The 57671-nt window shown below is 69.2% G+C and carries 44 protein-coding genes (1 of these 44 running past the window's edge); 31 read left to right on the forward strand and 13 right to left on the reverse strand.

Annotated features, from left to right (window positions below; genetic code table 11):
- On the reverse strand, positions 1 to 1002 hold a 1002-nt coding region (locus ABZ444_RS31870), incomplete at its 3' end, for an AMP-binding protein (RefSeq protein ID WP_358004859.1).
- Positions 1003 to 1095: 93 nt separating this feature from the next.
- Between ABZ444_RS31870 and pabB the strand changes: the two genes are divergently transcribed.
- The 15 genes from pabB (at position 1096) to ABZ444_RS31945 (ending at position 14963) form a co-directional block, all read left to right on the forward strand.
- Complete coding sequence (gene pabB / locus ABZ444_RS31875) at positions 1096 to 3330, forward strand: aminodeoxychorismate synthase component I (protein WP_358004862.1); 2235 nt, start codon at positions 1096 to 1098, stop codon at positions 3328 to 3330.
- Positions 3327 to 3803 (forward strand): GNAT family N-acetyltransferase, encoded by a 477-nt coding sequence (locus tag ABZ444_RS31880; RefSeq protein ID WP_358004865.1) that lies wholly within the window; start codon positions 3327 to 3329, stop codon positions 3801 to 3803. The genes pabB and ABZ444_RS31880 overlap by 4 nt, the downstream gene beginning before the upstream one ends.
- Positions 3790 to 4767 carry a hypothetical protein gene (locus ABZ444_RS31885; protein WP_358004868.1) on the forward strand — a complete coding sequence of 326 codons (978 nt, stop codon included), beginning with the start codon at positions 3790 to 3792 and terminating at the stop codon, positions 4765 to 4767. Before ABZ444_RS31880 ends, ABZ444_RS31885 begins: the two co-directional genes overlap by 14 nt.
- Positions 4760 to 5050, forward strand: coding sequence for a chorismate mutase (locus ABZ444_RS31890; RefSeq protein ID WP_358004871.1), 291 nt, complete (start codon positions 4760 to 4762; stop codon positions 5048 to 5050). Before ABZ444_RS31885 ends, ABZ444_RS31890 begins: the two co-directional genes overlap by 8 nt.
- Positions 5047 to 5628 carry a hypothetical protein gene (locus tag ABZ444_RS31895; RefSeq protein ID WP_358004874.1) on the forward strand — a complete coding sequence of 194 codons (582 nt, stop codon included), beginning with the start codon at positions 5047 to 5049 and terminating at the stop codon, positions 5626 to 5628. The genes ABZ444_RS31890 and ABZ444_RS31895 overlap by 4 nt, the downstream gene beginning before the upstream one ends.
- A complete protein-coding gene (locus ABZ444_RS31900) occupies positions 5625 to 6551 on the forward strand; it encodes a branched-chain amino acid transaminase (protein ID WP_358004877.1) in 927 nt (308 codons plus the stop codon). Before ABZ444_RS31895 ends, ABZ444_RS31900 begins: the two co-directional genes overlap by 4 nt.
- Positions 6548 to 7618 (forward strand): glycosyltransferase family 4 protein, encoded by a 1071-nt coding sequence (locus ABZ444_RS31905; protein ID WP_358004880.1) that lies wholly within the window; start codon positions 6548 to 6550, stop codon positions 7616 to 7618. The genes ABZ444_RS31900 and ABZ444_RS31905 overlap by 4 nt, the downstream gene beginning before the upstream one ends.
- A 1-nt stretch (position 7619) precedes the next feature.
- A complete protein-coding gene (locus ABZ444_RS31910) occupies positions 7620 to 8378 on the forward strand; it encodes a glycosyltransferase family 25 protein (protein ID WP_358004883.1) in 759 nt (252 codons plus the stop codon).
- Positions 8379 to 8571: 193 nt separating this feature from the next.
- A complete protein-coding gene (locus ABZ444_RS31915; protein ID WP_358004886.1) occupies positions 8572 to 9714 on the forward strand; it encodes an ATP-grasp domain-containing protein in 1143 nt (380 codons plus the stop codon).
- A 72-nt stretch (positions 9715 to 9786) separates the two neighbouring features.
- Positions 9787 to 9999, forward strand: coding sequence for a phosphopantetheine-binding protein (locus tag ABZ444_RS31920; protein WP_358004889.1), 213 nt, complete (start codon positions 9787 to 9789; stop codon positions 9997 to 9999).
- A 50-nt stretch (positions 10000 to 10049) separates the two neighbouring features.
- Complete coding sequence (locus ABZ444_RS31925) at positions 10050 to 10262, forward strand: MbtH family protein (protein WP_358004892.1); 213 nt, start codon at positions 10050 to 10052, stop codon at positions 10260 to 10262.
- Positions 10259 to 10942 carry a hypothetical protein gene (locus tag ABZ444_RS31930; RefSeq protein ID WP_358004895.1) on the forward strand — a complete coding sequence of 228 codons (684 nt, stop codon included), beginning with the start codon at positions 10259 to 10261 and terminating at the stop codon, positions 10940 to 10942. Before ABZ444_RS31925 ends, ABZ444_RS31930 begins: the two co-directional genes overlap by 4 nt.
- A gap of 311 nt (positions 10943 to 11253) precedes the next feature.
- Positions 11254 to 12600 carry a hypothetical protein gene (locus ABZ444_RS31935; RefSeq protein WP_358004898.1) on the forward strand — a complete coding sequence of 449 codons (1347 nt, stop codon included), beginning with the start codon at positions 11254 to 11256 and terminating at the stop codon, positions 12598 to 12600.
- A 582-nt stretch (positions 12601 to 13182) separates the two neighbouring features.
- Positions 13183 to 14277 (forward strand): histidine kinase, encoded by a 1095-nt coding sequence (locus ABZ444_RS31940; protein ID WP_358004901.1) that lies wholly within the window; start codon positions 13183 to 13185, stop codon positions 14275 to 14277.
- Entirely contained in the window at positions 14274 to 14963 is a 690-nt protein-coding gene (locus ABZ444_RS31945; RefSeq protein WP_358004904.1) for a response regulator transcription factor, read from the forward strand. The genes ABZ444_RS31940 and ABZ444_RS31945 overlap by 4 nt, the downstream gene beginning before the upstream one ends.
- A gap of 32 nt (positions 14964 to 14995) precedes the next feature.
- On the opposite strand, the gene ABZ444_RS31950 is transcribed toward ABZ444_RS31945, so the two are convergent.
- The gene (locus tag ABZ444_RS31950; protein ID WP_358004907.1) at positions 14996 to 15826 is read right to left on the reverse strand and encodes a CPBP family intramembrane glutamic endopeptidase; all 831 of its coding nucleotides are present in this window, start codon (positions 15824 to 15826) and stop codon (positions 14996 to 14998) included.
- Positions 15827 to 16412: 586 nt separating this feature from the next.
- On the opposite strand from ABZ444_RS31950, the gene ABZ444_RS31955 reads away from it, so the two are divergent.
- Positions 16413 to 16754, forward strand: a complete 342-nt coding sequence (locus ABZ444_RS31955; protein ID WP_358004910.1) for a class I SAM-dependent methyltransferase — start codon at positions 16413 to 16415, stop codon at positions 16752 to 16754.
- An 86-nt stretch (positions 16755 to 16840) separates the two neighbouring features.
- On the opposite strand, the gene ABZ444_RS31960 is transcribed toward ABZ444_RS31955, so the two are convergent.
- On the reverse strand, positions 16841 to 17392 hold the full coding sequence (locus ABZ444_RS31960) for a TetR/AcrR family transcriptional regulator C-terminal domain-containing protein (protein ID WP_358004913.1): 552 nt from the start codon (positions 17390 to 17392) through the stop codon (positions 16841 to 16843).
- Between the two features lie 91 nt (positions 17393 to 17483).
- Between ABZ444_RS31960 and ABZ444_RS31965 the strand changes: the two genes are divergently transcribed.
- Both ABZ444_RS31965 and ABZ444_RS31970 read left to right on the forward strand, forming a co-directional pair.
- Positions 17484 to 18632, forward strand: a complete 1149-nt coding sequence (locus ABZ444_RS31965) for an NAD(P)/FAD-dependent oxidoreductase (RefSeq protein WP_358004916.1) — start codon at positions 17484 to 17486, stop codon at positions 18630 to 18632.
- Positions 18629 to 19489 carry an alpha/beta hydrolase gene (locus ABZ444_RS31970; protein ID WP_358004919.1) on the forward strand — a complete coding sequence of 287 codons (861 nt, stop codon included), beginning with the start codon at positions 18629 to 18631 and terminating at the stop codon, positions 19487 to 19489. The genes ABZ444_RS31965 and ABZ444_RS31970 overlap by 4 nt, the downstream gene beginning before the upstream one ends.
- Positions 19490 to 19951: 462 nt before the next feature.
- Here the strand turns inward: ABZ444_RS31970 and ABZ444_RS31975 are convergent, their stop codons facing one another.
- Complete coding sequence (locus tag ABZ444_RS31975) at positions 19952 to 21007, reverse strand: FAD-dependent monooxygenase (protein WP_358004922.1); 1056 nt, start codon at positions 21005 to 21007, stop codon at positions 19952 to 19954.
- A gap of 537 nt (positions 21008 to 21544) precedes the next feature.
- On the opposite strand from ABZ444_RS31975, the gene ABZ444_RS31980 reads away from it, so the two are divergent.
- The 4 genes from ABZ444_RS31980 to ABZ444_RS31995 all read left to right on the forward strand — a co-directional run bounded on the left by ABZ444_RS31980 (position 21545) and on the right by ABZ444_RS31995 (position 32573).
- Positions 21545 to 21667, forward strand: coding sequence for a hypothetical protein (locus ABZ444_RS31980; RefSeq protein ID WP_358004925.1), 123 nt, complete (start codon positions 21545 to 21547; stop codon positions 21665 to 21667).
- 633 nt (positions 21668 to 22300) lie between these two features.
- Entirely contained in the window at positions 22301 to 22576 is a 276-nt protein-coding gene (locus ABZ444_RS31985) for a hypothetical protein (RefSeq protein WP_358004928.1), read from the forward strand.
- Between the two features lie 500 nt (positions 22577 to 23076).
- The gene (locus tag ABZ444_RS31990) at positions 23077 to 29490 is read left to right on the forward strand and encodes an amino acid adenylation domain-containing protein (protein WP_358004931.1); all 6414 of its coding nucleotides are present in this window, start codon (positions 23077 to 23079) and stop codon (positions 29488 to 29490) included.
- A complete protein-coding gene (locus tag ABZ444_RS31995) occupies positions 29487 to 32573 on the forward strand; it encodes an amino acid adenylation domain-containing protein (RefSeq protein ID WP_358004934.1) in 3087 nt (1028 codons plus the stop codon). Before ABZ444_RS31990 ends, ABZ444_RS31995 begins: the two co-directional genes overlap by 4 nt.
- A gap of 444 nt (positions 32574 to 33017) precedes the next feature.
- Here ABZ444_RS31995 and ABZ444_RS32000 read toward each other — a convergent pair whose 3' ends face one another.
- The 8 genes from ABZ444_RS32000 to ABZ444_RS32035 all read right to left on the reverse strand — a co-directional run bounded on the left by ABZ444_RS32000 (position 33018) and on the right by ABZ444_RS32035 (position 42996).
- On the reverse strand, positions 33018 to 33710 hold the full coding sequence (locus ABZ444_RS32000) for a crosslink repair DNA glycosylase YcaQ family protein (RefSeq protein ID WP_358004937.1): 693 nt from the start codon (positions 33708 to 33710) through the stop codon (positions 33018 to 33020).
- Between the two features lie 304 nt (positions 33711 to 34014).
- On the reverse strand, positions 34015 to 35232 hold the full coding sequence (locus ABZ444_RS32005; RefSeq protein WP_358004940.1) for a serine hydrolase domain-containing protein: 1218 nt from the start codon (positions 35230 to 35232) through the stop codon (positions 34015 to 34017).
- Positions 35233 to 35504: 272 nt separating this feature from the next.
- Positions 35505 to 36635, reverse strand: a complete 1131-nt coding sequence (locus tag ABZ444_RS32010) for a serine hydrolase domain-containing protein (protein ID WP_358004943.1) — start codon at positions 36633 to 36635, stop codon at positions 35505 to 35507.
- A 435-nt stretch (positions 36636 to 37070) separates the two neighbouring features.
- On the reverse strand, positions 37071 to 37397 hold the full coding sequence (locus ABZ444_RS32015; protein WP_358005063.1) for an integrase core domain-containing protein: 327 nt from the start codon (positions 37395 to 37397) through the stop codon (positions 37071 to 37073).
- A 438-nt stretch (positions 37398 to 37835) separates the two neighbouring features.
- Positions 37836 to 38183, reverse strand: a complete 348-nt coding sequence (locus ABZ444_RS32020; protein WP_358004946.1) for a hypothetical protein — start codon at positions 38181 to 38183, stop codon at positions 37836 to 37838.
- A gap of 224 nt (positions 38184 to 38407) precedes the next feature.
- Entirely contained in the window at positions 38408 to 38650 is a 243-nt protein-coding gene (locus tag ABZ444_RS32025) for a hypothetical protein (protein WP_358004949.1), read from the reverse strand.
- Entirely contained in the window at positions 38647 to 40725 is a 2079-nt protein-coding gene (locus ABZ444_RS32030; RefSeq protein ID WP_358004952.1) for a hypothetical protein, read from the reverse strand. The genes ABZ444_RS32025 and ABZ444_RS32030 overlap by 4 nt, the downstream gene beginning before the upstream one ends.
- 48 nt (positions 40726 to 40773) lie before the next feature.
- On the reverse strand, positions 40774 to 42996 hold the full coding sequence (locus ABZ444_RS32035) for a hypothetical protein (protein ID WP_358004954.1): 2223 nt from the start codon (positions 42994 to 42996) through the stop codon (positions 40774 to 40776).
- Between the two features lie 365 nt (positions 42997 to 43361).
- Here ABZ444_RS32035 and ABZ444_RS32040 point away from each other — a divergent pair, with 365 nt between their 5' ends.
- The 9 genes from ABZ444_RS32040 to ABZ444_RS32080 all read left to right on the forward strand — a co-directional run bounded on the left by ABZ444_RS32040 (position 43362) and on the right by ABZ444_RS32080 (position 56942).
- Entirely contained in the window at positions 43362 to 43760 is a 399-nt protein-coding gene (locus tag ABZ444_RS32040) for a hypothetical protein (RefSeq protein ID WP_358004957.1), read from the forward strand.
- A 16-nt stretch (positions 43761 to 43776) separates the two neighbouring features.
- Entirely contained in the window at positions 43777 to 44064 is a 288-nt protein-coding gene (locus tag ABZ444_RS32045; protein WP_358005066.1) for an integrase core domain-containing protein, read from the forward strand.
- A gap of 853 nt (positions 44065 to 44917) precedes the next feature.
- Positions 44918 to 45358, forward strand: coding sequence for a hypothetical protein (locus ABZ444_RS32050; RefSeq protein ID WP_358004960.1), 441 nt, complete (start codon positions 44918 to 44920; stop codon positions 45356 to 45358).
- 981 nt (positions 45359 to 46339) lie between these two features.
- A complete protein-coding gene (locus ABZ444_RS32055) occupies positions 46340 to 47872 on the forward strand; it encodes a TIGR02677 family protein (RefSeq protein ID WP_358004963.1) in 1533 nt (510 codons plus the stop codon).
- Entirely contained in the window at positions 47869 to 49020 is a 1152-nt protein-coding gene (locus ABZ444_RS32060; RefSeq protein WP_358004966.1) for a TIGR02678 family protein, read from the forward strand. The genes ABZ444_RS32055 and ABZ444_RS32060 overlap by 4 nt, the downstream gene beginning before the upstream one ends.
- Positions 49020 to 53108 carry a TIGR02680 family protein gene (locus ABZ444_RS32065; protein ID WP_358004969.1) on the forward strand — a complete coding sequence of 1363 codons (4089 nt, stop codon included), beginning with the start codon at positions 49020 to 49022 and terminating at the stop codon, positions 53106 to 53108. Before ABZ444_RS32060 ends, ABZ444_RS32065 begins: the two co-directional genes overlap by 1 nt.
- A complete protein-coding gene (locus ABZ444_RS32070) occupies positions 53105 to 54355 on the forward strand; it encodes a TIGR02679 family protein (protein WP_358004972.1) in 1251 nt (416 codons plus the stop codon). The genes ABZ444_RS32065 and ABZ444_RS32070 overlap by 4 nt, the downstream gene beginning before the upstream one ends.
- Positions 54356 to 54517: 162 nt before the next feature.
- On the forward strand, positions 54518 to 55654 hold the full coding sequence (locus ABZ444_RS32075) for a hypothetical protein (protein WP_358004975.1): 1137 nt from the start codon (positions 54518 to 54520) through the stop codon (positions 55652 to 55654).
- Between the two features lie 238 nt (positions 55655 to 55892).
- On the forward strand, positions 55893 to 56942 hold the full coding sequence (locus ABZ444_RS32080) for a helix-turn-helix domain-containing protein (protein WP_358004978.1): 1050 nt from the start codon (positions 55893 to 55895) through the stop codon (positions 56940 to 56942).
- Positions 56943 to 57147: 205 nt separating this feature from the next.
- On the opposite strand, the gene ABZ444_RS32085 is transcribed toward ABZ444_RS32080, so the two are convergent.
- Positions 57148 to 57671, reverse strand: the 3' portion of a protein-coding gene (locus ABZ444_RS32085) for a serine hydrolase domain-containing protein (protein WP_358004981.1). The gene runs 799 nt beyond the window's last position; 524 of the gene's 1323 nt are visible here — the last part of the coding sequence; its start codon lies beyond the right edge, outside the window; it ends in the stop codon at positions 57148 to 57150.

The following is a 57671-nucleotide window of genomic DNA, read 5'->3' on the forward strand; positions in this document are numbered from 1 at the left end:
GAAGATCTGCCCGGCATGACCCACCGGCACCGGATCCAGACGATCATCCAGCACATGCACCTCGACACCCGGAACCGGCGACCCGATCGGCACCGTCTGGCCGGCGTCGAGGTCCTCGACCGTCTGGATGGTCGCCGCGATCGTGGCCTCCGTGGGGCCGTAGCCGTTGACCAGCCTGATGTGCCGCAGGCGCCCGTCGGACAGCCACGTCTGGACCGGCCCTGACCTGGCCTTCTCGCCGCCGATGAGGACCAGGCGAAGGGATCGGGGAACGGGCGCGCCGGCCGCCAGCACTCCGACGAGCTGGTGCCAGAACTCCGTCGGCAGGTTCACGACGGTGATCCCGAGCCGATCGCAGGCGGTCAGCAGCTGGGCGGGATCGAGCATCTCGTCGGTGCGCGGCACGAGCGCGGCGCCCGACGTCAGCGTCAGCACGATGTCCTCGATGCTGGCGTCGAAGCTGGTCGACGAGAACTGCAACCACCGATCGTCGGGACCGACGCCGTACTCCGCCGCCATGGCGCCGGCGTACGTGCCGATGGCGGCGTGGCTGATCATGACGCCCTTGGGCCGGCCGCTGCTTCCACTGGTGTAGATCACGTAGGCCAGCTCGGCGGGGTGCGTGGCGACAGCCGGTGCGGTCCGGTGCGGCAGATCCTGCGGAAGCTCGTCCAGGATGAGCGCACAGTCGGCGTCCGCCACGATCTGGGCCGTCCGCTCGGGCGGATACGCGGGATCGATCGGCACGTAGGCCGCGCCCGCCCGCAGGACGCCGAACATCGCCGTGATCAGTTCCGGGCCACGCGGTAGCCGGACCCCCACCAGATCACCCCGTCCGACGCCGCGGGCGGCCAGCCATCCGGCCAGCGCGGCGGTGACGGAGTCGAGTTGCCGGTAGGTCAGGTGGCTCCCGTCCGTGCCGATGATCGCGGGCGCCTCGGGGCGGGCCACGGTCTCGGCGAGAAACATGCGGACAATCTCCGGCTGGCTCAGCCTGGTCAATCGCGCCTCCTTGAGTTCGCGACGAAAGAAAGCGACCGGGCCATATCTTTTCGGAATCCACGGAGGGGAGATAGGGCAAGCATCGGCAGAGGTGTGCCAAAAACCTGGCAGAGATATTCGCGTGTGCTGGCGCGGTCACGCCGGTTGACTTCTTCGAGCGTTGCCGAGGGTAAACCGCGGCTGATATCAACAAGGGCGTGGGACCGAGGAGTTCCATGCTCAAAGGGAAAGTCGCGGATGCGTACACTTCTGATTGACAACTACGATTCGTATACCTTCAATCTCTTTCAGATGCTGGCCGAGGCCAACGGCTGCGAACCGACCGTCATTCACAACGACTCCACGACGTGGCGTGAATTGTCGGCCATGCGGTTCGACAACATCGTGTTGTCCCCCGGCCCCGGCCACCCTTCGCGGCCCGGCGATTTCGGCGTGTGCGCGGAGGTCCTGCGCCAGGCCGACATTCCCGTTCTCGGCGTGTGCCTCGGACATCAGGGAATGGCGGCCGTGGCGGACGGCATGGTCGAACTCGCACCCGAGCCGATGCACGGCCGGCTGAGCCGTGTCTGGCACGACGGCCGCGAGTTGTTCGCCGGCGTGCCCGCCGGGTTCCGCGTGGTGCGCTACCACTCCTGGATCGTCTCCGAGCCCCTGCCCGCCTCGTTGGAGGCGGTCGCGTGGACGTCGGACGGGCTGGTGATGGCGTTGCGGCACCGGTTCAGGCCGCAGTGGGGCGTGCAGTTCCACCCGGAGTCCATCGCGACGGAGCACGGGATGCGGCTGCTGGAGAACTTCAGGGACCTGAGCAGACCCGCCGGAGCCGCCCGCGGCCCGCGTCCGCTTCCCGCCGACCCGGGCGGGCCGGAGCCGGCGCCTGCGCCGTACCACGCGCACGTGGCGACGCTGAAGGAATGGCTGGACCCCGAGACGGTGTTCTCGGCATTGCACGAGACGACCCAGGTGGCGTTCTGGCTGGACAGCAGCCGCGCAGAATCCGGGCGGGCCCGGTTCTCCTTTGTCGGCGCCCACGGCGGCCCTCTCTCCCGGCTGGTCGAATACCGGGTCGGCCGCGAAGAAGTGCACGTCCGGTCCGCCGCAGGAAAAGCCGTCGAGCCGGGCACGCTCTTCGCGTATCTGAAAGCCGCGCTGGCGAGAGGCGTGGTCCACGAAGAACTGCCCTTCGATTTCGTCGGCGGATTCGTCGGCTATTTCGGCTATGAATTGAAGGCCGACTGCGGCGGTTCGGCCAGGCATCGTTCGCCTCATCCCGACGCCTGCCTGGTTTTCGCTGACAGGTTCGTCGCATTCGATCACGAAGAGCGACGGGTCTATCTTGTCGCGTTGAGCGAGGACGGTGTGGCGGACGCCGCCCGGACCTGGTTCGAGGAGACCGTCCGGCTGCTGGCGGCGGTGCGGCCGACGGAGCCGGATCCGCCTGCCGACATCCATCCGGATCCTGTCCGGCCGGGTGCGGGGCGGGCGGCCTACCTCGCCGCCGTCCGCGCCTGCCTGGAGGAGATCCGCGGGGGCGAGAGCTACGAGATCTGCTTCACCGGCCGGGTACGTACCGAGCCGCTCGACCTTCCCTCGCTGGACGTCTACCGGGTCCTGCGGCGGATCAATCCGGCGCCGTACGCCGCGTACCTGCGCTTCGACGAGGTCGAGATCCTCTCCTCCTCCCCCGAGCGATTCCTGCGGGTCGACCGGGAGCGGTGGATCGAATCGAAGCCGATCAAGGGAACGATGCCACGCTCCGCCGACGCCCAGGCCGACCTGGACAACGCGCGGGCGCTGACCCTGGACGAGAAGACCAGGGCGGAGAACCTGATGATCGTCGATCTGGTCCGCAACGACCTGGGCAGGGTCAGCGCGATCGGGACCGTCCACGTGCCCGACCTCATGCGTGTCGAGAGCTACGAGACCGTCCACCAGCTCGTCTCCACCGTCCGCGGCCGCCTTCGCCCCGAGCTCACCTCGGTCGACGCCCTGCGGGCGGCGTTCCCGGCCGGCTCGATGACGGGCGCGCCCAAGGTGCGCACCATGCAGATCATCGACCGGCTGGAGGACAGCGCCCGCGGGGTGTACGCCGGCTCCATCGGGTTCCTGTCGCTCAACGGCACGGCCGACCTCTCCGTGGTCATCCGCACCGTGGTGGCCGACCCCTCGGGCACCACCATCGGCACCGGCGGCGCCATCGTCGCCCAGTCCGACCCCGACGCCGAGTACGACGAGGCCGTACTGAAGGCCACGGCACCCGCCAGGGCGATGGCCATCGCCAGGCACCGACGGGACATCACCACGACGTACGCGGAAGCGAGGCAAGCGTGAACGGGTCGGTACGCCACGTCACCCCGGAGGACGTCCCCTATCTCGTCGCCGCGGTGCAGAGCCTGGTCGGCGAGCTCCGCGGCGAGCCGACGGTGATCCCGCGGGCTTCGCGGGCGGCCCATGACCTGGTCGTCGGCAAGGAGGCGGGAGTGGCGCTGATGGCGGTGGACGACCACGGGCGACCGCTGGGTGTGGCCACGGCCAGCTACCAGCTCGCCGTCCGCACGGGCGGACCGTACGCCGTCATCCAGGAGCTCTGGGTCGAGCCCGCCGCGCGCGGCCGAGGGGTGGCAGGCGCGCTCGTGGCGGCCCTGTCCGAGGAGGCCGGAGCACACGGCTGCGCCGTCGTCGAGGTGGGCCTGCCCCGGCCGGAGTCGGCGTCCTTCGCGAACGCCCATCGGAGCTACCTGTCCTGGGGCTTTGCGGACCTCGGGCTGCGCATGAGGAAGGTGATCACCGATGCTGACGGTTGAGCAGAGAGGCACCCCTCCCGCCCAGCCCTGGACCCTGGACAGGCGGGGCGGGCGGGTGGCCGGCGCCGAGGACGACGGGCGCACGGCGGAGATCGCCGACGGGCTGAGGCGTTCGGGCTGGGCCACGGCCACGGCCGGTGCCTCCGACGACGACCTGGACGAGGTCCTGTCCGCCGTCCACGACCCGGGCTACCTTCGCTACCTGGAGACGGTCAGCGCCCAGCTGCCCGAGGGGGAGTATCTCGTCCCCGGGGATCGCGCCGCACCCGGCGTCGTCCAGGACACCCCGCTGCAGGCGGGCACCTACCGGGCCGCCCGGGAAGGGGCACGGACGGCGCTGACGGCCGCCGCGGTCGTCGCCGAGGGCGGGCAGGCCGCCTACGCGCTCTGCCGGCCGCCCGGTCACCACGCGGGTCCCGCCTGGCTGGGCGGCTACTGCTTCCTGAACAACGCCGCCGTCGCCGTCGAAGCCTTGGCCGGGCATGGCCGCAGTCCCGGCGTCCTGGATCTCGACTTCCACATCGGCAACGGAACAGCGGCCATTCTCGCCGGGCGTCCCGGGCGCCCCTACGCGTCCGTCCACGCCGCCACGCTGGAGCACTACCCGTGGACCGACGACCTCGCGGGGGTCTGCGCCGACCTGTGCTTCGACATGACGCGGGCGCCGTCCGAGCAGGAGTACGTGACCGCGGTGGCCGAACTGACGCGGCGCCTGGCCGACGAGGGCACCGACACGCTGGTTCTGTCCCTCGGCTTCGACACCCTGATCGGTGATCCGCACGGCGGCTGGACCCTTTCGCCACAGGTGTACGGCCTGGTGGCCGAGGCCGTCGCCGCCCCCGGCTGGCCGATCTGCATCGTGCAGGAAGGCGGATACCGGCGCGGCTTCCTGAGCGAATGCGCTGCGGAATTCGGACAAGGACTATCCGGCGATCTGCCTGGAAAGCGTGGTGCCCATGGATGAGCTGACCCGGCTGCGCGAGCGTATCGACGTGCTCGACGAGGAGATCGCCACCCGGCTCGCCCAGCGGTTCGAGGTGGTCAGGAGGGTCGGCGAGCTGAAGCGGGCGGAGTCCATCCCGATGATGCAGACCGACCGGGTCACGCACGTGCACGAGCACTACCGCAGACGCGGCGCGGAACAGGGCACGCCGCCCGACTTCACCCAGTCCTTCGTCGACCTGCTGCTCCAGGCCACCTGCGGGCTCGAGGACACGATCATCGACGCGCCAGGGGAGATCAGGTGACCACCTTCGTCACCCTCGGTCCGGAGGGGACCGACCACGAGTACACGCTCCGCCGATATCTGACCTTCCAGGGCATCCCGGAGGCGCGGATCCTCCTGGTGGACGACCTGCTCGACGGCCTGGAGACGGTACGGGGCACCGAGGACTGCTTCCTGCTGCAGAACACCGCCCACCCCGACGTCGCGACCGTGACCGAGCGGTACTGGGCCGAGGTCAGGGTCGTGGACTGCTTCGTCGCCCCCACCAAACCCATGGCGATCCTCCGCCGCGCGGACGTTCCCGACCCCCGCAACCTCGCGGTCATGCCGGCCACCGTCGGCTACCTGCGTCCGGGCGAGTGGCCGGAACTGATCTCCGTACGCGCCAAGCCGCTGATCGGCCAGGGCCTGCTGACCGGCCGGTACGAGGCGGGGCTCACCCACCTGTCCTGGGCGCACGAGAACCCGGACCGGTTGGTCGTGATCGAACGCATCGGCCCGGTGGACACCGGCTGGCTGGTCTACGGGCGGGCAGTGGAGCACCGCGACGAGCTGACCGGGCTCGTCCGCGCCGACCTCTACGCGAGCGCGCGGTCATGAGCCCCGTCGACGCGCTGGTGTGGCACGACGGCACCGTCAAGCACGCCTCCGAGGCGACCGTGCCCCTCATGAGCCACGCCCTGCATTACGGCACCACCGTCTTCGAAGGGCTGCGCGCCTATGAGGGGCGGCTCGGCTGCGCGCTCTTCCGGCTGGACGATCATCTCGACCGGCTGCGACGCTCCGCCGAGGCGTACGGCATGCGGCTGCCGCTGTCGCGGCAGTCCCTGCGCGCCGCGGTGCACGAGGTGGTGCGCGCGCACGGCGGCGGAGATCTGTACGTACGTCCGATGGCCTTCAGAGGGCCGGGGTCCATGGCCCTGGACAGCACGGGGAGCACCCTGGACGTGGCCGTCGCCGCCTGGCGGCTCGACCACTACTTCGCCGGCTCGCACGGCGTCCGCGTCACCGTCTCCCCGTGGACGCGGATCTCCCCCGCGTCACTCGTGCCGCGCGCCAAGGCGGCCGGTCACTACCTGAACTCTCTGCTGGCCAAGTCCGAGGCCGCCGAACGGGGCTTCGACGAAGCGATCATGCTCGACGAGCGCGGGCTGGTCTGCGAGGCCAGCGCCATGAACGTCTTCGTGGTCCGTGGCGGTCGCCTGCTGACCCCGATCGCGGACGATCACCTGCTGGACGGGATGACCCGCGACACGATCCGTACCATCGCGACCGGCCTCGGCGTTGACACCGCCGAACACCCCCTGCGTCCCGCGGACCTCCATCAGGCGGACGAGATCCTGCTCACCGGGACGGGCGCCCGCATCGTCCCGGTCGGTCAACTGGACGGCTCCACCTTCCACGCACCGGGCCCGGTGACAGCGGCCCTGACGGAACGCTTCGAGGACGTCGTCCGCGCTCGCGTGCCGGAACACCACGGCTGGCTGGACGCGGTCGGCGACGTCAGAGCGGGCGCCCGGTGAACGGCCCGGCCGAGCGGCCGCTGCGGATCGCGCTCATCTCCCCGATCTGGCAACGCACCCCTCCTGTCGCGTACGGCGCGACCGAGCTGATGGTCAGCGTCCTCACGGAGGAGCTGGTACGCCGAGGGCACGACGTGACCCTGTACGCGCCGGGCGATGCCGTGACCAAGGCCAGGCTGCGCAGCTTCCTCCCACAGGCTCCTGGCTGGGAGAAGTCCCTGGAGGATCCGACACTCGAACTCCACCACGTGGTGCACGCCTATCGGGACGCCGGGGAGTTCGACATCGTTCACGATCACACCGACCCCTTCGGCCCGGCGATCGGGGCGTTCGCCGCGACCACCCGCCCGGTGGTGCACACCGTGCACTCCACACCCGCGGACGAGCCGCTGCGGTCGCTCTACCGCATGGTCCATGAGCAGGTGGGCCTGGTGGCCCTCAGCGCGGCCCAGCGGGCGACCACACCAGAGCTCAGGTATGCCCAGGTCATCCACCACGGGCTGGACATCGAGGGGTTCCGCTTCCAGCCGCTCAAGGGCGACTACGCGTTGTTCATCGGGCGGATGATGAACGGCAAGGGCGTCGACCTGGCGATCCACGCCGCCAGGAAGGCCGGGCTGCGACTGCTCATCGCCACCAAGGAGGTGCAGTTCGGATACGAGGCCCGCTACCTGCGCGACAAGGTGAAGCCCTTGCTCGGCGACGACGTGGAACTGGTCGGCGAGGTGGGCTTCGAGGCCAAGGTCGAGTTGTACGGCAACGCGCGCTGCACACTCGTCCCGACCAACTGGGACGAGCCCTTCGGCCTGACCGTCATCGAGTCCCTGGCCTGCGGCACACCGGTCGTCGGACTGCGGAGGGGAGCGACGGCCGAGATCGTCGAGCACGGCGTGACGGGCTTTCTCGCCGCGGACGTGGACGAGCTCGCCTACTTCGCCGGGCGGACGGCGGAGATCTCACCGGCCGCCTGCAGAAGAGCCGCAGAGGATCGGTTCTCGGCCGGGCTGATGGCCCAGCGCTATGAGGCGCTCTACCGGCGCGTGATCGCCGTCCACGAGAAGAGGTGACATGTTCGAGCTCTCCCAAATGCAGACATATGTTGTCAACCTGCGCAGACGGCCCGACCGGCGGGCACGGATGGAGCACATGCTGCCGCCAGAAATGCCGGCGATGTTCACCTCCGACTGGACAGGGCCCTTCGACGGGCACGATCTTTCCCCCGATCTGCTCGAACGCCACTCCGTGTCACCTTTTCCGTGGCAGATCGAGTCGGCCAACCCCTGGTGGAACCGGCCGCTCAAGCTCGGCGAGATCGGCTGCACCCTCAGCCATCTCGCCTGCTGGCGCCACGCTCTGACCACCGGCACGTCCTACGCGCTGGTTCTCGAGGACGACGCCGTCCTGGCCGACGGTTTCGTCGACCGGCTGACGGCGGCCGCGGCCGCACTGGGCGGTGCCGATGAGCTCGGCCTGGTCTATCTCGGCCGGGTCCCGCTGGAGCCGGACCGGCCATATCTGCCGGGAATGGTCAGTCCCGGTTACAGCCACTGCACATACGGGTACATCCTGAGCCGCCCGGCGATCATCACACTTCTGGCGGCGGAACTGGAAAAGGCCATCATCCCCATCGATGAGTTCTTGCCCGCCATGTATGCCGACCATCCCCGCACGGACGTCAGGGCGCGGTTCCCGCGGTGTATTTCCGCACTCGCCTTCGACCCTCCATTGGTGGAGCAGCTCGACAAGGACGAGGCGGGCAGCGATACGGAAGATTCGGCATTCCTGCCTACCACAGCGGCCACAACCTGGCCAAACGGGACTTCTTGACAAGATCTACAGCCCCTGCCTACCATCCTTCAGGGCCGATGAAATTGTACATTACACACGGAGTATGGAGGCTCAATTGCGCGAGCTCCTGTATATCGAACTAGGTTTCAGCGATTACGCTTCCTATGGCGCGGCACTTGCCCTTTCCCAGGGCCGGCACATTCGATTAGCGGCCCAGTATCCCGACAAGAGCATGGATTTCGAGTTCCAGACGAACCCGAAACCACTGGCCGCGGAATTGGACCTGTTCCACCGATTCAGCGGTGTCGACGCGGTCAGCACCATGAGCCTGCCCGATCTGCTGACGCGCTATTCAGGGCACGATCTCGCGGGTGTGATCTCCTACAGCGACGCGCACCTCATGAACGCCGCTCTGCTCGCCCAGCACCTGGGCCTGCCGGGCGCCGACCCCGCCGGCATCGAGAACTGCGTCTTCAAGGACCGCACCCGTGAGATGACCAACCCGCTCGGCCATCCGGTCACCTACGCGGTACGGGTCGCGGAGAACGCCGGGGACACCTCCCCCGTCGGCTACCCGTGCGTCGTCAAGCCGGTGGTGGGACGGGCCAGCTACGGCGTGTCGGTCTGCCACGACGACGAGAGCTACGTCGCCGCCGTGGACGAGGCGATCATCTACTACCGGGCGACCAGCGGCGGCGCCGAGAGCGTCCCCTCGATCCTGGTGGAGGAGTACGTCGAAGGACCCGAGTACAGCGGCGAACTGATCTGGGACGACATCGAGGGGCGCTGGCGGTTGCTGGGCGTGACCAACACCGCCCTGATGACCCCGCCCCCCGTCCGCAGGGAGATCGGGCACATCTTCCCGTGGAGCTTCGGGCCCGAACTCGACCACACCGTCGAGGAGACCCTCATCTCCTGGTTGAACGCCGTCGGACACCGGAGGGGGGCCGCCCACATCGAGTTCAAGATGGGAGCGGACCGTCCGGCGCTCATCGAGATCAACCCGCGCCTGCCGGGAGGCGGACTCAGAAGGCTGATCCAGCTCGCCACGGGGTTCGACGTCGTCGACGCCTACCAGCGGATCTACCTCGGCGAGCCCCGGCCATGGCCGGGGCCGCTCCCCCACCACGGCTACTCCGTGTTGCGCGATCTGCTCACCGACCGCAGTGGACGGGTCAAGCGGATCACGGAACCCGCCGTCACCGCCTCGGCCGTCGTCGAAACCGCGACCCGCGACCCCGAACGGCTCCCTCCGCTGCCGCGCGACTCCCACCTCGCCTACGCGATCTCACTGGCGCCCACCCAGGAAGCCGCCCTGGACGCGGCCTCCGCGCACGTCGACGCCATTCAGGTGGAGTACGCCGACGGGCAGTGACACGCCCACAGCACAAGGACAGGAAAGGGCCGACACGTGACAGACGCAGAAGCGGAGATGACCCGTGTGGTCATGGAAATCTGGGAAGACACCCTGCGCAGGACCGACTTCCGCGCGGAGGACGACTTCTTCGAGCTGGGCGGCGACTCCATGGACGCGGCAAGGACACTGGCGGCCCTGCGGAAGCGCACAGGCGCCCTCATCAGCCTGAGCGAGATGTTCCAGCAGCCGACCTGCGAAGGCATCGGCAGGCTCATATCCGGACGGGTCAACGGACATTCGTGAAACCGCACCACCCGGCAGGCTTTTCGTACGCCTGCGTGCCAGGAGGAAGAGTGACAGAGAACGAGGCGACCACCCGCTACAAGGTCGTTTTCAACGACGAGCAGCAGTACTCCATCTGGCCGGCCGATCGGACGAACCCGTTGGGCTGGCACGACGAGGGCACCAGCGGCTCGAAGAGCGAATGCCTGGACAGGATCGAAGTGGTCTGGACGGACATGCGTCCGCTCAGCCTGCGCATCGCGATGGGTCAGCAGCATTCATGACCGTTCTCATGCACGACCTGGACGGTCTCATCACGACCAGGCACCACAGCGTCACAGTGATCGACTCCGTACCCGCCGCGGCTCGCGGGATGGCCTCGCTGCTCCGAGCCCAGGGCTACGAAGTGCACGAATACTCCACGATTCCCCAGTCGGCCGGTGACGACGCCGCCCCCCTTCTCCTCGCCCTGCGAGACAGCGCCGACTGGGACTTCCTGCTCCACTGCGCCAGGACGGCCAAGAACCGCTGCATCGTCGCGGTCCTGGTCGATCCCGACCCGGCCACCTACAGCCGAGCCCTTCGCTGCGGTGCCCGGTCGGCGGTCGATCACCGCGCTCCTGTCGAGGAAATCGCCCGGGTGCTCGAAGCGGCACTGAACGACTACACGCTGTTTCCCGCTCCCATCGCATCAGAACTCGCCGAGAACCGCCGGTGCGGGCCGCCGCCCGGCATCGAGCTCAGCTCCATGGAACTGCAGTGGATCGCGGCGCTCGCCGGCGGGTCGACCATCGCGGAACTCGCCGTGAGAGCGTGCTACTCGCAGCGGGAGATGTACCGTTCGCTGCGCGAACTGTACGACCGGATAGGCGCGCGCAACCGGACGGAAGCGGTGGTGATGGCCGCACGCTGGGGACTCTTCGAATTCACGCCTCGGGGGGTCGCCCGCAAGCGCGCCAGCTGATCGCAGCCCCATCGGACGGGCGGTCCCACCCGCCACCGTGCTGACCGTCTCCACGACGCGCACCGCCCGTCCGATGAGCTTCCGGCGAACGAGCGGTTCACCGTCTGGCGTGAGGTGAGCACGCCGCGGTCGGCGCCGCTCGATGTCCACTGTTCATCCCGCACCTGATGCCAGCACTTAGCCCCTTCCGTCCTGAGTAACGGCGCTCCAGTTCGGCAGCTTTTCGGCACATGATCTCTGGGCCTGCCGCGGCCCCATCGACGACGGCTCGGTACCCACCCGCCGGGAGCACGGAGAAGCCGCCGTCCCCGGTGGAGAACCCGTTCACGATCACCAAGCCCAAGCAGTCGTTGTCGTTCCTGACCCCGTCCCTCTCGCTGACGACCACGAACCTCGACGTGGACCCGCCGAAGCCCACCAAGAAGCAGAAGGCGTCGAAGGACGATCTGGCCACCACCGCCCAGTCCCTCGCGGAGAGCATCATGGCCGGCACGGAGGAGGGGTCGTCGACGTACGACTACGCCCAGCAGACGCATGAGCTCGTCGCCTTGGCCGGCCTGCAGACGATGAAGAAGTTCTCGCTCAAGCAGCTGACCCTGATGGCGAAGATCCTGCTCAAACGGCAGACGCAGGCCGTCGAGGGCCCCGACCCGACGGTCGACGAACTCACCGCGACGGTCCGCGCCTACCTCCTCGCCGTCCGCCCGAAAGCGGACGCGTACGTGCTGCCGGGGTCGAAGAAGAAGGGCATGGAGACCGTGCCCACGAAGCAGCAGGTCGCCGAGACGACCGCCTGGCTGGACGAGGCGCTGTCCGTCCTCGACAGGGACGGCTTCGACGACGGCCGCAGACTGGTGTGGATGCGGGAGAACATCGACAGGCTGCTGAAAGCGATCGACGCAGGTACGGCCACCGCCGAATGGGCGGAGCTGCGCGGCTACATCTTCCAGATCAACAAGACGCTGGCGGCACGCAGCAGCTATCTGCTCAAGGACGTCGAACTATCGATCACCATCCCGAACTCCGCCAAGGGGAGATCAGTGGACAGCATCGAGCTGGTCTTCACCCCGGGAGAGCCGGAGCCCGCACTCTGCTTCTGCGAGTACAAGGGGTACGGGACCAAACAGAGCCCCAGCAAGGACCTCACGAAAGACTTCGACGAACAGCTCAATGACTACGTCAGGAAGCTTTCACTGCCGACCCAGCCCCATCACCTGCGTTACGTCTTTCCAGGCGCGGCCCCCGATTGGGTGCATCCCAGGCTCCGCGCCGCCGCCGAGAAGCTGCAGGCCGCCGGGAAGAAGGTCTACATCACCGAGGGATCCGGCACCAGGGTCGTCGGAAAGGAGAAGGACATCTTCGGCAAGTCGACGAAGTCGAGCATCACCACCACCACTCCCGTCGACACCCCCGTCACCTCGCCGCGGAAAAGGACCGTCTCGACCCCCAGCATCGTCGTCAAGGAGAAGGTGACCCTGCCCAAGGAGAAGCCCCCGGCCAAGAAGAAGGCGACGAAGAAGGACAAGGAGATCGCCGGGCAGGGCAAGCTGGACGCCTACTGGTCGACCGCCAAGGTGCACCCGCCGGCGTCCACTCCCCCGCCGGGCGACCGGCCTCGCAGCACGTCGACCGTCCTGACCAAGAGCCCGTGGACCTGACACCGGACCAGGTCCCTCCTCGGCCTGGTGGACACGGGCACGTAGACGGTGGCGACTCGGCGCTTCGCACCGCCCGTTCCCGAGCCGCCGACGCCCGTGTGGCGGTCCCCCGCGGGCTCGTACAGCCGCTCGGGGCCGCCGCCCCGATGATCATCGGGTGTGCGGGGTGGGCGCAACCGAGCGCGTACGGAGCACGCAACCGCTAGACGAAAATTCCAGAACGAGTCACACAGGCGCAGGTCAGAGCATGATCAAAGCGCGTCCTGCAGGATTCGAACCTGCGACCGTCGGAAGCGCTTCCGCGAGGACGGCCGCGCTGCTCGCCACCTACGAGATGGCGTCGGCAAGCTGACGGCCGGCGAGAGGCAAGCCGCTCGTCCCTTGCCCCGACCCGGTGACCACCTTGCAGGTGCGTCCGTCCGTCATCGGCGTCGCCGTCGACCAGGTCCCTGAGCGCCCCAGGTACGGGCAGAGGGCCGTTAGACTACACCGGTGTTCGCGCGCGTTCCCCTCGCCGTCCGCTCATGGCCGGCCTGGTGGAGAGCCCGGCCGTCCTCGGTCAAGGACGGCGCGCTCGCGGCGATGCTCACCGCGCTGGCATTCGTTCCTACCCTGTCCGTCATCGGAGCGCAGCTCAGTGACCTGCCGAAGCGCCCGGCCGACGCCTTGGCGGTGGTGCTGACCGCGGCGCAGTCGGCGCCGCTGGCGCTCCGCAGCCGTCACCCGGCGGCATGCCTGGCCGTCGTCGGCGCCGCCTTCGCCGTTCATCAGACGCTCTGCTATCCGCCGACGTTCGCCAGCATCGGCTTCTACCTGGCCCTGTTCACGGCCGGAGCCCGACAGCCCCGGCACCGTCGCACGCTCGCGGCGGCGGTGAGCGCCGGCTACGCCGCACTCGCGATCGTCCTGAGCCGGCTGGGATCCCCCAACCGGATCCCGGACTTCCTCGCCTTCTACCTGGTTCTGGTCGTGATCTGGATGGCCGGAGCCGGGATGCGCCGACGGCGGGCCGAGGAGGCCGAACGGCGGCGGCTCGCCGCGCTGGCGGCCGGCGCCGACGAACGCGCCCGCATCGCCCGTGAGCTGCACGACGTGGTCACCCATCACGTAACCGCCATCGTGGTGCAGGCCGACGCTGCACAGCTCCTGGTCGGCGCCGCACCGGAACGCGCAGGGCAAGGGCTGGCCGCCATCAGCGACGCCGGCCGGCGGGCGCTGACGGAGCTTCGGCATCTGCTCGGCGTGCTGGAGGCAACCGGCGACGACGCGCTCACGGGGCGTACGCCTGGCCTCGACAGTATTGCCGACCTGGTCGAACAGGCCCGCGTCTCCGGCCAGCCCGTCGAACTGACCGAGCACGGCGAGCGTCTGTCTCAGCCCGTCGACGTCGAGCTGGCCGCGTATCGGGTGGTTCAGGAAGCCCTCACGAACGCCATCAAGCATGCGACGGGCCGGCCCACCAGGGTCACGGTCCACCACGGCGCCGGCCACATCGACATCGAGGTGACCACCGACGGGTCCGCTCCGGCGGAAGGTCCCGCCGTGCCGTCCGGGGGACGGGGGCTGGACGGGCTGCGCCGGCGCATCCAGATGCTGAACGGTGAGCTGTCCGCCGGCGCCCGGCCCGGGGGCGGGTTCAGCGTCCGGGCTCTCATCCCCTCAAGGAGCACCACATGACCGATACGCCGATCCGGGTGCTCATCTGTGAGGACCATGAGCTGGTGCGTACCGGCTACACCACGATCTTCTCCGCCCAGCCCGACATGGAGGTCGTCGGGGATGCCGCGGACGGCCGCGCGGCGCTAGAGGCCGCCCGGCGGCTGCTGCCGGACGTCGTCGTGATGGACATCCGGATGCCCGTCCTGGACGGCATCGAGGTCACCAGGCGACTGGCCGGGCCAGGCGTCGCCGCTCCGGTCAAGGTGCTGGTGGTGACCACGTTCAACGTCGACGAGTACGCCTACGAAGCACTCAGGGCGGGCGCCAGCGGCTTCCTGCTCAAGGATGCGCGACCGAAGGAACTGGTGGACGGCGTACGCACCGTCGCGCGTGGCGACTCCCTGCTCGCGCCCGCCGTCACCCGGGCACTCATCGGCCACTTCGCCGAGCGCCTGCGCCCCAACGACTCCGCCCGGCCGGCCCTGCAGCAGGTCGTGCGGGCACTGACCCAGCGGGAGCTGGAAGTGCTCGAACAGCTCGCCCAGGGCCTGTCCAACGCGGAGATCGCCACGCGACTGTCCATCAGCACCGAGACCGTCAAGACGTACGTGTCGCGGATCCTGACGAAACTCGACCTGCGCGACCGCGTACAGGCGGTCGTGCTCGCCTACCGGGTGGGATTGGTGTCCGCCGATCAGGGTTGACGCGGCGCCCCCGCCCGCCGGCCTCCTTGCGGTCAGGCGGAGAGCGTGGCGCGGTGCGGTCGAGGCCGGATCCGGCCGGCGCGGGCGGCCCGCCGCAGCAGGAGAATCGTGGGCACCATGCAGACCAGCAGCGCGAAAAGGCTGGCCTCAGGGCCGAAGACGCCGCCGGTCAGCGCGGTCGGGCCGGACAGCGTGACGTTCAGCAGGCCCTCGGGCGGCACGGCCGATCCGGAGACCGTGACACCGAAGATCCCGGCTTGGGCGAAGTTCCAGGCGAAGTGCAGGCCGATGGGCAGCCACAGCGAGCGGGTGGCGACGTAGGCGGCGGCCAGCATGGCTCCGCCCGTCAAGGCGATCGCGAACGCGCCCCACAGGGTGGCGTTGGCGTTGACCAGGTGCATCGCACCGAAGAGCAGCATGGATACGACCAGGGCGATCACAGTGCCGGTACGTTCCTCCATGATGCGGAACACCACCCCGCGAAACAGCAGTTCTTCGGCCACGGCGACGCTCGCCATCAACCCCGCGGTGCCGAGGAAGCCGCCGAAGGAACCCCAGGACAGCTCCTGCCAGCCACCGAACACCGCGATCAGCGCCATCAACCCGCTGAACAGGCCCGACCCGAGCAACATCCCGCGCCGCAGCTGGGACCATCGCCGCGCCTTCCCGAGTTCGGGGATGTCCGGACGGAGCTCGACGGCCCGGCACAACCAGCGGTAGCAGACGACAGCGATGACGGCCAGGCCGACCCCCACCGGCAGAGCGAGGATCGGTACGGGCGAGACGAGTTGGTTGATCCCGGTCGTCACCGACATCACACCGAACAACGCGACCAGCAGGACGGGGAACCGGAACCTGCGCAACCGGCCACGGCCCGGGGCCGGACCGGTGTGCGAAGGGGTGGTTCTCGGATGCTCCGGGGACGCCACGATCGCGATCCTTTCGATCAAGTGGCCGCGGTGTCTTCCGCGGCTTAAGAGACGTTAGGGATCGGAGCCAGGCATGCCATCCCCCTGGAACGGACACAGCGGTAGCTCTCACGAGGGATCAGGAACCGCCCCGGCTTCCGTCCCCGCGCGTCGCCGACCCTTCGCACCGGCAGCGCCCGGATGAAGGCCGCCGACATCGTCCGGTCCGGGGCTGCTTGATCACGCGCGGGCCGTGACGGAACTAAGCGTGCTCGAGTCGTCATCACCCCGGCACCATCGCCCCGCTTCTCACCCGTCGCGCCACCGGTACCCACCGCGCAGGACACGTTTGTCCTGGACGTGGGTCTTCTGCACCACTAGCACACCCCGCTTGTCGGCAAGACCGGACAGCGTCAACGGGTGAGCGCCATGGCCGGCGGCGCGCAGACAAGGCACCACCTCGTCCCGGTAGGCCAGGGCTTGCGCTGCCACCATCTGCCGGGCGACTCCGTTCTCCCGGCTTGGAAACGGGAGGTGCTTGATGAGTGACGCGTCTACTCGCACGCGAGGCTGTACGACCCGATGTTCCCGGGCGGCGGGCCCGCGGTCGACTCCTACCGGGCATACGCCGATCGGCAAGGCGGGCGCGTGCTGGAACTCGGGTGGCGGCACCGGGCACAAGCTGATCCCCATCGCCTCGGACGGGCATCCGTGCGTCGGCCTGGACTTCTCCTCAGACATGCCGGCCGAGGCCCGGCGTAAGGCGGACGAGCGCGGTGTGGTGGCGGAATGGACGCGGGGCGACATGCGGGCCTTCGATCTGGGCCGCACATTCGCAGGAGCTGCCGCTGCTCCTCTCGCTCGGCGGCCTCCGGCTCGTTGAGCGCTCCGGCGACTGGTCAGGGGGACCATTGGCCGCGGACGCGCCGCTTCAACTCGGCGGTCTTCGGCCCACGGCAGACAGCGATGTCACGACGACAGCGATGCTCTGACGCCAGTGATGATCAATTCGAGGCCGTCACGGAAGGCCCGATCCCGGCGTTCTCTGGACCAGCCGTCGACGCCGGTTTTGCGGGCCTGTTCCTCGATCGTGTAACCGTTGGCGTAGGCCATGACGGTGTCCACGGCGACGGCGGCCGTGCCGGCGGGGACGCCCGCGGCGGTCAGGGCGGCGATGAGGTGCTGGAAGGTGGCGACGGCCGCCTCTCCCGGGTGCTGGAAGCCGGACAGGAGGCGGGCGCCATCGCGGTGGGCCAGCATGACCTCGCGCATGCCGGAGGCCACGCCGCGCAGCAGCTCGTCCCAGGGGGCGTCGGGGGGCGCGGCGATGTCGTCCGCCGGGCTGACCAGGTGCGCCACCATGGCGTCCAGCAGGGCCTGCTTGCTGGGGTAGTGCCGGTACAGAGCGCTCGCCCGCACCCCGAGCCGGCTCGCCAGGAGCCGCATGGTGAGAGCGTCCAGGCCTACCTCGTCGAGCAGCTCGATCGCCGCCTGCAGCACTTGGGCGCGTCGCTGCCCCATCGTGTCCTCCATATCCGGGGTTGACAGTACTGCTCCATCCACGTGAACAATGTACACGTGAACGTTGTTCACTTCAGGACGGAGGATCACGATGACACGTGTTCTGGTGATCGGGGCAGGGCTCGGCGGGCTGACGCTCGCGCACGCCCTCGTCCGTGCGGGCCTCGACGTAGGCGTGTACGAGGCCGACGACGGCACCGGCGAGCGGGCCCAGGGCTACCGGATCGGACTCGCGCCGCCGGCGATGGAGGCGTTGCGCGCCGCCCTGCCGCAGCGGCTGTACGAGCTGGCCGAAGCCACCAGCGGCAGCCTTACCGGGCCCGGTTTGCTCTTCGACGAGCGGCTCACGCTGCTCAGCGGCGACCTGCCGGGACCGGAGGAGTCCAGGGCGTTCGACCGGCAGGTGCTGCGGCAGATCCTGCTCGGCGATCTGGACGACCGGGTCGCCTTCGGCAAACGGCTGACGCGTTTCGTCGAAGGGGCCGACGGAACGGTCACCGCGCTGTTCGCCGACGGCACGCAGGCCACGGGGAACGTGCTGGTCGGTGCCGACGGCGGGAACTCCGCGGTGCGGCGCCAACTGGTGCCCGAGGTCAAGCTCATCGACGCCGACCTGTGCGGGGCGATGGGCCGCACCCCCGCCACCGACCGCTTCCTGAAGCTCGTGCCGGGGCGCGGCACGATGGTCAAAGGCCCCGGGATCACGCTGATGCTGGGACGGATGCAGTTCGACAGGGAGCCCTGCGAAGCCGCCGCCGAACTCGTTCCCGGCCTGCCCATGCCCTTCAGGGAAAGTTATGTGAGGTGGGTGCTGCTCGTGCCGCCTGAGCATCCGGCGGCTGCCGCGCCGGGTCGAGAGGACGCCCGCGAGCTGGTGCTGGAGCTCATCGACGGCTGGCATCCCGACCTGCGGGACCTGGTGCGCAGCGCCGACATGAGCGGCGCGGGCCGCTCCAGGATCCATGACCGGCCGATGCCGCCGTGGCCGGTGGGCCGCGTCACGCTGCTGGGTGACGCCGCGCACCTGACGCTTGCCAGCGGCGGCAACGGCGCCAACACCGCGATGCAGGACGCCGTACGGCTGAGCGCACGGCTGACCGAGGCCGATCAGGGCCGGTGGGACCTGATCTCGGCTCTGCGGGACTACCAGCACGACCTGCTGGAACGCGGGAACGCGGCAGTGGAGGTCGGCAAGCAGGCGCTGCGCAGGTTCGTCCCGGCCGGGGGCGAGGCACGATGAAGGATGCACCGCGCACCGTGCACGAGCAGGTTCGTTCGGCCGACGGAACCACGATCGGCTACCGTCGCAGTGGCCGCGGCCCCGGGCTGATCCTCGTCCACGGCGGGATGCAGGCGTCGCAGCACTTCACGAAGCTCGCCGCCGCCCTGTCGACAGAATTCACCGTATATGTGCCCGACCGGCGCGGACGCGGGCTGAGCGGCCCGCACGGCGCCGACTTCAGCGTCCTGCGGGAGGTCGAAGACCTGCAGGCGCTCGTCACGGCGACCGGCGCGTCGCAGATCTTCGGTCTGAGCACCGGTGCGCTCGTCGTCCTGCGCACGGCCCTGAGCATGCCCGCCCTCGACCGGGTCGCCCTGTATGAGCCCCCACTGTCGATCGACGGCTCGGCGCCGATGGACTGGGTGCCGCGCTACGACCACGAGATCGCCGCGGGAAAGAGCGCGTCAGCGCTGGTCACCGCTCTGAAGGGCCTGGACGCCGAACCGTCGCTGTTCAGCAGGATCCCCCGCTTCGCCCTCGTGCCGCTCCTGGCGATCGGTGCGCGGTTGCAGGGCGATGGGGCCGCCGACGAGGTGCCGGTCAAAGCGCTCATCCCCACGCAGCACTTCGACATGCAGGTGGTCAGGGAGATGGCCGACACGGTCATGGACTACGCGGCGCTCGATGCGCGGGTACTGCTCCTCGGCGGTACGAAGAGCGCGGCATACCTGAGCCTCGCCCTTCGGAAACTCGCCGAGGTGCTCCCGCATGCGCGAAGCATCACCCTGCCGGGAGTAGGGCATTCGGGGCCGGATGACGACGGAGCCCCGCTCGTCGTGGCCCAGGCGCTGCGTGATTTCTTCGGCGCACAATGACGGGCAAGAGGCGACGACATTCACGTGCTGAAGATCCCGCCGCGGGCGCTCGCGCAGATGCGTTCGCCGAGCGATGGGTAGAACGCGATCTTGCCAGCGCGGGATCTGGGGGCAAAGCCCCAGATCAAGCACCACAAGATGAGTTATGAAGCGGTACAGGCCTTACCCGGACCGTCCTTGACATCGCGCCTGCCGGCAGTTCCATCCGTCCAGGCCAAGCGGCGTGTGAGTACTCGTGAAGGATGCCGCCCAACCCGTCTTGTAAGCGTATGTTCAGGTTGGTGATTCGCTCGGGATCGATGATCGGATCAGGAGCAGTGCGCAGCGGAGCCGCTTGGTCCAAGGCCCGCACCGGGTCTCCCGAACCCCGCGGCGCCGTTGGGGGGGCGGTGACGATGCGGCCGACGACGGCAGGGTCCACTCCGTCATCGGCCGCCTCGTCCGCGACCTGTGCTGACCCCGTCAGCGCGACAACGACTGCAGTGACCCGGCGATCCGGTGCCCGGCCCAGCGCTTGATCTTGCGCACCGCCTCCAGCCGGCTCGCCGCCCGGTCGAGCCGGTAGTACAGCCGGGGCGGCATGTACGACAGCAGCGGCGAGTGCCGCTGGCCGAGCAGCGCGAACATCTGCGCGGGCTCCAGGCGCAGGTAGCGCGGCAGGTCCTCGTAGAACCGCGCGCTGTAGCGGGCGGCGCTCTGGACCGGCAGCAACGCGGCCTTGCGCTCCCGCGCGTAGGCCGCGAGCGCGGGCGCCAGGGCGGGGTGGCGCTCGATCGCGCCGGCCAGCGCGATGGCGTCCTCGATCGCGAGCGTGGTCCCGGCGCCGATGGAGTAGTGCGTGGTGTGCGCGGCGTCGCCGAGCAGGACGAGGTTGCCGCGGTGCCAGGAGCGGTTCGTCACGGTCTGGAAGCGCAGCCACTGCGCGACGCCCTGCCCGCGCCCGATGAGCCGATGCCCGTCGAGCAGGTCGGCGAACAGCTTGTCCAGCAGCTCCAGGTTGCCCGCCTCGTCGGCGCGGTCGAGCCCGAGCCCGCGCCACGTGGCGGGCGCGCACTCGATCACGCAGGTGCTGCGCTCGTCGTCGAAGCGGTAGCCGTAGCACCAGATCCAGCCGTGCCCGGTCTCCACGAAGGCGAAGGTGAAGGCGTCGAAGACCTTGGTGGTCCCGAGCCAGATGTAGGTGTTGCCCCCAGTGGCGACCTCGGTGCCGAAGTCGTGGCGGCCGCGCAGCGGGCTGTTCACCCCGTCGGCGGCCACCACCAGGTCGGCGTCCGGAACCTCGCCGAGGATCTCGCGCCCGAACTCCACCCGCACGCCGAGTGCTATCGCCCGGTCGGCCAGGATGCCGAGCAGCCGGTGGCGGCCGATGCCGAAGCCCTCGTCGCCGCGGTGCGTGGTGGTGCGGCCGCCGACGAGGGCGATCCCGTCATGCCACCGCACGGACGCCTTGCTGATGGCGCGGGCCGACTCGGGATCGCTCTCGTACAGCCGGTCGAGCAGGCTGCCCCAGTACGTCACGCCCCAGCCGTACGTCGAACCCGCCGGATCGCGCTCGAAAACGGATATGTCACACGAAGGATCGCGCAGCTTCATCAGGATCGCGAAATACAGGCCAGCGGGCCCGCCACCGACACAAATCACCTTCTGCACTTCATTTGGCACAGAGTAGTTATACGCGCACAGTAAGCTACTACGCGCGCTACGCCACGCCGGACCCGAGCCGGCTGTTCGCACGCATCGACGAGCATCAGTCGGGGTGGTGGCGCTCTACGCCTGCCGAAAATTGTATCCATGCAGTTCAAGCGGCATGTGAGTACTCGCGGAGGACGCCGCCGAGCCGGTCTCGTCGGCGTATGTTCAGGTCCGATGATCCGCTCTGGGTCCGTGATCGGATCGGGGACAGTGCGCAGCGGCGCCGCTTGGTCCAGGGCTGGGTGGGCACGATGGTGGTCGTAGAAGTGTTCGTCTTTCCGTAGGGCGTGCCGCAGGTGGTGTTCGTTCCATACGAGGCAGCGGTCGAGGAGTTCGCGGCGGCACGACTGCACCCACCGCTGCATGATCGAGTTCATCCGCGTCCGGATACCGGTGAGCACCGTCTTGATCAAAGCGCGCCCGCCGGCCCGCATCGTCCAGATCATCACCAGATTCCTGATCGCCTGGACACGGCATGCTCGATGACCGCCAGGATGTACTGGCGCTGCCCGTTCGAAGTGATGGTCGATGCAAACACAGGCCAGTAGAGCGTCGGCTTGCGAGCGCACAGGCCGTGGACTACCGCTGGTGGGGAACGTGGCCGGCGAGCTCAAGTGCCATGGCGGAATTGGGAAGGAAAGCCCAAGGCCAAAATGAAGTGGCGATCTGGTGGCCACGATCCGGCGCCCGGCCGGGATGCCCTGCCCAAAGCTGACCGTGTGCGGCAAGCAGCTTGGTTGAATTTCTATGACGACTGGAGATCGAGCCTGAGCTTCGCGATCAGTCCCACGCTGACCGCGAAACGCTGAGCAGTAGCGTCGGCGCCTATAGGCGCCGATCTGCTCTGGAAGCGGTTGTGCGCAGACCTCGCAGCATTCGTCCAGGACGGGGGCGTCAAGACCATCCAGCAGGCGATTTATACCCTCCGCCTGTTCCGATGGCGGATCGACATCCTTCAAGCTTCAGCAATCGGCCGAACGCCTCACGAAGTTCTCCCAGGTCACGGTGCCTCGCGCCCAACAGAGCAAGGTAGTCCTCTACAGGCCAGGTGCTGCCTGAGGCGCACTCTTCTGGCTGGGCGGCGCGGCGGAGTCGCTCCAAGACACTGTTCTGTGCAGCATGCAGCTGCGCTGGAAGGTCGTCAGCCAGATGACGATGCGGGACCGCCAGGAGCTGGCCGAGGGTGAACGTGGGCGGCGCCGCGACCGCGGCCTTGACGAGCGGAGTATCGGGAGAGGCGAAGGGGGTGTGGTAGCTGAGGGTGCACCACGCGGCGGCTATCGGCATGCGCGCCAGGTCCTCTTCCTTCTCGTCCGCGCCCTGCGCCGGCCCGATCTGGCCGCCATGGCATGCCTGCTTCTTGCCCGCGGCAGATTCAACAAGACGTCCGTTTGACTTTGCCGCCAACCCGACGATGACCAGCGAGCGCGATATACCGCACACTCGCCCCATCCGCGTTACCCCGCTGGGTGAACCGCAAATACATGACCACACAGAATCACAAGAGCACAGCCCGCCGTAGTAGTTCTTGGCGGGCCGGGTGACCACGTTTTCGGCTCGGAGCGCTTGATCGCATCCTCGACAAGGGCTCCACCAGCGGGATCATCCCACTGGACGACCCCGTGTACCCACGAGCCGCGGAACGCGGGACATGAGACCCCGAACTTCCCACCTCTGTACACAGGCCCGGACATCCTCGCCAAAGCAAGAATTCTCGCCGGCCGCCGTTTTCCTGGCATCGACTTGACGCTTGAAAGTGTGTATGAATACGTTCATCGATCACCGAGCCCGCGAACCCGTACGACATCCGGCGTTCATCCACGCGTCCTGGTCTACCGTTCCCGCCAGAAAGAGAGGCTTGCGTGACCTCCTCGCCAGGGCCTTCCTCGAGTGACGTGACGCTCTCCGACCCCAAGCGGGCACTGGTCGAGCAACGTCTGCGCCGCCGATCCGGCGCCAGGCCCGCCGGCATCCCGCGCCGCGCCCCCGACGCCGAAGTGCCTCTCTCGTTCGCGCAAGAGGGCCTGTGGTTCATGGAGCAGTTCGCTCCGGGCACCGCCGCGTACACCATCCCCCTCGTGCTGCGCCTGCGCGGCCGACTCGATGTCGACCGGCTGCAGCGCGCCCTCGACACGGTCGTGGCCAGGCACGAGATCCTGCGCACGCGCTTTCCCGCCGACGCCGGCGGACGGCCGCGGGTCGAGGTGACCGCTCCCGACCGCATCGAGCTGCGCAGGCGGAGTGCGGCGGACGAGGCCGGCGTCCGTGACCTGGTGAGCGCGGAGCAGGCCAGACCCTTCTCCATCGCCACCGAGCCGCCACTGCGGGCCCTGCTCGTGCGGCTGGCCGACGACGACCACGTACTGCTGGTGACGGTGCACCACATCGCCTGTGACGGCTGGTCGCTGGAGATTCTGGCCGGGGAGCTGCGCGCGCTCTACGCGGGAGAGCACCTGCCCGAGCCCGCCGTGCAGTACGGCGACTTCGCCCTGTGGCAGCGCACCCGCCCCGCCGATGAGGCGGACCTGGCCTACTGGCGCGAGCGGCTGGCCGGAGTGCCGCCCATCGACCTGCCCCTGGACGGGCGGCGCGGAGCCGCGCCCACCTTCGAGGGCGATTCCCGCGCCTTCGAACTCGGTCCCGACCTGCTGGCCGCGGCCAAGAACCTGGCGAAGGAACACGACGCGACGCTCTACATGGTCGCCCTGGCGGTCTACCAGGTGCTCCTGGGCCGCTACAGCGGTCAGGACGACTTCGCCGTCGGCACGCCGGTGAGCGGGCGCCCCCGCAGCGAGCTGGAGCAGCTCATCGGCACGTTCGTCAACATGCTGCCCATGCGCGCCGACCTGGCGGGCGATCCTACCTTCGCCGAGCTGCTCGCCCGGGTGCGGCGGACCACGCTGGCCGCCTTCGAACACCAGCGGCTGCCGTTCGAGCAGCTCACCAGGGAACTCGCAGCGACACGCGACACCTCGCGCACCCCGGTCTTCCAGGTCGCGCTGACCTTGCAGAGCTACGCCGAGGACACCGCCGCCTGGTCCGGCCTGGACGTCGAGCCGTTCCCCATGGCGGCCACGGCCGCCCCCTTCGAGCTGGAGCTCTTCCTCACGGAACGGCGGGGCGGGCTCGACGGCGTGTTCGTCTTCAACCGCGACGTGCTGGCCGGGGCGACCGTCGACGACCTGGGGGTCCATTTCGCGACCCTGCTGCGCGCCGCCATCGAGGCTCCCGATCTGCGCGTGTCGGACCTGGAGATGCTGACCGCCGACGAACGCGACCGCATTCTGGCACTCGCGCACGGGCCGCGGCTGCCGTACCCGGCGGACAAGACGCTGGGCGAGCTGTTCCAGGCCCAGGCAACCCGCACCCCGGAGGCCGTCGCCCTGGAGTTCGGCGACCACCGGCTCACCTACGCGGAGCTGGAGCAGCGGGCCAACCGGCTGGCGCACCGCCTGCGCGAACGCGGTGCGGGGCCGGGCACCCGGGTCGCGATCTGCGCCGAGCGCTCCATCGAGCTGGTGGTGAGCCTGCTGGCCGTGGTCAAGTCCGGAGCCGCCTACGTGCCGCTCGACCCCGAATACCCGCGAGACCGGCTCGACTTCATGCTCCGCGACGCCCAGGCCGTCGTGCTGCTGGCCCAGCATGCGGTACGGGAGCGGCTCCCAGAGACCGGGATCGCAACCGTAGCTCCAGAGGAACCGTCCGGGCCGTCCGTGGTGGAGCCGGTCGATCCGCCGCATCATGCGCCCCCCGTCACGGCGGGCCCCGCTCACCCGGCTTACATGATCTACACCTCCGGCTCGACCGGCCGCCCCAAGGGAGCGCCCAACACCCACGCGGCCATCGGCAACCGGCTCGACTGGATGCAGCGCAGATTCGGCCTGACCGGCGCCGACGCGGTGATGCAGAAGACCCCCGCCGGGTTCGACGTGTCGGTCTGGGAGTTCTTCTGGCCGCTCATCACCGGTGCCCGGCTGGTGCTGGCCGCGCCCGGCGGCCACCGCGACACCGCCTACTTACGCGACCTCATCATCGGCAGCGGCGTGACCACCATGCACTTCGTGCCGTCCATGCTGGCCCCCTTCCTGGAAGAGGACGGCATCGAGGCGTGCACGTCGCTGCGCCGGGTGATCTGCAGCGGGGAGGAGCTGCCGCCCGCCGTGGCCGCCCGCTTCTTCGAGCGGCTGCCGCATGCCGAGCTGCACAACCTGTACGGACCGACCGAGGCGGCCGTGGACGTGACGGCATGGCGGTGCGCCCCGGGCGAGAGCCGCGTGCCGATCGGGCACCCGTTGCAGAACACCAGCATCCACATCCTCGACTCGCGGCTGCGCCCGGTGCCTTTCGACGTGCCGGGCGAGTTGCACATCGGCGGGGTTCAGCTCTCCCCGGGCTACCACGCCAGGCCCGCGCTGACCGCCGAGCGTTTCGTGCCCGACCCCTACGGCTACTCGGGCTCGCGTCTCTACCGCACCGGCGACCTGGTCAGGCTGCGCCGTGACGGCGCCGTGGAGTTCCTCGGCCGCATCGACAACCAGGTCAAGATCCGCGGCCAGCGGGTCGAACTGGGCGAGATCGAAGCCGTGCTCCGCGAACAGCCCGGCGTGCGCGTGGCGCTGGTGGTGGCCGGCGGCGACGGACTCGCGGCCTACGTCGTCACCGACGTTCCCGATGCTGACCTGCGCGCGGCGCTCAAAGCGCTCCTGCCCGACCACATGGTGCCCACCGCGTACGTCTTCCTGCCGGCGCTGCCGCTCAGCCCCAATGGCAAGGTGGACCGCGCCGCGCTGCCCTCGCCGCCGCGTCCCGGCGCCGGGGGCGGGCGGGGAGCGGCGCCGAGCAGCCCGGCCGAGATCGCCATCGCCGAGATCTGGAGCGAATTGCTCGGTGTGTCCGACATCCGCGTGGACGACGACTTCTTCGAGCTCGGCGGACACTCGCTGGTGGCCATCCAGGCCGTGGCCAGGCTGCGGCACGTGCAGGCGCCCGCCGGGCGACGCTCCGTCGGCGTCATGGACCTGTTCAACCACTCCACCGTGCGGATGCTGGCGGCGCTCATCGAAGGGCCCGCCCCGCCGGACGACCGGCCGCGCCAACTGCTGCACCGGCTGACGCGCTCGTCCTCCGCTCCCACGCTCACCCTGATCTGCTTCCCGTACGGCGGCGGCAGCGCCCTGGTCTACCAGCCTCTGGCCGACGCGCTGCCCGACGAGGTCGCGTTGTACTCCATGGCCTTCCCCGGTCATGATCCCGGCCGTCCCGACGAGCCGGTCATGCCGCTCGAAGACGTCATCGCCCAGTGCGTCACGGAAATCCTCGACGGCATACCCGGGCCGATCGTCCTGTACGGCCACTGCGGCATCGGCGGCGCCGTCACCGCCGAGATTGCCAGGCGCCTGGAGGCACGAGGCCGCGAGCCGGAAGCGGTCTACCTCGGCGCGATCTTCCCGTTCGCCCGCCCCGTCGGCCGCATCGCCGGGCCCCTGGGCAGGTTGCTGCGAACCGACCGGCTACGCGGCGACCGCGTCTACGAGAACCGGATGAAGTCGATGGGCAACGACATCTCCGGCCTGGACGAGGAGCAGGTCGGGTTCATGGTCCGCAACCAGCGACGCGACACGCTGATCGCGGAGGAGAGCTTCACACGCATGCTGGCCGAACGGAGCGAGCCACTGCGCGCCCCCGTCATCTCGGTGGTCGGCGAGCAGGACCCGGCCACCGACTACTACCGCGAGCGCTACAAGGAGTGGCACTTCCTGTCGCCGAGCAACGCGCTGGTCGTCCTGGACGAGGCGGGCCACTACTACCTGAAGTACCGCGCCGACGACCTGGCCCAGATCCTGACGAACACGCACATCGCCATGGAGTACGGGGCGGCCGAGGCGTTGAGCCGTTCCGCACGGGGCCCGGCGGCCGGATGGTGGATCGAGGAGACCACGTCCCACACCGACGAGCACCCTCCGAAGAGGCACGATCACTCACCGGCGCAGCGCGACCCATCCTCGAAGCGGCGGGGGAAGGAGCCACCACCGCCCAGTCTGCGGCGCTTCCTGAGCGTCTCCGCCGCCCAGCTCGCCTCCATGATCGGCACCGCGGTCACCGACTTCGCCATCCCGATCTGGGTCTACACCACCACGGGCTCTCTGCTGAGCTTCACCCTGCTGATAGCCCTGGGGATCATGCCGGGAGTTCTGGTCGCGCCGCTGATCGGCGCGATCGTCGACCGGTCGGGCAAGCGGGCGGTGATGGCTCTCGGCAACAGCCTCGCCGGCGGGGTACAACTGCTGTTCGGGCTGCTGTTGTGGACCGGCAACCTGGCCTCCTGGCATCTCTACCCGCTCACCGCGGCGCTGTCGGTCACCCTGGTCATCCAGCGGATCGCCTACGTCTCGGCACTGCCTCAGCTGGTGCCCAAGCGCTACTTGGGTCACGCGGCGGGCGTGGTGCAGACGCTGGTCGGCACCTCCCAGTTCGCCGCGCCGCTGCTGGCCGTCGCACTGCTGGCCGGGATCGGCCTGGACGGCATCCTGATGATCGACGTGGCCAGTTTCGCCGTCGTGCTCGTCGCGCTGGCGCTGATCCGCTTCCCCGCGACCCTGGGCCTGGAGCGGCGCGAGCCGATGGCGACCGAGATCGCGGCCGGGTTCCGGATGTCGCTGGGCAACCGGCACCTGCGGGCCGCGCTGCTCTACTTCGCGGTACTGAACATCATGCTGGCCGCGGTGCTGATGTCCATCTCGCCGCTGGTGCTGTCGTTCTCCGACCTGGAGACGGCCGGGCTCATCTCCTTCGTCGGCGGCCTGGGCGCCACGCTCGGCGGCATGCTCGTCGCACTGTGGGGAGGCCCCCGGCACCGGCGGATGCGGGCGGTCATGCTGAGCACGCTGCTGCTGAGCCTGTTCGCCGTCATCACGGGGCTGTACGCCTCGCCACTGGTGGTGGGCTTGGGCGCGTTCGGCCTGTGGGGCAGCCTTTCTGTCGTCAACGGCGTCTTCATGACGATCATTCACGTGAAGGTGCCGCAACGTTTCCACGGCCGGGTCACGGCGTTCAACCAGATGGTCTCCTGGTCGACGCTGCCGGTCGGCATGGCCGTCGTCGCACCGCTCGGAGAACTGCTGCTGGAGCCGCTCCTGACACCGGGTGGGGCGCTGGCCTCCACCGTCGGCGCGGTGATCGGCGTGGGCGAGGGACGCGGCCTCGCCTTCATGTACATCCTGCTGGGCCTCGGCATCGCCGTCCACGTGCTGGTCTCGATGCGGATCCCGGTGCTGGCCCAGTTCGACGACCAGGTACCGGAGGCGGAACCCGACGACCTCGTGGGCGCGCAGGCGTTGCAGGCGCGCGCCGGCAACACGGTCAGCCTGGCGTGGAGCGCGCCCGCCTTCGCCAAGGCGCTGACCATGCCGTTGAGCGCCGCCAAGGCGAGCGAGCTGCTGGGCGAGCCCGTCGACGGCGTGCTGCTGCGCACCGGCGGCGAGATCAGCGCCGTCTACGAGGTCAGCAGCGGCGGACGTGAGCTGATCTTCAAGCTGTACCCGAGGGTGTTCACCGAACGCATGCGCAAGGAGCAGCACGTCTACGAGCTGCTGAGCGGCAGTGGCGCCCCGGTGCCCGCCGTGGTGCGCGCCGACGACTCCAAGCGCGACCTGCCCCAGGCATACCTGATCATGACCAAGGTTCCCGGCCGGCCGCTCTCGCAGGTCTCCGCCGACCTGGACGAGGAGACGATCGAGCGGCTCTACCACGACATGGGACGGGTACTGCGCGCGATCCACAGCGTCGAACTGCCCATGTTCGGCCCCCTGGACGGGCCGCGTGAGCCGACGAATCTCGCCTACGTCGGCGGCCAGTTCGAACTGAAGATCGCCCAGTTCGCCGAGTTCGGCGGCGACCCGGAACTGCACACGGCGCTGACCGAACGCTTCCACGCCGATCGCCACCTGCTGACCGGCTGCGAGACTCCCGTCCTGCTGCACCACGACTACCACGAACGCAACGTCATGGTCGCCGAGCAGGCCGGACGGTGGCGGCTGACCGGTGTCATCGACGTCGAGAACGCGCTCGGCGGCGATCCGCTGATGGACCTGGCGCGCACCGATTACTTCGCCGTCCGCGACGACTCCCTGCGCCGCCGGGCGCTGCTGGCGGGATACGGCGCACTGCCCCAGGACTGGGCGCGGCGCCTGGCCTTCTACCGGCTCTACCACGCCCTGGACCAGTGGCACTGGCTGGCCACGATCGGCGAGGTCAGCGCGCTCGACCCGATCACACGGGAGATACGCCGACACTTGACGGAGACGCCATGACAGAGGACGAGTTTCCCGCCTCGCACGCGCAGGAACGCATCTGGTTCCTCACCGAGTTGCTGCCCGACCTGCCGCTCTACAACATCGGCGCCATCTCCCACCTGAAGCGGCTGGACGTCGCCGGGCCCAAGCCGGTGGAGGAGGCGCTCAGGCTGGTGGTCCAGCGGCACGAGCCGCTGCGCACCCGCTTCGAACTGCGCGACGGCAAGGTCGTGCAGCTCATCGCACCCGAGGTGCCGGTGCAGCTGACCCACACCGATCTGTCCGGGCTCGACGGATCCGCCCAGGAGGCGGAACTGGCCGCCCTTGCCGCGGCCGACGCGGCCCGGCCGTTCACGCTCGACCGCGCGCCGCTGTGGCGGGTCAGGCTGGTGGAGCTGGGCGGCGGCCAGTGGCGGCTCGTGCTCGTCGTCCACCACACGATCTTCGACGCGTGGTCGGCGGAGGTCATGGCCGAGGATCTGGTCGAAGCGCACGCCGCGGTGCGTGCCGGCCGCTCGCCCCGCTTCGCCGAGCTGCCCATCCAGTACGCCGACTACGCCGCCTGGCAACGCACACGGCTCGACGCCGGAGAACTCGACGAGGGCCTGGCCTACTGGTCCGACCGGCTGGCCGGGTCCGTGCCGCTGGAACTGCCCACCGACCGGCCCCGCCCGGCCGAGCTCAGCTACGCGGGAACCAACCACGCCTTCACCGTGCCCGCCGAGCTGGCGGAACGAGTGGGCGCCTTGGCGAAGGCCGCCGGCGCGACGTCGTTCATGGTGCTGCTCACCGCCTTCGCCGCGCTGCTGGCTCGCTGGAGCGGCCAGAGCGACGTGGTGATCGGCTCGCCGGTCGCCGGGCGGGATCTGCCCGAGCTCAGCCCGCTCGTCGGCATGTTCGTCAACGTTCTGCCACTGCGTGCCGACCTCGGCGGCGATCCGTCCTTCGCCGAGGCGCTCGACCGGATGCGGGCCACCACCATGGAGGCGCTCGACCACCAGGACGTGCCCTTCGCCCTCATCGTGGAGAAGCTGCGCCCTCCGCGCGACCCCGCACGTACGCCGCTGTACCAGGTCGCCATCAACCAGGTGCCGTACGACGTCCGCGGCCTGTTCGGCACCAGGACCGCCAAGACCGATCTGACGCTGGAGGTGCAGAACCCGGAAGGCGAGATGAGCGCCTGGCTCGAGTACAACACCGACCTGTTCGACAGGGACACCGTGGTCAGGCTCACCGAGGGGTATCTCTCGCTGCTCGACGCGGCCACCGCCGATCCCGCGCTACCGCTGTCGCGCCTGCCGCTGATGTCCGGGGCGCGCCGCCGGCACGTGCTGGCATCCTGGCACGGCCCGCGCAGATCGTACCCTCAGCAGTCCTTGCACGAGCTGATCGCGGCCCGCGCGGCGGCCGAGCCCGACGCGCCCGCCGTGACCGTCCCGCACGAGAAGAGCACGCTGACCTACGGCGAACTCGACCGGCGATCGTCCGCCCTGGCGTCCGCGCTGATCGAGCGTGGCGTCGGCGCGGAGTCACCGGTGGCCGTATGCCTGCCACCGAGCGGCGAGCTGCTGATCGCACTGCTCGCGGTGCTGAAGTCAGGCGGCTGTTACGTGCCGCTCGATCCGCGCTATCCGGCGGCCCGGCTGCGTTTCATGCTGGAGGACTCCGGGTGCGCTCTGGCGCTGACCACGGCTGAGCTGGCCGGACGGCTGCCCGGGGTGGCGACCTTCGTGGCCGCGGAATTCCCCTCGGTCCCGCCGGACGATCTCGTACTCCCGCACGTGTCTCCCGACAGCCTCGCCTACGTCATCTACACCTCCGGCTCCACGGGTGTCCCCAAGGGGGTCATGGTGCCGCACCGAGGCGTGGTCAACCTGGTCGAGAGCCTCGCCTTCGACGCCACCGAGCGTATGCTGCTGCTCACCCCTCTCTCCTTCGACATCGCTGCTCTCGAAATCTTCGGGCCGCTGCTGGCCGGAGGCGTGACGGTGGTGGCACCGCCGCCGGAAAGCGGCCCGCTGCGGGCTGAAACGGAGGTGACCACCGTCCAGGCACCGCCGTCGGTCCTGGCAGAGCTGATCGACCGCCTGCCCCCTGGGCTGCCCCGCGTGTTCAGCGGAGGTGAGCCGCTCACGGCCGGGCTGGCGGGGCGGCTGCAGGAGGCGGCCGGGCAGGTGCACAACATGTACGGCCCCACCGAGACCACCATCTGGTCCCTCACCCATCGCCTCCAGCCGCAGGACCGGACCATCTCGATCGGCGGTCCGGTGGCCAACACCACCGCATACGTCCTGGATGAGGCCATGGAACCGGTGCCGATCGGTGTGACGGGCGAGCTCTGCCTGGGCGGCGACGGACTGGCACGCGGCTACCACCGCCGGGCGGCGCTCACCGCGTCGTCCTTCGTCCCCGACCCGTACGGCAAGGGCGGCCGGCTCTACCGCACCGGCGATCTGGTGAGGCGCGGTGCGGACGGCCTGCTGGAGTTCGTCGGACGGGTGGACGATCAGGTGAAGGTGCGAGGTGTCCGGATCGAACTCGGCGAGGTGGAGTCGGTACTGACGGCCCATCCCGGTGTCCGGCACGCCGCAGCGGCGGTCCGTGCCGACGCTTCGGGCGGGCCGGCTCTGGTGGCCTATGTGGACGGGCGCGTCCCGGTGGCGGAGTTGCGCAGCTTCCTGGAGGAGCGGCTGCCGCCCACGATGGTCCCCAGCTTCTACGTCGGCGTCGACTCCTTCCCCCGACTGCCCAACGGCAAGCTCGACCGCGCCGCGCTGCCGGCACCGCCCCGAGCGCAGGCCCCCGCCGCCGGCTCCGCCCCGGTGACCGCCGCGGAGGAACTGGTACACGAGATCTGGGGCGAAGTGCTCGGTCACGGCGGGTTCGGTGTGGACGAGGACTTCTTCGACCTGGGCGGACATTCCATGCTCGGCGCCCGCGTGATCGCCCGGATCTGCTCCGAGCTGGACCTCGAGTTGCCGCTCAACACGCTCTTCCAGACCAGGACGGTACGCCGCCTGGCCGCCGCCGTGGAAGCGCGCCTGATCGCCGAGATCGACCAGTTGTCCGACGAGGAGGCCGCCGCGTTGATGGAGGACTGATCGGAATCGGTGAAGATGGCCGCCCGGCGGAGGACGGTTCCGGCGGAGGGCGGTTCCGGCGGAGGGCGGTTCCGGCGGAGGGCGGTTCCGGCGGAGGGCGGAGATGAGGGCGCGGACGGCTCCGCGTTCCAGCCGGGCTCCGGCTGGTCACGGAGAGCGCGGACGGGATCGACGTGGTCGGCGAGGCGGCCGACGGGAACGAGGCCGTCGCGTTCGCCCTGTACCGCTTCCAAGTCCTCGCAGGGCACTGGACCGGCAGTGCGCCTGCCGACAACTACATCCGCCCAGGTCATCAGGGCCCCGGCGTTGCTGGGTTCTGATGCGACACCCCCGCGAGCCGGGAGTGCACCGGTACAGCGCGACTGAACCTGCCCGCGGAGACCGTCGCCCGCTGGGCTCCCGGCGGGTCGGTGGTCGAGGACCTCGGCCCGGATCACTGCCGCCTCACTCTCGGGGCGTGGTCGTGGGCCGGCATCGCCGGGCTGCCGGCCACCTTCGACGCGGACCTGGACCAGGTTGCGCCCGAGGAGCTGAGACAGGCCGCCGGCGGCTCGTGGACAGGTGGCAAGCCGTCGCCTCCGCCGGCGGCGAGTGACAGCCCCGCATCTCGGAGACGGCGGATGCCCAGCCGATGAGCCGCCTGCTCGGCTGGAGGTCGCGTCCGGCCTGCTGGTGCCGGCGTAGAGCGCCGACGCGTTCGCGGGCTTCGGGCCCGGCGATACCGCGGGTGATCCGCCGGCCGGTGGCCTCGTAGTGGGTGTGGTGGTCTTCTCCTGCGGCAAGAGCGATGGTGAGAACATCGTCGCGACGACCGCAAGTCTCCTGACGCAAAGACATCGCACCCCGCGCACGTCCGACCACCGCACGCCCGTCCACATCGTCGACGGCCTGCCGTTCGTCCGCGGAGAAGGCGCGGAACGGCGTCACCCGTACGTCGCCGGTGAAGGACCAAGCCGCGGACGTAGCCGTCGATGAGCACGGTGGGCCGGACTCCGGCTTGGCCGGGGGGACCTGCTTGCGGTCGGCGTCGTCGATGATGCGGCTGCGGTCGGCGTGGCCCAGAAGGGCGTTGTCGTAGGCGGGCAGCAGCCGTACCGGGGCGCACCACGTACCCTCCGGCCCGCTGCTGTTGGCCACTCGTGCGCGAAGTGGTCGAGGGGGTAATCATGGTCTGTACTGGTGCGGCAGGCTGCGGACGAAGCTCTGCCTGGATGGCACGGTCACGGCGCGCGTGCTGGTCGATCGCGAACCGGACCGGGGCCGGGACGAAGACGACGCCCTCGCCGATGAGCTTGGCAAGCTCGCCCTCGACGACGCCCTCGCTGACGGCTTCGCTCGCTGGTATCCCGGATTCGGCGGCTCAGATCACCTGCCGGTCGAACTTGTGGCCCGGCCTCTCCCCGCCCTTGCCACCAGAGGGCTTCGAGCGTTGCGGCGCCTGCTATCGCTGGGCGCACAGGGCGGTGTCCAGGGCGGCGTTGACCTGGTCGGCGGCGGGTTTGGTGTAGGGCATCGCGGTGACGGCGACGGTGGCCGCGCGTCCGTCCTCGGTGGCCCCGTTGCGGACCTCGTAGCCGGAGATGTCGCCGCCGTGGGCCCAGGCGTGGCCGCCGCAGCTCAGTTCGATCTTCATCAGGCCGAGCCCGTAGCTCCAGCCTCTCGGGAATCCGGGCGCGGCGATGGTCTGCTTCATCTGCTGCAGCAGGTCGGGCTTGAGGAGCCGGCCGTCTAGCAGTGCGCCCAGGAAGCGGTTGACGTCGCGGGGGGTGCTGATCATCTGTCCGGCCGCCCATGCCCAGGACGGGTCCAGCTGTGTGACCTCGGCTAGTTCGGCGCCCGGCTCGTTGGCCTTGGCCCGGTAGCCCTTGGGGTGGGGGCCGCGGATGTCCTGCTCGCCGACGCCTGGCCAGTAGGTGTCGCGCAGCCGGAGTGGGGTGATGATCCGGTTGGTGATCTCCTCGCCGAGGGGCCGACCGGTGATCTTCTGCACCAGCAGGCCGAGCGCGATGTATCCGGTGTTGCTGTAGGCCCAGCCGGTGCCGGGGGCGAAGGCGGGCTGGCTGGTCAGGCCCACGTCGAGCACGTCGCGGGGTTCGAAGTAGCGGTGGCGGGCCTGGGTCCACGATGGCCAGGAGCCGAGCAGATCGTGTTCGTAGTCGGGCAGGCCGGCGGTGTGCTGGAGCGCCTGGCGGACGGTGAAGCGGCGGCCGTCGTTGCCGTTGGCGCGGATCAGGCCGGGCAGATAGGTCTCGACCGGGGCGTCGAGGTCGATCTTGCCCTCTCCGGCCAGTTGCAGGACGAGCGTGGCGAGGAAGGTCTTGGTGGTGCTGCCGATGCGTACCTTCCCGTTGCGGGGGACCTTCGCCCGGGTGGCCAGGTCCGCCACGCCTGCGGTGTAGTCGCGCACGCGCCCGCCGCGGTCCCGCGTCGAGGCCAGAGTGCCCGGGAAGCCGCCGGTGCCGACCAGGCCTTCCAGAGCCGTCTGTACGGCGTCGGGCGGGCGGGCCCGCGCGCCGGCCTCGGCGGCGGCCGGGGCGGCGGCCAGGCCCAGGACGCCGAGGGCGACGGCGGCCGCGGTGGCCGGGGCCAGGGCGCGGCGCCAGCGGGGGGTGGCCGGCGGAGGCGTGAGGGCGGCTCTGGTGGGGTGGGACGGCGACATCGGTTCTCCTTGGCGACGGTGTGGTGTGACGGGAGGGGGTGAGGAACCTGCGATCGGGATGTGCAGGGCTGGTGGGGAAGAGATGGCGGCTGCGCCTGCTCTTGGGGAACGTCTCCCGGGCACGGGCTGACGGCGGGGGGCGGGACGTGGCCGTGAGCCTGTGTCGCCGCAAGATCCTGCTCGTGCTGACGGCTGCCCGCAGGTTCCTCCGCCCTGGATGCCGTCAGACGCGCGCCCTGCCCCGAGGTCGAACCCTCGGGGCGGGGCCGGTCTCAGGCGCAGAAGGCGGCGTCGATCGCCTTCTCGAAGGGAGCCTGGTCGGTTTGCGGCTGCTTCTCGTTGACCGACAGGGCCAGCGTGGTGCGGCCGTCGGGGGTGGCGTAGGCGGCGGTGAGGTAGCCGGGGATGCCTCCGGTGTGGCCGATGATCTGCTTGCCGCAGCTGGTGGACTGCACCCTCAGGCCCAGGCCGTACGCGCCGATCTGGGGGTTGACGAACAGGCCCTTCTTCATCTCGGTGAGTTGGGCGGGCTTGAGGACCTTGCCGGTGGCCAGGCTGTGGAGGAAGGTCGTCAGGTCCTTGGTGGTGGTGATCATCGCGCCGCCGGCGCTGGCGATGCTCGGGTTGAGTCGGCTGATGTCGACGTATTGGCCGGTGCTCTTCTTGATGTAGCCGTGGGCGTGCGGGCCGGGGATGGAGGTGGAGTAGGAGGGAGCGGAGGTGTCGCGCAGGCCCAGCGGCTTGATGATGCGCTTGGTGACCTCGCTCTGCCAGCTGTTGCCGGTCACCGCCTTGATCAGCATCCCGGCCACCAGATAGCCGGTGTTGGAGTAGGAAAAGCGCGTGCCGGGCTCGAAGTTCAGCGGCTTGGCCAGCGCGGCCGTCACCAGCTGCTCGTCGGTGAACCGGGTGAAGCGCAGCTTCAGGTACGGCTCGCCGACGGTGGGAAACTCCGGCATGTCGGTGTAGCTGGGGATCCCGGCGGTGTGCTGCAGGATCATCCGCACCGTGATGTCGTTCTCGCGTGGCAGCAGCCCGGGCAGGTAGGTGGCGATGGGCTCGTCCAACTTGATGCGTCCCTCGCCGGCCAGGTGCAGCACGGTGGCCGCGGTGAAGACCTTGGTGGCGCTGCCCATGCGGAACAGCCCGTCAGCCGGGACGGGGCGGCTGTCGCCGATCCGGGCGGTCCCGGCGCGCAGCACGCGCTGGTTGCCGGCCTCGGTGAGCCTGGCCTGCACTCCTGCCACGTTGCCGGTATCCACCAGTGCGTCCATCGCCTTCTGCAGCGAGGCGGTTGTGCTCGGCGTCGTGGCCTGGGCAGCGTGCGCCGGGACGGTGGCAAGGACTGTGCCGGCGGTGGCGGCGGCGAGAGCGAGGGCGAGGGTCTTGGACGTGATGCGCATGAAGTGACTTCTCCCGAATGGTGATGCAGCGCCGTATCGGCGCTGGTCATCACGTTATGGGCGGCGATCACAGTAAACGATCCCGCCAGCCGCCCAATGCTCACTGGCATGGACGGCTACATCCTGGTAGGGCCTGCCCCACCAGGACGCGCCGCGCGCCAGGGCGGGCAGCGCCGGGTGCCCCAGGCGCCGGCGACGCGCGCTCACTCCGCTTGCCCAGCCTCTGGGCGGCCGGCAGATCGGTCTGCTTCCGGCCGCCCGCAGGCCGATCTGTACTCCCGCCTGCCGTAGGGATGACAACGTCGGCCCAAAGCCGGATCCGGCCTGAGACGGCGGGGGCGCGGGCGGGCCGAGCCGATGCGGTCGTCCGAAGGGGGCATGTGGCGGGCGCCAGAAGACGATGGGCGGGCAGGACCTCCAGCAACCTGTACTGCTTCAAAACTCGTACACATGTTCTGAGCTGGCGTTTCTTCGGATCAGCCAGGCGGCTCGGTGGTACTCGTTGATGGCTCCGCTGAGCACCTGTCGGCGCTGAATCCGGCCTTCCAGCGGCACCACAACGTCCTCGTCCTGATCAGGTGGGCGTTGCCGGTGGGACTGGTGCGGGCGATGGTTGTTGTAGTGATCGGTGTACTCGTTCAGGATTGATCGAAGGTGGCATTCGTTGTAGATCACCATGCGGTCGGCGCATTCGGTTCGGGCGGTGCGGATCCAGCGTTCGGCGTAGCAGTTGGCGCGGGGCGTTCGTGGTGGTGTCTTCATCACCGTGACGCCCTGGCTGGTGAAGATCTCGTCGAAGGCAGCGGTGAACTTGGCGTCCCGATCACGGATGAGGAACCGGAACGAGGTGGCCCGGTGCCCGAGGCCATGAGAAGGTTGCGGGCCTGCTGGGCGGTCCAGGCGCCGGCAGGATGGGCGGTGACGCCCAGGAAGTGAACGCGTCGGGTTTCCACCTCCATCACGAACAGCACGTACAAGCGCTTCAAGAAGATCGTGTCGACGTGGAAGAAGTCACAGGCCAACAGCCCCTTCGCCTGCAGGCGCAAGAACGTCCGCCACGAGGTGTCGAAGCTTCGTGGCGCCGGCGGTTGTCGGACGGCTGCCGGTTCCAGGCCGAATGGAAGATCGACGTCGTGCGGCCCGACCTTCCCGTTCGAGAACGTGTTGGGACGTGGCCCTCCTGGTCGAGCGTCCGTACCGTCAGGAAAGGGTGCTCCCGAAAACGGTCAAGCTGCCAACGGGTTCGAAGACGGTGACAGTGATCACGACGTCGATGGGAGTCTCCGACTCGACGTGAAGGAGGAACTCCACTCCGCCCGCCTCGCCCTCCGGTTCTCCGTGCGGGCCGATATTTGTCACATAGACGTTCGGTTCTTGCCCTGGATCTCCGAGGATGGGCCGTCCGGCCTTTCCGACGATTCCCTCGGCGAAGTGCCACTGTGCCGCCGTGATGAGGACTGCCGACTCCTTCGAGATGACACCCGTGCTCCAGTTATGGCGGCTTCTGCCAATACAATTCTGGAAGATGAAGCGCTCCGAAAAAGCCATTGAGCCCCCAGACGAACAGCGTGGGACGGTCCACGAAATATTTTCCACCGAAGTTTATAATCACTCTCAGCTTGACCGGTTCGCACTCCGGTCAAATCAGGAGTAAGGCATTCACAAAATCTCGTGAACGCCGACCACGGAATGACCTCTGCGCAGGCGAGGCCGTCGAGCGGACACGGCCTGGCCGTGGCAACCCGCCCCGATGCCGTCGAACAGCTTCGACGTCAATACTTCCCCGACCTTTCGGGCACCGCCGCCTGAGGCCGTGAGTCTTCCGATGCGTCCCCGGCCCGGCACAGCTCCTCCAGCACCTGCATCGCCCCGCTGATGCGCAGCAGGGTCTCCCGAAGCAGCGTATCCTGGCGTACCACGTCGCGTAGTTGCGCCTCGCCGAGCTGGTATTCCTGGGTCAGCTCCGCCAGCCGTTCCCGCAACTGATCTATCACGTCGATTCCTTCCTGGATCACCTCTCGACTTCCACGGGGTCCCTGATCATCATGCTCGTCGCATATCCAGCTTCCTCCGGGTGCAGGAACAATCCCCGCTCCGCCTCCGGCTTCTCCCTCTCCACCACCACGGGATGCGCCACGGCATACGGATCCTGGCGCACTCCGGTCACCTGCCACGACACCGTGACGTTTGGCTGGTCGGTGCGGATCGTGAAGGCGTTGGCCCGCACTCCGCCGTCCACGGTGGCCATGGCGAACCGGCCGACCGGGGTCACCTGGAAACGGTGGTCACGGTTGAGCGCCTCGAAGAAGTCCGGAAGGCTGACGGTGACCTCGCCGTGGTCGTCGGTGACGGCGACACCGGAGTACACGTTGAGCATCTCCGGTGCCTCGACGAATGAATGCGACAGATACTTGCCGGCCGGGTCGAGCGGATGGTCGATGATGGAGCTGCCGCCAGAGGACTGGACTTTGTTCCGGTAATAGAGGGTGCCTTTGACCTGGAGTTTCTTGGCGACGACCACCTGGTCGCCCTTGAGGTTCGTCTCGCCGGTGGTGGTGTCGATGGTCAGTGCCCAGTCGGCGCCGGTAAGGCCCTTGATACCGACGGTGGCGTCGTCGATCATCCCGATGAGGGCACGGTCGCCGTTGGGGGTGTCCCGGTGGAACGAGATTCCGGCCGAGGGGTCACCGTCCTGCCGTACACGCAAGCGGCGGTAGGCGTCCAGACCACCGCGCACGTTCAGCCCGGCGTTGGCATTGAGAGCGCTCTGCACGGTGAGGATGCCCTTGACGTTGAGGGCGCCCTGCGCGTTGAGGGTGGCGAGGGCGGTCAGGGTGTTGCGGACGTTGAGCGCGCCTTGGGCTTCAATGGTGTCCTGGGCGGTGAGGACGCCTATGGCATCGAGTTTGCCGGCGACGACCGCCTCGGCTTTGAGGGTGCCTTTGACCTGGAGTTTCTTGGCGACGACCACCTGGTCGCCCTTGAGGTTCGTCTCGCCGGTGGTGGTGTCGATGGTCAGTGCCCAGTCGGCGCCGGTAAGGCCCTTGATACCGACGGTGGCGTCGTCGATCATCCCGATGAGGGCACGGTCGCCGTTGGGGGTGTCCCGGTGGAACGAGATTCCGGCCGAGGGGTCACCGTCCTGCCGTACACGCAAGCGGCGGTAGGCGTCCAGACCACCGCGCACGTTCAGCCCGGCGTTGGCATTGAGAGCGCTCTGCACGGTGAGGGCGCCATGGACGTTCAGAGCCTCAGCGGCCTCGATGGTGGCACGGGCGGTCAGCTTGCCAGAGATGTCGGCGTCGCCACGGGCGCACAACGTTGAGTGCACCGACACGTTGCCCGTCGCGCCTTCGACGCTGAGCGACGGCCGGGGACCGTCGCCTGAGGCCAGGGTGAGGACGACGTCGCCGTTCCGGTCAGCCGCGAACTCGGCCGTCACACGTTGCCCGACCTGAGGGGTGGCTCCGCCCGTTTCCATGGCGGCCCGAAGCTCCAGGCGCCCGGCGGGCACGCCCGCCAGGCGACGCAGGCCGGCGGACAGTCTCGTGACCCTGCCGTCGTCCAACGTGACCTGCGCGAGCACTACCTGCCCGCCGTCGTCGTCCGCGCCCGTGGCCGGGACCAGGCGCAACCACGGCGCGTGCACGAGAACAGGAGGGTCTTCCGGGCTTTCCCGCTGGAGCACTTCAAGCCAGGTGACGGTCAGGAGGTGGTCGCCGCTCACCCCGGCCGTCCCGAGCACCGCCCCGCCGTCCCCGACGACCACGGTCACGATGTCCTCGATCTGGTCCGGGTCCGCGGCCGGGTCGACGACGACCGCGCCGCCCGACTGCAGGACGATCAAGCACCCCGCCGCGTCGATCGCCGTACCTGGGAAGATCTTCAGCCCGTTCCGGCCGTCGGCCACCTGTACGGCCAGCCCCGCAGCCACGCCCCACGCATGGCAGGCCGTGTTCCGGGCCCTGTCCATGGGCAGCAGGTAGCGGTGCATGTCCGTGTGGCTCTCGCGGTTCAAGGTGGCGCCGATGCGAGGGATGTACAGGTCGTGGTCCCAGTACTCGCTTCGCCTCAACGTGTTGTCGGCCATGGCTTCCTCCCGTGGCATAGAGATGGACGGACACCAACCAGAACGGTGTCAACGTGCGCCAAGGGCGCCATAAGCGGCTGGGGCGAGGGAGTCGATTGGGCGTTCGTCCTGCGGCACGATCACGATCATGAGTGGGCTGACCAGCATGCCCCCGGCACTCACCTTCGTCTGAACTCCCGTCTGTGGATGGACGCGGATCACTCCGCCCTTGTGGCCGAAAGCCTCATGGTCGGACACCAGGATCGAGCCGCCGTGGTCGACGGCGATCCCCCACGGGGCCCGGAAGAACTGACCGGTCGACAAAACCGTCTTGTTCATGGTCGGATCGACCCGGATCAGCCGGCCTGTGCCGTCTGCGGAGACGGCGTCGGTGACCAAGATCCCGCCGCCGGGCTCCACCGCCAGCCCGACCGGTCTGCAGGGAGGATCGAACGTGGTCAGGACGGTCGATCGTCCAGTGCGCCGATCGACCCGAAGGAGATCACGCGGCTTGTCGGGTGACATGCCCTGTTCCACGACCAAGATCGAGCCGTCGACGTCCACCGCCACCCCTGCCAGATCGCATTTGCTGCTGGTCAGGACAGTCGTCGCCCCCGTGTCCGGGTGCACCCGGATGAGCTCACCCCTGCCATGGCCTCTGCGCCCGGTGTGGGTGACCAGGATCTGGCCGTCGTCCTCAACCGCGAGCCCCACGTGGAATCTGCCCAGCGTGTCACTGTAGGCCAGAATGGCTTGTTCCCCCATGAGGGGATTTATCCGGACAATGGAGCCCTCACGTGCGACCAGAATCGTCCCGCTCGCCTCGATGGCCACGCTAGAGGGCGCCGCGACGCGCTCGCCGAAGGACAATCTCGCCTGCTTGCCCGTCTGCGGATCCACCAGGATGACGCCGCCCGCGGAGTGCCCGTCCGCTCCGGCGGCGTCGCGGTCGGCGAGCAGGATCGTGCCGGGCGCCAGCCGCGTGGTGGCGGTGAGCGTGACCCGGTGATTGTGCCCGGCGGTCACCTTCGCCTTCGTGTCGTTGCTGGTGACGTCGTGGACGGCCTGAACGGTCGTGGACCCGGTCACGCCGGTGAAGGTCACCTCCAGGTTGGCGCACGCGTTGGGTTTGATGCTCGGCGGCACGGTGGTGAGCACGAGACCGGGGCCCGGCTGGAACCCCTCGCGGTCACTGATGGTGAGGGTCCCGGTGCCACTATTGCTGATCTGCAGGCTCCGGGTCGCCGCATGGCCGACATCGGCCTCGAAGGTGAGCGTGATCGGCAGGTCGATCCATGGCTGTGAGCTGTCGTCCTTCCGGTCGGCGACGACCTCGATCGGTCCCTCCTGAAAGGTCGGGATCAGGCCGCCTTCCTGGAGGGCGAAAGGAGCGTCGCTCGTCACCGAACCTCCGGCCGTCTCGATGGTCACCGGCGTCACTCGCGGGATTCCCGCCGGCACCTTGACCCCGCCGCCCGCATGAACGTTGAGGTTGCGCCCCATCAACGTCACCGGCGTGCCGACGTCGCCGAGCATTGGCTCGATCTGCTTGAGAGGGTCGGCGTCGAAGGCGGGCTTCATCAGCAGCCGGTTCATGCGGTCGAGCCGGCGTTCGATGTCGCTGAGAGCCAGGATGGGCCGCCGGAGATCCTCGATCATCCCGGGTTCGATCTCGGGGTTGCCCGGTTCACGGCGCAGCAGCGCCAGAGGAAGGTAGGTGTGCCCGGGCGGAACCTGTGCGGGTGGCTTCGTCCTGCCCTCGACGACCCGCACCGTCCAGGAGGGGCGCAGCCGTACGGAGGTTTGCATGCCGATGTCGCCGCCGTTCAGCAGGTCCCTGTCCTTGGATCCGTCCACCGTGCTCAGGAAGACGTCCAGGTGGACGATGTCCTCGCGGATCGAACCGTGCTCGCGAGTCGGTGTCGTCAGCTCGGGAACGTCGCCCTGGTCACGGTAGGTGCGCCGGGTGAAGTTCCGCACCTCGACTCCGTCGACCAGGCACACGTCTGATATCGACTTGCCGGGCAGGATACAGAAGTCGTTGGCCGACTCCGGTGTCGCCATGTCGGGCTCCGCCAGGATCGATCGGATCTCGAAAGCCTCGGATCCGACGGATATGCCGTCGCCGATGTAGCGCGAGACGATCAACCGCACCGTGGACGCGATGAGGTCGTGCAGCAAGTTGAGGTCGCGGTCGAGGACGGGAACGCCCTGTTCGATATGAAGCCCCACATAGCCCTTGTGGAGGCTCTGCTCCAGCATCTCGGACGGTGGCCGGGAGAAATCCGCCATCGCACACCTCGGTGATCCTAGGTCACATGAACAGTCGAGTCCCGAGGTCAGGGCTTGTCTTCTCGCCGAACCGCCTCTGTATCTTTATGGACTTCCGCCGCCCGAAATAACGGCCGCAGGCTGCTGATTCAGCAAGATCACACAAAGAGCTCGCAATTACCCCTCCTCAGCGGCGATCTGGCCGGTCTGCCGCCCCGCTCGTCCCATTCGACGATGATCTGTACGGCGGTGGCCGCCATGCGGCCTCTCCCACGATCCTGTCCCGCTCGAAAACATGGCTTCGCAGTGGGAGCTGGGATTTCGCCGCGCGATCAGAGCGGCACTGGGACCATCGCAGGGTATTGCTGTCGCTTGTCCACCGGTTGGTGACGAATCTGGTCGGCCTGCTGACGGTGCTCGTGCGCTCTGATCTACCCAAAGACGTTGAGCTGCTGGTGCTCCGTCACGAAACCAGGTACTCCGCCGCCAGCTCGATGGCCGGCCACGGTGGGACCGCACCGACCGCCTCTAACTGCGTCATTGTCTCGGCTCGTCCACCGCCGTCGGTGGACGGAAGCCTTCCCGGACGCCCGGCGACGATCTTGCGCTGGCCCCCTCACCTGATGGCGCGGAAGTGGACCTTCACCGGCAGGCGACGCACAGGGCTACGTGCTGGTCTCATCGAGCACAGCACCCGGCGGCTGCACCTGACCAGTGTGATACGCATCCACGATCGGGACCCGCTCTTCACCTCCGCCTTCAGCGACGTCTTCACCGCGGAGTGATACGGACCATCACACGCTGCCACGGACACCAAGGATGAACGCTGTCTGCAAGCGGGTCATCGGCACTCCGTGCCGCGAACTCCTGGACCGCACCCTGGTCCTCAATGACCGCCGCTTGGCCCTCTTACTGCACGCGTTTCTGATCCACTGCAATGGGCACCGGCCGCACCAATCCTGGCAACAACGTCCCCCGGACATCGCCGCGAAGCCCGCCCCGCACATGACCGCCCTCAACGACCTACGATCCATCCGCCGAAAACCCGTCGTCACAGGCACGCTCAACGAATGCCACCACGCCGCCTAACCGCAGCTCAGGCCAGGTAATTCAATATTCGGGCAGCACACCGAAGGCCGGCGCCTCGGTCCGTACCATCGCACTGAACAGCGACACCGCCCCAAGTGCTGCGGGCCCACCGTCAGCAGCAAGCACAAGAACGGCTGGCCATGAGTCACTCCTGGGCCGCCCCGGATTCGTCTTCACCCAGCCCGGCGGCAGTCTCCGTCATGGCGCCGCCTCGCTGATGCCGGCGGCCGAAGTGGAGATGAAAGTGGCCAGGAAACACTGGGACACACCTCCAGCGCGTTCACTGCCGACACCTACACCTCCGTCTACCCCAGGTAGCCACCGCGGCCGAGAAGACCGGCGCCCTGCTGTTCGGTGCGGAGGACCAGGCAGAGGCCGGGAAACTCATCTCGCTGAGGAGCTGACCGTCGGATTAAGCATCCGGCCCCGCATGCGCCACCTGCTCGCGGCGAGGCGGGGCCGCTGCTCTTGCCACACAGGATCGGGCATGGCGGATGATCATGGCGTGTGCAGGGGTGGTGCAACCGAGCACGTACGGAGCACGCAACCGCTAGACGAAAGTTCCAGAACGCGTCCGACCTCGCATAGCCGCAGTTCAGGCCATGATCAAAGCGCGCCCTGCAGGATTCGAACCTGCGACCGTCGGATTAGCAGCAAGATCTTTTAGTGCCGCCCTGTGCCGTTGGGTGATGCTTCGTGCCGCCTCGGCGCGCTTCGCGTGCCAAGCGGCGCCGGGTCCTGACGGCACGTGACGGGGCGTACGAGCACGTACCGAGCACGGCCGCACCCCTCACCCCAAGGACCCCGAACGACCATAATGGAGTACCTTGCGTGACAGTTAAGAGGAGGTCGAATGGACCTCGCCAGGCACCCCCTGACGGACTTCGAGCAGCGCCTCGTCCATGCCGCCGACGACCGGGGCTTCAACCTCACCCACCTCGTGAAGTACTACTGCGAACTAAGTCATCCTGACAGCGATATCACGTGCTATCTCGACCGACAGCGCATCCCTCACAACGCGATCGCTGTCATGATCCACCCTGAGACCGATGTAATCCCGCTGCACGCTGTTCACGGCCTCACCGTCCGATCCGACCTACGGCATGGTTCCAACATGCGCCGATTCCCCAAAAGACTGCACACCGGCACGAAGCCGATCCCCTACGCTCGCCTGATCCAATGCGCCGACCTGAGCGCCTTTGGCCGCCTGCTGCAACGCACTCGTCCCAGCCAGCACCCCACGCTCGCGCAGCATTCAGGCGGAGGGCGCGGCCCCGTGAGAACGCGTCTCTGATCCTCGGCGATCGGCCCTTTACCAACGACCTTGCCGCCGCTCAGTCCCCCACCAGGTCACCACAGGTCAGGACCCTCCAGTGCTTGCGGAAAGCGGCATCAGCGGCAACCTCGGCAACCTCGGCAACGGGGTCGCCCTATTCGGTCCGGCGCAGGTCCATGCTGTCGGATCCGTCCCCACCGGTTGTTCGCGGCCGCCTGGCGGGCTCGCTCCGCCAGTTCGCCGATCAGGCCGGTGCGCTCGATGCACCATTCGACCCACTGCGATAGCAGATCGAGGACGGCCTCGCAGCATCTCCCCGCCGGCCGGCGGGGTCATCGGGGCGAGCCCGTACAGCAGTCGCCACAGGTCGGCCATCTGCCCACCGGTGCGCGCGGCGATCTGGATCTCGTCGCGGACCAGGTCAGCCAGCCAGGCCAGGTACTGGTCCCAGTGAAACCCATGGTCTCGGTCTGGGTTCGGGTCCACAGCTCCCCCGCCCACCAGGTCGACGACGGCGTTCTCCAGCCGCAGAGGCGAGCGGGCGGGCAGGTCTGCGAGGCGCTCGGTGATCGCTTCCTGGGAGCCCGGCCACCACTGATCCCCAGCGGTCCCCAGCAGCGACTCGAACAGCCCAGAACGAGGGTCTGGCGAGGGCTGACGGGCGGCGAGTTGCACCGCGCGCCGGGCAGGGTGGGCCGCTGACTCCTCGCATGGGGCGCCTTGGCTCTACGCTTCTTCGCAACGGCGCCGATCCTACGGTGCCTCATGGGCCAGGAAGGGCTCGTTCGCGCGGCCGGCCATGCCGACGTCCTCCGCGAGCAGATCAATGGTCCACCGGCCGCTGACAACCCGCCACCGGTGCGCAGCGCACACCCTGATGCACCGAATCGCCGAACAGCTCGGCAGTGCGGTGACCGTACGGCGAGATTCACCTACTATCTGCGAACATCTCCCACCAATGGTGCCACGGCACTCTCTCCGGTCAGGAAAACTGGCACCATGGCCTCCCCGTCTGACGAGCATCAGCCTTTCGCTCACCTGAGCGCTCCCAATGCTGCCCTCTACCGGGAGATCCTGCGCGTCTTCGCCCGGGCGAAGGAACGTTTCATCGTGCATCTGCGACCGGAGGACGTGGCGGCGGAGCTGCGGCGGGACAACGACGATGCGCTCGCGCAAGCCCTGGAGAAGCTGCGGGAGTGGGGCAACCTGCGGGCCGACGCGGACACCGGCAGGGTCACCTCTGTGGAGGATTTCCACCGCAAGCGGTTCCTGTTCCAGCTCACCCCTGCGGGGCAGGCGGCCGAGCAGGCGATCGACTTCTACGAGGAGGCGATCGGGCGGCGTGGAGTGCTGCAGTCGGTGGCCCTGGGCGACATCGCCGAACAGTTGCAGGCGCTGACCCTTCTGGCTCAGGAGCAGGATCCCGACCCGGCCAGGGTTCATCTGCTCCTGCTCTCCCTCGCCGAGCGCTTCTCGTCGCTGGCGGACAACGCCCAGGCGTTCATGGCCTCGCTGCGCCGGGCGATCGATTTCTCCGACGGCGACGTGGCGGGGTTCGTCGCCTACAAGGAACGGCTGATCGAGTACATCAACCGGTTCATCGCCGACCTTGCCAACTCCGGCGCGCGAATAGCGACCCTGCTGGCCCGGCTGGAGACGTGCGGGCATGAGGAACTGCTGAGACTGGCCGCGCGCAGGGAGGCCGCCGACGCGGTGCCCGACCGGGCGGAAGCCGGGGAGGCGTACGGGAGGGCCGAGGAGGCGGCGTACTCCTCGTGGCTGAACCGCTGGCGAGGACTTCGGGACTGGTTCGTCTCCACGGATGTGGGCCGGCCGTCACAGGCGCGGTTGCTGCGCCAGGCGGCGATCACGGCGATCAAGCAGCTCATCGACGCGGTCGGGCTGCTCAACGAGCGGAGGTCCGGACGCTCCGACCGATCCGCGGACTTCCGTGCCCTGGCTCGCTGGTTCGCCGAGGCGCCCGACGAAGCGGCGATGCACCGCTTGTGGCGGGCGGCCTTCGGCTTGACCCCGGCCCGCCACCTGACGGTCACCACCGCCACCCTGGACGAGTGGCGGGAGGTCGGAGCCGGGACTTCCTGGCAGGACGCACCGCCGATCAGGATCTCTCCCCGGCTCCGGCGTACCGGCTCCTACGAGCGGCGCGGCAAGCCCAACAAGGTGGCCGACCGCAGCCAGGCGCGCAGGCTGCTGATGGAGCAGGCCGAGCGGGAGGCGGCCGAGACCGCCGCGGCCCGAGCTCGGCTCCGCACGGACGGGCCGGTGCTGCTCTCGGAGCTGAACGTGCTGGACCCGCGGGCGTTCCGGCTGTTCCTGGGGCTGCTGGGTGACGCGCTGGCGGCGCGGCGGCCCGGGGAGACGGAAGTGAAGACGGTGACGGGCGACGGCTCGATGGGGGTGCGGCTCACCCTTGTCGCCGATGGCGGCGAGGTCGAGATCCACACCGAGGACGGCGTTCTCACCGGACCTGAACACGTGGTGGAGATCTCCGATCTCCTGGTGGTCCGATGACGCCCGAGGAGGAGCTGGCCCAGCGGCGTGCCGCGCTGCGCGCGCTGCTGGCCAAACCACTGCTGACGGCCGAGGACGACGCCGAGGCGCTGGTGCTGGTCCGCCGCCATCTGACCGAGCTGCGCGAGTGGCTCTCCCGGGAGACCGGCTGGCGCCTGACGGTGGATTCGGGCGCCGCGCGGCTGTTCAAGGGCGTCGCGGACACGTCCGACGCCACCCACCCCGCCAGGGGCAAAGCGGGAGAGCCGTACGGCCGGCGCCGCTACGTCCTGTTGTGCCTGGCGCTGGCCGTGCTGGAGCGGGCCGACGCGCAGACCACGCTCGGCCGCCTGGCCGAGGAGGTGCTGTCGGCGGCGGCGGAGCCCGAACTGGACTTTCACTTCACCCTTGACGGCCGGGCCGAGCGGGCCGATCTGGTGACCGTGGTGCGCACGCTGCTCGGCTGGGGCGTGCTGCGCAGAGTCTCGGGCGATGAGGAGGCATATCTGACCTCGACCGGTGACGTGCTGTACGACGTGCGCAGGCCGGTCCTGGCCGCGTTGCTCACCGGAACGCGGGGCCCATCGACGATCACCGCGGAGTCGTTCGAGGAACGACTGGCCGAGCTCACCGCCGAGCCTGTCCCCGACACCGACGACCTGCGCAACCAGGCACTTCGCCGCAGGCTGACCCGCAGGCTGCTGGAGGACCCGGTGATCTACTTCGCCGACTTGGACGAGGCGGAGCGTGCCTACCTGACCTCCCAGCGGCATGCGATCACCCGCCGGATCGTGGAAGCCACCGGCTTGGTGGCAGAAGTACGCGCGGAGGGCATCGCGATGGTGGATCCCGCCGACGAACTGACCGACGTGCGCATGCCCGAACAGCGCACCGACGGCCACGTGACGCTGCTGGTGGCCGAGCACCTCGCCAGCCGCGGGGCATCAAGCATGGATGATCTGAGGGCCTTCGTCCGGCAGACCGCCCGTGACCATGTGTCGTTCTGGCGCAAGGGCGTGACCGAGCCAGGCGCCGAGGACGGACTGCTGGCCACGGCCCTGGGCAAGCTCACGGCGCTGCGGCTGGTCCACGTCACGGAGGACGCGGCCGTCGGGCTGCCCGCCATTGCCCGTTACGCGCTGGACGAACCCGTCATCAAAGGACAGTGATGCTGCCTTCTCCGACCTCCGAACGCTGGAAGCCGCTGCGCGCCGGACTCGTCGACATGTTCTACTACGACGTGGAGGAGTTCCACTTCCACGACGGCCGTCTGCTGCTGCGCGGCAACAACGGCACGGGCAAGTCCAAGGTGCTGGCCCTGACGCTGCCGTTCTTGCTCGACGGCGAGCTCGCCCCGCACCGGGTCGAGCCTGACGGCGACCGGCAGAAGCGCATGGAGTGGAACCTGCTGCTGGGCGGCAGGCACCCGCACCCCGAGCGGCTGGGGTACGCGTGGATGGAGTTCGGCCGCCGCGCCGCCGACGGGAGCGAGGAGTTCCGTACGATCGGCTGCGGGCTCAAGGCGGTCAAGGACCGCGGCATCGTCCGGCACTGGTTCTTCGTCACTCCCCAGCGCATCGGCCGTGATCTCCACCTGCTCACCTCCACTGGAGTGGTGCTCACCAGGGAGAAGCTGCGGGAGGCGATCGAGGGCCACGGCATGGCCTACGACCGGGCCGCCGATTACCGCAGGGCGGTGGACGAAGCGCTGTTCGGGCTCGGCGAGCACCGCTACGAGGCGCTGGTGAACCTTCTCATTCAGCTGCGGCAGCCGCAGTTGTCCAAGAAGCCTGACGAGAAGCTCCTGTCGCGGGCCCTCACCGAGGCGCTGCCGCCGCTCAACCCCGCTCTGATCGCCACGGTCGCCGAGGCGTTCCGCGGCCTTGACGAGGAGCGGGACGCGCTGCGCGGGCTGGAGGAGGCGCGCGGGGCGGCGGCCGACTTCCTCGTCCATTACCGCCGGTACGCCACGATCGCGGCCAAGCGCAAGGCCGCCGTCCCCCGCCTGGCGCAGAGCCGGTACGAGCACCTCGGCCGCGACCTCGGCGAAGCCGAGGCCCGCCACGCGGCCGCGGACGTGGAGCTGGCCGCGGCCCAGCAGGTACTGGAGGAGCTGGCAGCCCAGCGGAACCTGCTGGAGGCACGCAAGGAGGCGCTGCGGCAGAGCCCCGAGATGCGTGACGCCGAGCGGCTCAAACACATGGGAGAGGAAGCCGGCCGGCTGGACTCCCACGCGCGCCGGTACGAGCAGGAGCGCGACCGCCTCACCGGCGAGACCCAGCGCCGAGGGCAGCGGGCGAGCACCGCCCTCGGCAAGGCCGAGGAGGCGGACCGGGAGCTGGACGAGGCCAGGGAGTCCGCGCTCGCGGCCGCCCGCGCGGCGGCGTTCGAGGCGGGGCACCTCGCCGTCATCGACTGGCACGCACTCGGCGAGCCGTCGGAGCAGGCCAGGGCCCGGCGGGAGGCCGAGACGCTGGCCGACCGCCAGGAGCAGGCGATCAACGAGCTGGAGCGGCTCATCGACACCGTGCGGCAAGCTCGGTCCCGGCTCGCCACAGCCCGTACGGAGGTGGACCGGCTGACCGGCGAGCTGCAGTCCGCCGCCGAGCGCGTCGAAGCCGCCGAGCAGGCCACCGGCGCGGCCACGGCCGGGCTGGTCCACAAGTACGCCCTGTACCTGGCCGGCCTGACCGAGCTGCGGCTGGACGACCCTGACGAGATGCTCGCGACGCTGGAGGGGTGGGCCGTCTCCGTCGACGGTCCCAACCCGGCCGCGACGGTGGTCGACGACGCGGCCAGGAACGCCACCGACGCGCTCGGCCGCTTGGGCGCCGGACTGGAGGCGGAGCTGCGCGAGGCGAGGCGGGCCGCCGCATCCTTGACCGAGGAGATGGCCCGGCTGGAGGCGGGCGGACACGACGCTCCGCCCACCCCGCACACGCGCGGCTCAGACGCCCGGCTCGGCCGTCCCGGCGGCCCGCTGTGGAAGGTGGTGGACTTCGCTGAGGCAGTGCCGGCCGCGCATCGGGCCGGGCTGGAGGCCGCCCTGGAGGCCGCGGGCATCCTGGACGCGTGGGTCACGCCCGACGGGCGGCTGCTTGCCGAGGACGACACCTTCATCGTGACCGGCGAGCCGCCGGCCGGGGCGTCGTGCTCCGCCGTCCTGCGTCCTGCCCTCGACCGCGCCGACCCGCAGGCCGCGGCCCTGTCCGACGCCGCCGTCGAGACGGTGCTCAAGAGCATCGCGCTCGGCCAGGGTGATGGGACGTGGGTGACCGTCGACGGACGGTGGGCCAACGGCGTGCTGGCAGGCTCATGGCGCAAGAATGACGCCCACTACATCGGCGAGGGCGCGCGAGAAGCGGCGCGGCGTGCCCGGCTGGCGGCTCTCCGAGCGGAGCTGGACCAGGTCGCCCAGCGGATCCATCGCCTCGGCGCCGACCTCGACGCGCTCGCCGCCCGGCGCGAGAGACTCGCAGCCGAGCACCGGGCGCTGCCCCCGGACGCGCCGCTGCGCGAGGCCCACGTCAAACTCGCCGCCGAGCACGAACGCCGGCGCGAACTCGCCGCCCAGCACACCGCCGCGACAGGAGTGGCGCTCCAGCGGCAGAGCGAGCTGGAGACCGCCGGCAACCGGGCCGCCGAGTTCGCCGGCGACGTCGGCCTGCCTGCCGAACCGCAGGCCTTGGCCGAGGTCACGAGCGGAGTCGCCGGGTACCGGCTGGCACTGGCCCGGTTCTGGCCCGCCGAACAGGCGTGGCGAGCCGCGCACGAGGCCGCCCACGAAGCCGCCGAGGACCTCGAACGAACCCGGAGCCGGCTCGACGACGCGGCCGATCTGGCGGTGGGGGCACGCGGCGAGGCGGACGCCGCAGCGGAGACCTATCGCGCACTGGTGGAAACCGCCGGCGCCGCGGTCGAGGAGCTGTTCCGCCGGCTCGACCAGGTGGAACGAGAACTGCGCGAACGCACCTCAGCCGAGGGCGAGACCCGCCGCAGAGAACAGGCGGCCCTGCAGGAACGAGGCAAGGCCGAGGGCGTGCGCGACGCCCTGCGCGGCCAGATCGACGAGGCGACCACGGCACGTGACACCGCCGTACGGGAGTTCCAGGCGTTCGCCGCCACGGGACTGCTGCACGTCGCGCTCCCCGCTCTGGACGTGCCCGACCCGGACGGCCAGTGGGCGGCCACCCCCACGGTGCTCCTGGCCAGGACGGTCAACGCCGAGCTCGACACCGTGGACGACGGCCACGGCCCCTGGGACCGGGTGCAGAAGAAGGTGGCCGAGGAGCACAAACTGCTGTCGGACGCCATGGCCAGGCACGGGCACTCCGTCGGACTGACCCTGCGGGACGGGGTCATGATCGTGGACGTGCTGTTCCAGGGCCGCAGCAGGGACGTTCCCGGCCTCGCCGAAGCGCTGGCGGAAGAGACCGGGCACAGAGCCCGGCTCCTGTCGGCCAAGGAACGCGAGATCCTGGAGAACCACCTGCTCAACGAGGTCGCCGGAACGTTGCACGAGCTGATCGCCGCGTCCGAGTCCGAGGTCCGGGAGATGAACGCCGAGCTGGAGTCCCGCCCCACCTCTACCGGCATGCGCCTGCGCCTGATCTGGAAGATCGCCAGGAACGCCCCTGAAGGGCTGGAGCGGGTCCGCGACAAGCTCCGGCAGACGGTGGACGCCTGGTCCGTCGCCGACCGATCGGCCGTGGGCGCGTTCCTCCAGGACAGGATCGCCCGCGAGCATGCCGACAATGCTGCCGCCGGATGGATGGAAGCGCTGACCCGGGCCCTGGACTACCGCGTCTGGCACGAGTTCGCGATCCAGCGGCTGCAGGACGGGCAATGGCGGGCCGCCACCGGGCCGGCCTCCGGCGGTGAGAGAGTGCTCGCCGCGTCCGTGCCGCTGTTCGCCGCCGCGTCGGCCCACTACAAATCGGCGGGCAACCCGTACGCTCCGCGGTTGGTCGCCCTGGACGAGGCGTTCGCGGGCGTCGACGACGACTCCCGCGCCAAATGCCTGGGCCTGCTGGCCACGTTCGACATGGACGTGGTGATGACGAGCGAGCGCGAATGGGGTTGCTACCCCCAGGTCCCGGGGCTTGCGATCTGCCAGCTGTCCCGTCGCGACGGCGTGGACGCGGTGCTGGTCACCCCGTGGCGTTGGGACGGGCGCGAGCGGCGGCGAGCGGAGCGCCCGGTCACCGCGATGCCGGCCCCTGACGTGGCCGTGGCACAGGACGGCCTGTTCACATGAGTGTCCAGGATGAGCGGTTGGGGCGGCTGCTCGGCGGTGACGAGACCGCCTGGCTGGTCGATCGGGCACGCCGCCGCCTGGAACAGGGCAAGCCGCTGACCGGGACGGTCACGCTCACGGCCGCGACTTCCGCGCAGCGCCGCGCGGCCGAGGTGCTGCTCGGCCGCCGTGCGGGAGCCGGTTCTTCCCTGTCGGTCTCCTTGGACGAGGTGGACCGCATCCTGCGAGCGGGCGGCGTCACCGCGGACGGGCTGCGCGAGGCCGTCGTACGCCTGCGCGGCCCGATCCGAGACCAGGCCGGCGAGAAGGCCGCGCAGGCGGCGGCCTGGGAACGGGCCTTCGCCAGGCTCGACGCTCTCATCGCCGACCGGCCCGAGCTGTCCGGGTGGCGATCATGGTTGGAGTCCACCGGACTGGTCAGAAGGCTCGCCGCCACAGCCCAAGAAGCACGTATCCTGCTCGACCGGTTGAGCGCCGTGCTGGAGCGCCTGCCGTCACCGGGCACGCCCCTCGGTCGGCTCGCCGCCGAGACCTGCGCAGACGCACACGCTCTGGACGAAGGACGCCCGCTGGCCACCCTCGCCCTGTCCGCAGCCCGTGCCCTGTCCGGTCTGCCGCACGCGGGCGAAGGCGGCGCGGACGCCCGCCGCTCGGCCTGGGCCGCGGTCGGCGTGCACCTCGATGACCTGTCCTCCCTCGTCCTCTGCCTGGGGCTGCCAGGTGACGACCACTCCCCCACCGGACGCATGCTCAGCGCCGCCAGGGCTGCGGGCGAGCCGTGCGTGCTGACCCTGCGTCAACTCCGCCGTCACGAAGCACCGCTGCGCGCGGACCTGGTCAGGATCTGCGAGAACCCGGTCGTGGTCGCCGCGGCGGCCGACGAACTGGGAGCCTCCTGCCCACCCCTGGTATGCGGCGGCGGCCGGCCGTCGGCGGCCGTCTGGCGGCTGCTGGACCTTCTCGCGGCCGGCGGCGCGCCGTTCGCCTACCACGGGGACTTCGACTGGGGCGGAATCGCCATCGCCGCCGCCGTCCACGAGAGGGTCGGGTTCCTGCCGTGGCGCTTCGATACCGCCTCCTATCAAGCCGTGCCCTCGTCGGCGCCGCTGTCAGGGCAGGTGCGCCCGACTCCCTGGGATCCGGACCTGGGCCTCGCGATGGAGCGACGAGGCCTGCGGGTCGAGGAGGAGCTCGTACTCGCCGAGTTGATCGCCGACCTGGTCCCGAAGGGAGGTGCCAGGCACTGACGCCCAGACTTTCTTGTGATCAACGACCTGACGGTCAGGTAGTCTCAGCCGCCCAGCACGTGTCCTCCGACCTACGGGACGGGGGCAAGCGTCGGACGCCCGTGGACCAGTAACCGAACAAGCCCGGCGAAAGCACGGGCTCGAAGAAGAAACAGCGCTGTCATGGACGCCATCAAGCACGCCGCGGCCCTCAAGGAGCGGCTGGTCAACTTCGCCCTCTCGCCCCAGTTCACCCGCGAACTCGACGCAGCCTTCGAGCGGAGCCGTCCCGACGACCTCGCCGACAGCGAGGTGACCGCCAGCATGATCGTCGATCACTTCGCCCTGCAGCACCGGCTGGCCTCCGGCGACACGGTCATCGACCGCTTCCTGCGCGCCCACCCCGGCCTGAGCCCGCAGGAGCGGGCGATGCTCCTCGGCTGGAGGGACGTGGTCGAAGGCATCTTCGAGGTCCAGGGAAAAGAACAGGACGCCGTGGTCCTGTTCAACCTCGTGGACGAGCTCACCTATCGCGCCCGGTCCAACATGGGCAAGTCCGCGTTCCGCCCGATCAAGAGGGGCATGTTCCTCATCTGCCGCCTGGTGCCGCTCGGGGAGGGCTGGCTGGTCAGCGCGCACATCAGCCTCTTCCCCGCCGAGGCCCGTGACCAGCTCCTCACCCAGGCCGCGGACATCGGCCTGCGCAACCCCAAGCTGGTCTTCCGCAACCCGGACAAGCTCGCCACCGCCCGCCGGATGCTCGCCGCACAGCGAGAGGTCTTCCTCGACCTGTACGACGCCGAATACATCGTGGTTACGGGAGAGGACGTGGTCCCGCGACACGATGCGTTCATGCGGGCGTGCATGGACCGTACCCAGCCCGGCAACACCTTCCCTCTGCCCGGCTTCACCTATCCCGAGGAGGTGCTGGACGCCGAAACGGTGGCCATCCACTTCGACCCGGAAACAGGAATCAGCTTCTACCTCGAGTTCGGTCTCCTGCAGGAGCTCTTCGCCGACCCGCGCCTGATCAACCGGCGCCGCTACCGCGAAACCCTGACCTCCTACCTGCGGGGCGACGACATCTCCCCCGCGGCCATCCGGCTCCTGGCCGACCCCGCCCCGGACAATGCCGGCGTGGTCTTCGGCAAGCTTCTCAAGAAGAAGGGCTTCTCCTGGCCCGAGCACGGGGAGTCACTGCTGCGCCGGTACAAGTCCCGCTACTTCGACGAGCCCCAACTGCCCACCACGGTCCCGGTCAGCGAGACGATGGCCAGGCATCTGCGGAGCGCCTTGGCTGACGAGTCGTCGGAGCGGTGATCTATGCGCGCAGCCGTCAACCGCCGGCAGATCTTCCGGTCGCCCTCGGTCGTACGGCAGGCTCCTTGCGGCTGAGCTGCATAGACAACACCTCAGCTACCGGGAGCCCGCTCCTGCTTACGGGTCAACTACCCACTCATGACCACAGCACGGCGCGCTTGTACCGCTTCAAAAGTCGTCGCGGGGTGCTTCACCTGCAGGTCGGGCTGATGCAGCGGTGTGGGCAAGATTGGCTCTTATGCCTGTCCGTCTTCTGTATCTGATCATGATCCGGGTGTTCGGCTGGCTGGCGCTGCGGGGCCGGAGCGAGGCGGCCAAGGACGTCGAGATCTTGGTGCTGCGGCATGAGGTGGCGATACTGCGAAGGCAAGTCACCCGGCCGAAGCCGGACTGGGCCGATCGAGCGCTCCTATCCGCGCTGCCACGACTCCTGCCGCCCGGGCTGCGGGCTCATCGGCTGGTGACGCCGGGCACGCTGCTGGCCTGGCATCGGCGTCTGATCCGACGCCGGTGGACGTATCCGAGCCGCTCCGGCCGCCCAAGGACGAGCGAGGAGATCCGAGAGTTGGTGGTGCGCCTGACGCGGGAGAATCCGGCCTGGGGGTATCACCGGGTGCATGGTGAACTCATCCGGCTCGGCTACCAGGTCAGCGAAGCGACCGTACGCCGGATCCTTCGCAGCCGGCGGGTCGGCCCGGGTCCGCGAAGCACCGACACCTCGTGCAGGACCTTTCTGCGGGCTCAGGCGCACGGTTGGCTGGCCGTCGACTTCTTCCATGTTGACACGGTCTCCTTGAAGCGCCTGTACGTGCTGTTCGTGATGGAAGTCGCCACCCGGCGCGTGCACATCCTGGGTGTGACCGCCCACCCGACCGGAGCATGGACGGTTCAGCAGGCCCGCAACCTGCTCATGGACCTCGGGGACCGGGTCAGATCCTTTCGCTTCCTCATCCGCGACCGAGACGCCAAGTTCACCGGTGCCTTCGACGCGGTCTTCGCCGGCGCGGGCGTGACGGTGCTGAAGATCCCGCCGCGCACACCGCGGGCGGACTGCTACGCCGAGCGGTGGGTACGCACCGTACGGGCCGAGCGCACCGACCGCATGCTGATCTACGGCGAACGGCATCTGCACTCGGTGCTCGGTGCTCGGTGCTCGGTGAGTACGTCGATCACTACAACGGGCATCGGCCGCACCAGTCCCGCGCGCAGCGGCCACCCGATCACGACGAGCAGACCGCCGTCCCGCTGGAAGGCCGGATCGAACGCCGGAGGGTGCTCAGCGGACTGATCAACGAGCACCACCGAGCCGCGTAGCTGCCCCAGAGAACACCCAGCTCAGGCCCTAAGTGATGAGTTTTGAAGCGGTACAGGGCACGGCGATACCGGATAGGGCCCCCGTTCCGCCGGGTCTTCCGCTCAGCAGCGGGGAGCTGCTGACCAGGCTCGATGCGATCGGATGTGCCCGGTAGCAGCTTCGTTGACGGCAGGCCGATTCAGCGGATCCGCCTGGCCGCCCTACCGCCCAGGTGCAGGAACGCGACCTCACCCGCGTCGTCTCGCAGGAAGCGGCCGACGGCACGCTGCGGGTCGGCGGCGATCGTCACGTCGTCACAGCCCTCGACCAGCGCGAGCGGCATGTCGGGCATGCCCTCCACACCCGCGGCCACCAGTTCGGGTCGCAGCACGAATCGCGCCGTCAGACCCTCGTCGACCTCGAAGGTCCACTGCCCCGCGTCGTAGCTGCCCGCGTACTCCGGCGCGGGTTCGCGCAGCGCCAGCCGTACGGCCTGCGGCTTGGCGTCGAGCAGATGCTCCAGGCACCAGTCGGTCACCAGCTTGCCCAGCACCTTGCCGGGCGCGGAGTTGGTGAGCGTGGTGACGGCGAAGCCGCGCTCGGGCACCAGCACGAACGTGGACAGCTGCAGGTTGCCGATGTTGCCGCCGTGCGTGACCAGTCGCACGCCCGCCTGCTCATCCAGCAGCCACGGCAGCCCGATGCCGGTCCACGGCACGCCGA

The organism is Nonomuraea sp. NPDC005730 (genome assembly GCF_040630865.1).
In the GTDB taxonomy this organism is placed as follows: domain Bacteria; phylum Actinomycetota; class Actinomycetes; order Streptosporangiales; family Streptosporangiaceae; genus Nonomuraea.

Excerpts from the sequence above, each read along its gene's own strand:
- ABZ444_RS31965 (WP_358004916.1), top strand. The coding sequence starts at position 17,484 with ATGACACGTGTTCTGGTGATCGGGGCAGGGCTCGGCGGGCTGACGCTC.
- ABZ444_RS32020 (WP_358004946.1), bottom strand. The coding sequence starts at position 38,183 with ATGGCTTTTTCGGAGCGCTTCATCTTCCAGAATTGTATTGGCAGAAGC.
- ABZ444_RS31890 (WP_358004871.1), top strand. The coding sequence starts at position 4,760 with ATGGATGAGCTGACCCGGCTGCGCGAGCGTATCGACGTGCTCGACGAG.
- ABZ444_RS32080 (WP_358004978.1), top strand. The coding sequence starts at position 55,893 with ATGCCTGTCCGTCTTCTGTATCTGATCATGATCCGGGTGTTCGGCTGG.
- ABZ444_RS31885 (WP_358004868.1), top strand. The coding sequence starts at position 3,790 with ATGCTGACGGTTGAGCAGAGAGGCACCCCTCCCGCCCAGCCCTGGACC.
- ABZ444_RS31970 (WP_358004919.1), top strand. The coding sequence starts at position 18,629 with ATGAAGGATGCACCGCGCACCGTGCACGAGCAGGTTCGTTCGGCCGAC.
- ABZ444_RS31955 (WP_358004910.1), top strand. The coding sequence starts at position 16,413 with ATGAGTGACGCGTCTACTCGCACGCGAGGCTGTACGACCCGATGTTCC.
- ABZ444_RS32075 (WP_358004975.1), top strand. The coding sequence starts at position 54,518 with ATGGACGCCATCAAGCACGCCGCGGCCCTCAAGGAGCGGCTGGTCAAC.
- ABZ444_RS32060 (WP_358004966.1), top strand. The coding sequence starts at position 47,869 with ATGACGCCCGAGGAGGAGCTGGCCCAGCGGCGTGCCGCGCTGCGCGCG.
- ABZ444_RS32070 (WP_358004972.1), top strand. The coding sequence starts at position 53,105 with ATGAGTGTCCAGGATGAGCGGTTGGGGCGGCTGCTCGGCGGTGACGAG.
- ABZ444_RS31940 (WP_358004901.1), top strand. The coding sequence starts at position 13,183 with ATGCTCACCGCGCTGGCATTCGTTCCTACCCTGTCCGTCATCGGAGCG.
- ABZ444_RS32015 (WP_358005063.1), bottom strand. The coding sequence starts at position 37,397 with ATGAAGACACCACCACGAACGCCCCGCGCCAACTGCTACGCCGAACGC.
- ABZ444_RS31995 (WP_358004934.1), top strand. The coding sequence starts at position 29,487 with ATGACAGAGGACGAGTTTCCCGCCTCGCACGCGCAGGAACGCATCTGG.
- ABZ444_RS32055 (WP_358004963.1), top strand. The coding sequence starts at position 46,340 with ATGGCCTCCCCGTCTGACGAGCATCAGCCTTTCGCTCACCTGAGCGCT.
- ABZ444_RS31910 (WP_358004883.1), top strand. The coding sequence starts at position 7,620 with ATGTTCGAGCTCTCCCAAATGCAGACATATGTTGTCAACCTGCGCAGA.
- ABZ444_RS31945 (WP_358004904.1), top strand. The coding sequence starts at position 14,274 with ATGACCGATACGCCGATCCGGGTGCTCATCTGTGAGGACCATGAGCTG.
- ABZ444_RS32005 (WP_358004940.1), bottom strand. The coding sequence starts at position 35,232 with ATGTCGCCGTCCCACCCCACCAGAGCCGCCCTCACGCCTCCGCCGGCC.
- ABZ444_RS32035 (WP_358004954.1), bottom strand. The coding sequence starts at position 42,996 with ATGGCGGATTTCTCCCGGCCACCGTCCGAGATGCTGGAGCAGAGCCTC.
- ABZ444_RS31930 (WP_358004895.1), top strand. The coding sequence starts at position 10,259 with ATGACCGTTCTCATGCACGACCTGGACGGTCTCATCACGACCAGGCAC.
- ABZ444_RS31920 (WP_358004889.1), top strand. The coding sequence starts at position 9,787 with ATGGAAATCTGGGAAGACACCCTGCGCAGGACCGACTTCCGCGCGGAG.
- ABZ444_RS31915 (WP_358004886.1), top strand. The coding sequence starts at position 8,572 with ATGGATTTCGAGTTCCAGACGAACCCGAAACCACTGGCCGCGGAATTG.
- ABZ444_RS32010 (WP_358004943.1), bottom strand. The coding sequence starts at position 36,635 with ATGCGCATCACGTCCAAGACCCTCGCCCTCGCTCTCGCCGCCGCCACC.
- ABZ444_RS32065 (WP_358004969.1), top strand. The coding sequence starts at position 49,020 with ATGCTGCCTTCTCCGACCTCCGAACGCTGGAAGCCGCTGCGCGCCGGA.
- ABZ444_RS32050 (WP_358004960.1), top strand. The coding sequence starts at position 44,918 with ATGGACCTCGCCAGGCACCCCCTGACGGACTTCGAGCAGCGCCTCGTC.
- ABZ444_RS31980 (WP_358004925.1), top strand. The coding sequence starts at position 21,545 with ATGATCGAGTTCATCCGCGTCCGGATACCGGTGAGCACCGTCTTGATC.
- ABZ444_RS32030 (WP_358004952.1), bottom strand. The coding sequence starts at position 40,725 with ATGGCCGACAACACGTTGAGGCGAAGCGAGTACTGGGACCACGACCTG.
- ABZ444_RS31985 (WP_358004928.1), top strand. The coding sequence starts at position 22,301 with ATGCAGCTGCGCTGGAAGGTCGTCAGCCAGATGACGATGCGGGACCGC.
- ABZ444_RS31900 (WP_358004877.1), top strand. The coding sequence starts at position 5,625 with ATGAGCCCCGTCGACGCGCTGGTGTGGCACGACGGCACCGTCAAGCAC.
- ABZ444_RS31960 (WP_358004913.1), bottom strand. The coding sequence starts at position 17,392 with ATGGGGCAGCGACGCGCCCAAGTGCTGCAGGCGGCGATCGAGCTGCTC.